The organism is Streptomyces sp. NPDC002888, assembly GCF_042888465.1.
Lineage (GTDB): Bacteria > Actinomycetota > Actinomycetes > Streptomycetales > Streptomycetaceae > Streptomyces.
The window spans coordinates 111,816-166,173 of the sequence record NZ_JBIAPU010000006.1 but is presented as its reverse complement, the minus strand read 5'-3'; the positions used below and the strand labels follow the sequence as shown (position 1 = coordinate 166,173).

At 68.9% G+C, this 54,358-nt stretch carries 56 protein-coding genes, 1 tRNA gene and 6 pseudogenes (2 of these 63 only partly in view); 40 read left to right on the top strand and 23 right to left on the bottom strand.

The features are described from left to right. Window positions 1-261: the 5' end (the start) of a M1 family metallopeptidase gene (locus tag ACFYWX_RS12300; RefSeq protein WP_389423900.1), read on the bottom strand. Its footprint begins 1,161 nt before the window's first position; 261 of the gene's 1,422 nt are visible here — the first part of the coding sequence; the start codon lies at window positions 259-261; the stop codon falls past the left edge of the window. Between the two features lie 106 nt (window positions 262-367). Here ACFYWX_RS12300 and ACFYWX_RS12295 point away from each other — a divergent pair, with 106 nt between their 5' ends. Then, window positions 368-868: a hypothetical protein gene (locus ACFYWX_RS12295; RefSeq protein ID WP_389424081.1), complete on the top strand. Its 501-nt coding sequence runs from the start codon at window positions 368-370 to the stop codon at window positions 866-868. Window positions 869-918: 50 nt separating this feature from the next. Here the strand turns inward: ACFYWX_RS12295 and ACFYWX_RS12290 are convergent, their stop codons facing one another. Next, a complete protein-coding gene (locus ACFYWX_RS12290) occupies window positions 919-1,596 on the bottom strand; it encodes a pentapeptide repeat-containing protein (RefSeq protein ID WP_389423899.1) in 678 nt (225 codons plus the stop codon). A gap of 143 nt (window positions 1,597-1,739) precedes the next feature. Here ACFYWX_RS12290 and ACFYWX_RS12285 point away from each other — a divergent pair, with 143 nt between their 5' ends. From ACFYWX_RS12285 to ACFYWX_RS12275, 3 genes and pseudogenes are all read left to right on the top strand, one after another. Beyond that, the gene (locus tag ACFYWX_RS12285; RefSeq protein WP_389423898.1) at window positions 1,740-2,900 is read left to right on the top strand and encodes an NAD(P)-binding protein; all 1,161 of its coding nucleotides are present in this window, start codon (window positions 1,740-1,742) and stop codon (window positions 2,898-2,900) included. Window positions 2,901-2,950: 50 nt separating this feature from the next. After that, a complete protein-coding gene (locus ACFYWX_RS12280; protein ID WP_389423897.1) occupies window positions 2,951-3,931 on the top strand; it encodes a zinc-binding dehydrogenase in 981 nt (326 codons plus the stop codon). 16 nt (window positions 3,932-3,947) lie between these two features. Then, window positions 3,948-4,369, top strand: a pseudogene (locus tag ACFYWX_RS12275) (MFS transporter); the annotation flags it as partial. Window positions 4,370-4,460: 91 nt separating this feature from the next. Here the strand turns inward: ACFYWX_RS12275 and ACFYWX_RS12270 are convergent. Together ACFYWX_RS12270 and ACFYWX_RS12265 are read right to left on the bottom strand one after the other, a co-directional pair. Next, on the bottom strand, window positions 4,461-4,940 hold the full coding sequence (locus ACFYWX_RS12270; protein ID WP_389423896.1) for a GNAT family N-acetyltransferase: 480 nt from the start codon (window positions 4,938-4,940) through the stop codon (window positions 4,461-4,463). Continuing rightward, window positions 4,937-5,869 (bottom strand): aminoglycoside phosphotransferase family protein, encoded by a 933-nt coding sequence (locus ACFYWX_RS12265; RefSeq protein ID WP_389423895.1) that lies wholly within the window; start codon window positions 5,867-5,869, stop codon window positions 4,937-4,939. Before ACFYWX_RS12265 ends, ACFYWX_RS12270 begins: the two co-directional genes overlap by 4 nt. On the opposite strand from ACFYWX_RS12265, the gene ACFYWX_RS12260 reads away from it, so the two are divergent. From ACFYWX_RS12260 to ACFYWX_RS12250, 3 genes are all read left to right on the top strand, one after another. Continuing rightward, window positions 5,868-6,533 carry a rhomboid-like protein gene (locus ACFYWX_RS12260; protein ID WP_389423894.1) on the top strand — a complete coding sequence of 222 codons (666 nt, stop codon included), beginning with the start codon at window positions 5,868-5,870 and terminating at the stop codon, window positions 6,531-6,533. The two genes, ACFYWX_RS12265 and ACFYWX_RS12260, sit on opposite strands and share 2 nt — an antisense overlap. Next, the gene (locus ACFYWX_RS12255; RefSeq protein ID WP_389423893.1) at window positions 6,530-7,936 is read left to right on the top strand and encodes an NAD(P)/FAD-dependent oxidoreductase; all 1,407 of its coding nucleotides are present in this window, start codon (window positions 6,530-6,532) and stop codon (window positions 7,934-7,936) included. The genes ACFYWX_RS12260 and ACFYWX_RS12255 overlap by 4 nt, the downstream gene beginning before the upstream one ends. Before the next feature lie 77 nt (window positions 7,937-8,013). Continuing rightward, window positions 8,014-9,012, top strand: a complete 999-nt coding sequence (locus tag ACFYWX_RS12250) for a DUF4037 domain-containing protein (RefSeq protein WP_389423892.1) — start codon at window positions 8,014-8,016, stop codon at window positions 9,010-9,012. A 14-nt stretch (window positions 9,013-9,026) separates the two neighbouring features. On the opposite strand, the gene ACFYWX_RS12245 is transcribed toward ACFYWX_RS12250, so the two are convergent. Beyond that, a tRNA-Thr gene (locus ACFYWX_RS12245) sits at window positions 9,027-9,100 on the bottom strand. A 227-nt stretch (window positions 9,101-9,327) separates the two neighbouring features. Here ACFYWX_RS12245 and ACFYWX_RS12240 point away from each other — a divergent pair. From ACFYWX_RS12240 to ACFYWX_RS12230, 3 genes are all read left to right on the top strand, one after another. After that, the gene (locus ACFYWX_RS12240) at window positions 9,328-10,416 is read left to right on the top strand and encodes an ABC transporter ATP-binding protein (protein WP_389423891.1); all 1,089 of its coding nucleotides are present in this window, start codon (window positions 9,328-9,330) and stop codon (window positions 10,414-10,416) included. A gap of 244 nt (window positions 10,417-10,660) precedes the next feature. Further along, window positions 10,661-11,116 carry a hypothetical protein gene (locus tag ACFYWX_RS12235; protein WP_389424080.1) on the top strand — a complete coding sequence of 152 codons (456 nt, stop codon included), beginning with the start codon at window positions 10,661-10,663 and terminating at the stop codon, window positions 11,114-11,116. Between the two features lie 88 nt (window positions 11,117-11,204). Then, a complete protein-coding gene (locus ACFYWX_RS12230) occupies window positions 11,205-11,936 on the top strand; it encodes an NDP-sugar synthase (RefSeq protein ID WP_389423890.1) in 732 nt (243 codons plus the stop codon). A gap of 212 nt (window positions 11,937-12,148) precedes the next feature. Here ACFYWX_RS12230 and ACFYWX_RS12225 read toward each other — a convergent pair whose 3' ends face one another. From ACFYWX_RS12225 to ACFYWX_RS12200, 6 genes are all read right to left on the bottom strand, one after another. Next, a complete protein-coding gene (locus ACFYWX_RS12225; RefSeq protein ID WP_389423889.1) occupies window positions 12,149-13,804 on the bottom strand; it encodes a DoxX family membrane protein in 1,656 nt (551 codons plus the stop codon). Between the two features lie 321 nt (window positions 13,805-14,125). After that, complete coding sequence (rlmB, locus tag ACFYWX_RS12220; RefSeq protein ID WP_389423888.1) at window positions 14,126-15,067, bottom strand: 23S rRNA (guanosine(2251)-2'-O)-methyltransferase RlmB; 942 nt, start codon at window positions 15,065-15,067, stop codon at window positions 14,126-14,128. A gap of 99 nt (window positions 15,068-15,166) precedes the next feature. Beyond that, a complete protein-coding gene (cysS, locus tag ACFYWX_RS12215; protein WP_389423887.1) occupies window positions 15,167-16,567 on the bottom strand; it encodes a cysteine--tRNA ligase in 1,401 nt (466 codons plus the stop codon). Between the two features lie 94 nt (window positions 16,568-16,661). Then, window positions 16,662-17,183 (bottom strand): 2-C-methyl-D-erythritol 2,4-cyclodiphosphate synthase, encoded by a 522-nt coding sequence (gene ispF / locus ACFYWX_RS12210; RefSeq protein ID WP_389423886.1) that lies wholly within the window; start codon window positions 17,181-17,183, stop codon window positions 16,662-16,664. Continuing rightward, complete coding sequence (gene ispD / locus ACFYWX_RS12205; RefSeq protein WP_389423885.1) at window positions 17,173-17,976, bottom strand: 2-C-methyl-D-erythritol 4-phosphate cytidylyltransferase; 804 nt, start codon at window positions 17,974-17,976, stop codon at window positions 17,173-17,175. The genes ispF and ispD overlap by 11 nt, the downstream gene beginning before the upstream one ends. A gap of 286 nt (window positions 17,977-18,262) precedes the next feature. Then, window positions 18,263-18,745, bottom strand: coding sequence for a CarD family transcriptional regulator (locus ACFYWX_RS12200; RefSeq protein ID WP_003953493.1), 483 nt, complete (start codon window positions 18,743-18,745; stop codon window positions 18,263-18,265). A gap of 600 nt (window positions 18,746-19,345) precedes the next feature. Between ACFYWX_RS12200 and ACFYWX_RS12195 the strand changes: the two genes are divergently transcribed. Then, the gene (locus tag ACFYWX_RS12195; RefSeq protein WP_389423884.1) at window positions 19,346-20,038 is read left to right on the top strand and encodes a DUF461 domain-containing protein; all 693 of its coding nucleotides are present in this window, start codon (window positions 19,346-19,348) and stop codon (window positions 20,036-20,038) included. An 88-nt stretch (window positions 20,039-20,126) separates the two neighbouring features. Here the strand turns inward: ACFYWX_RS12195 and ACFYWX_RS12190 are convergent, their stop codons facing one another. After that, window positions 20,127-20,807, bottom strand: coding sequence for a response regulator transcription factor (locus ACFYWX_RS12190; RefSeq protein ID WP_266890667.1), 681 nt, complete (start codon window positions 20,805-20,807; stop codon window positions 20,127-20,129). Then, a complete protein-coding gene (locus ACFYWX_RS12185) occupies window positions 20,804-22,216 on the bottom strand; it encodes a sensor histidine kinase (protein WP_389423883.1) in 1,413 nt (470 codons plus the stop codon). Before ACFYWX_RS12185 ends, ACFYWX_RS12190 begins: the two co-directional genes overlap by 4 nt. A gap of 223 nt (window positions 22,217-22,439) precedes the next feature. Here ACFYWX_RS12185 and phoU point away from each other — a divergent pair, with 223 nt between their 5' ends. The 3 genes from phoU (at window position 22,440) to ACFYWX_RS12170 (ending at window position 23,879) form a co-directional block, all read left to right on the top strand. Continuing rightward, entirely contained in the window at window positions 22,440-23,135 is a 696-nt protein-coding gene (gene phoU / locus ACFYWX_RS12180) for a phosphate signaling complex protein PhoU (RefSeq protein ID WP_389423882.1), read from the top strand. Between the two features lie 133 nt (window positions 23,136-23,268). Then, window positions 23,269-23,424 carry a hypothetical protein gene (locus ACFYWX_RS12175; RefSeq protein ID WP_389423881.1) on the top strand — a complete coding sequence of 52 codons (156 nt, stop codon included), beginning with the start codon at window positions 23,269-23,271 and terminating at the stop codon, window positions 23,422-23,424. Between the two features lie 206 nt (window positions 23,425-23,630). Beyond that, complete coding sequence (locus tag ACFYWX_RS12170) at window positions 23,631-23,879, top strand: SCO4226 family nickel-binding protein (protein ID WP_389423880.1); 249 nt, start codon at window positions 23,631-23,633, stop codon at window positions 23,877-23,879. An 86-nt stretch (window positions 23,880-23,965) separates the two neighbouring features. On the opposite strand, the gene ACFYWX_RS12165 is transcribed toward ACFYWX_RS12170, so the two are convergent. After that, a complete protein-coding gene (locus tag ACFYWX_RS12165; protein ID WP_389423879.1) occupies window positions 23,966-24,352 on the bottom strand; it encodes a VOC family protein in 387 nt (128 codons plus the stop codon). A 319-nt stretch (window positions 24,353-24,671) separates the two neighbouring features. Here ACFYWX_RS12165 and ACFYWX_RS12160 point away from each other — a divergent pair, with 319 nt between their 5' ends. Together ACFYWX_RS12160 and ACFYWX_RS12155 are read left to right on the top strand one after the other, a co-directional pair. Then, complete coding sequence (locus ACFYWX_RS12160) at window positions 24,672-25,091, top strand: YciI family protein (protein WP_389423878.1); 420 nt, start codon at window positions 24,672-24,674, stop codon at window positions 25,089-25,091. A gap of 8 nt (window positions 25,092-25,099) precedes the next feature. After that, entirely contained in the window at window positions 25,100-26,257 is a 1,158-nt protein-coding gene (locus ACFYWX_RS12155) for an RNA polymerase sigma factor (RefSeq protein ID WP_389424079.1), read from the top strand. Window positions 26,258-26,371: 114 nt separating this feature from the next. Here ACFYWX_RS12155 and ACFYWX_RS12150 read toward each other — a convergent pair whose 3' ends face one another. Beyond that, window positions 26,372-26,800, bottom strand: coding sequence for a nuclear transport factor 2 family protein (locus tag ACFYWX_RS12150; RefSeq protein WP_389423877.1), 429 nt, complete (start codon window positions 26,798-26,800; stop codon window positions 26,372-26,374). A 90-nt stretch (window positions 26,801-26,890) separates the two neighbouring features. Between ACFYWX_RS12150 and ACFYWX_RS12145 the strand changes: the two genes are divergently transcribed. Further along, window positions 26,891-27,331 carry a MarR family winged helix-turn-helix transcriptional regulator gene (locus ACFYWX_RS12145; protein WP_389423876.1) on the top strand — a complete coding sequence of 147 codons (441 nt, stop codon included), beginning with the start codon at window positions 26,891-26,893 and terminating at the stop codon, window positions 27,329-27,331. A 42-nt stretch (window positions 27,332-27,373) separates the two neighbouring features. Further along, window positions 27,374-27,562: pseudogene (locus ACFYWX_RS12140) on the top strand (site-specific integrase); the annotation flags it as partial. A 53-nt stretch (window positions 27,563-27,615) separates the two neighbouring features. On the opposite strand, the gene ACFYWX_RS12135 reads toward ACFYWX_RS12140, so the two are convergent. After that, on the bottom strand, window positions 27,616-28,074 hold the full coding sequence (locus tag ACFYWX_RS12135) for a DUF4265 domain-containing protein (RefSeq protein ID WP_389423875.1): 459 nt from the start codon (window positions 28,072-28,074) through the stop codon (window positions 27,616-27,618). A gap of 225 nt (window positions 28,075-28,299) precedes the next feature. On the opposite strand from ACFYWX_RS12135, the gene ACFYWX_RS12130 reads away from it, so the two are divergent. Both ACFYWX_RS12130 and ACFYWX_RS12125 read left to right on the top strand, forming a co-directional pair. Further along, window positions 28,300-29,427, top strand: coding sequence for a GNAT family N-acetyltransferase (locus ACFYWX_RS12130; protein ID WP_389423874.1), 1,128 nt, complete (start codon window positions 28,300-28,302; stop codon window positions 29,425-29,427). A gap of 79 nt (window positions 29,428-29,506) precedes the next feature. Then, window positions 29,507-29,743: pseudogene (locus tag ACFYWX_RS12125) on the top strand (tyrosine-type recombinase/integrase); the annotation flags it as partial. Window positions 29,744-29,784: 41 nt separating this feature from the next. Here ACFYWX_RS12125 and ACFYWX_RS12120 read toward each other — a convergent pair. Further along, window positions 29,785-29,886: pseudogene (locus tag ACFYWX_RS12120) on the bottom strand (helix-turn-helix domain-containing protein); the annotation flags it as partial. Between the two features lie 261 nt (window positions 29,887-30,147). Here ACFYWX_RS12120 and ACFYWX_RS12115 point away from each other — a divergent pair. From ACFYWX_RS12115 to ACFYWX_RS12100, 4 genes and pseudogenes are all read left to right on the top strand, one after another. Next, window positions 30,148-30,489, top strand: a complete 342-nt coding sequence (locus ACFYWX_RS12115; protein WP_037689838.1) for a PadR family transcriptional regulator — start codon at window positions 30,148-30,150, stop codon at window positions 30,487-30,489. Further along, window positions 30,486-31,442, top strand: coding sequence for a hypothetical protein (locus ACFYWX_RS12110; RefSeq protein ID WP_389423873.1), 957 nt, complete (start codon window positions 30,486-30,488; stop codon window positions 31,440-31,442). The genes ACFYWX_RS12115 and ACFYWX_RS12110 overlap by 4 nt, the downstream gene beginning before the upstream one ends. Before the next feature lie 203 nt (window positions 31,443-31,645). Further along, window positions 31,646-32,461, top strand: a complete 816-nt coding sequence (locus ACFYWX_RS12105) for a phosphatase PAP2 family protein (RefSeq protein WP_389423872.1) — start codon at window positions 31,646-31,648, stop codon at window positions 32,459-32,461. 193 nt (window positions 32,462-32,654) lie between these two features. Further along, window positions 32,655-33,759 (top strand): annotated as a pseudogene (locus tag ACFYWX_RS12100) (IS630 family transposase). Window positions 33,760-33,903: 144 nt separating this feature from the next. Here ACFYWX_RS12100 and ACFYWX_RS12095 read toward each other — a convergent pair. After that, window positions 33,904-35,240: pseudogene (locus tag ACFYWX_RS12095) on the bottom strand (tyrosine-type recombinase/integrase). Between the two features lies 1 nt (window position 35,241). Next, window positions 35,242-35,556, bottom strand: a complete 315-nt coding sequence (locus ACFYWX_RS12090) for a helix-turn-helix domain-containing protein (protein WP_389423871.1) — start codon at window positions 35,554-35,556, stop codon at window positions 35,242-35,244. 465 nt (window positions 35,557-36,021) lie between these two features. On the opposite strand from ACFYWX_RS12090, the gene ACFYWX_RS12085 reads away from it, so the two are divergent. The 7 genes from ACFYWX_RS12085 (at window position 36,022) to ACFYWX_RS12055 (ending at window position 43,348) form a co-directional block, all read left to right on the top strand. Then, window positions 36,022-36,264 (top strand): helix-turn-helix transcriptional regulator, encoded by a 243-nt coding sequence (locus tag ACFYWX_RS12085; RefSeq protein WP_389423870.1) that lies wholly within the window; start codon window positions 36,022-36,024, stop codon window positions 36,262-36,264. Window positions 36,265-36,400: 136 nt separating this feature from the next. Then, window positions 36,401-37,660 (top strand): DUF3631 domain-containing protein, encoded by a 1,260-nt coding sequence (locus ACFYWX_RS12080; RefSeq protein ID WP_389423869.1) that lies wholly within the window; start codon window positions 36,401-36,403, stop codon window positions 37,658-37,660. A gap of 193 nt (window positions 37,661-37,853) precedes the next feature. Continuing rightward, the gene (locus tag ACFYWX_RS12075; RefSeq protein ID WP_389423868.1) at window positions 37,854-38,708 is read left to right on the top strand and encodes a DUF2637 domain-containing protein; all 855 of its coding nucleotides are present in this window, start codon (window positions 37,854-37,856) and stop codon (window positions 38,706-38,708) included. 141 nt (window positions 38,709-38,849) lie between these two features. Next, window positions 38,850-39,494: a plasmid mobilization relaxosome protein MobC gene (gene mobC, locus ACFYWX_RS12070; protein WP_389423867.1), complete on the top strand. Its 645-nt coding sequence runs from the start codon at window positions 38,850-38,852 to the stop codon at window positions 39,492-39,494. Then, window positions 39,491-41,182, top strand: a complete 1,692-nt coding sequence (locus ACFYWX_RS12065; RefSeq protein WP_389423866.1) for a relaxase/mobilization nuclease domain-containing protein — start codon at window positions 39,491-39,493, stop codon at window positions 41,180-41,182. Before mobC ends, ACFYWX_RS12065 begins: the two co-directional genes overlap by 4 nt. A 233-nt stretch (window positions 41,183-41,415) precedes the next feature. Beyond that, window positions 41,416-42,192: a hypothetical protein gene (locus ACFYWX_RS12060; protein WP_389423865.1), complete on the top strand. Its 777-nt coding sequence runs from the start codon at window positions 41,416-41,418 to the stop codon at window positions 42,190-42,192. Beyond that, window positions 42,179-43,348, top strand: a complete 1,170-nt coding sequence (locus ACFYWX_RS12055) for a helix-turn-helix domain-containing protein (protein ID WP_389423864.1) — start codon at window positions 42,179-42,181, stop codon at window positions 43,346-43,348. The genes ACFYWX_RS12060 and ACFYWX_RS12055 overlap by 14 nt, the downstream gene beginning before the upstream one ends. A gap of 158 nt (window positions 43,349-43,506) precedes the next feature. On the opposite strand, the gene ACFYWX_RS12050 is transcribed toward ACFYWX_RS12055, so the two are convergent. From ACFYWX_RS12050 to ACFYWX_RS12040, 3 genes are read right to left on the bottom strand one after another with little or no spacing between them, the layout of a single operon-like run. Then, complete coding sequence (locus tag ACFYWX_RS12050; protein WP_389424078.1) at window positions 43,507-44,232, bottom strand: WbqC family protein; 726 nt, start codon at window positions 44,230-44,232, stop codon at window positions 43,507-43,509. A gap of 28 nt (window positions 44,233-44,260) precedes the next feature. Continuing rightward, window positions 44,261-44,950 carry a YdcF family protein gene (locus tag ACFYWX_RS12045; RefSeq protein ID WP_389423863.1) on the bottom strand — a complete coding sequence of 230 codons (690 nt, stop codon included), beginning with the start codon at window positions 44,948-44,950 and terminating at the stop codon, window positions 44,261-44,263. Beyond that, window positions 44,947-45,990, bottom strand: coding sequence for a helix-turn-helix domain-containing protein (locus ACFYWX_RS12040; protein ID WP_389423862.1), 1,044 nt, complete (start codon window positions 45,988-45,990; stop codon window positions 44,947-44,949). The genes ACFYWX_RS12045 and ACFYWX_RS12040 overlap by 4 nt, the downstream gene beginning before the upstream one ends. A gap of 120 nt (window positions 45,991-46,110) precedes the next feature. Between ACFYWX_RS12040 and ACFYWX_RS12035 the strand changes: the two genes are divergently transcribed. From ACFYWX_RS12035 to ACFYWX_RS11995, 9 genes are all read left to right on the top strand, one after another. Continuing rightward, window positions 46,111-46,527, top strand: coding sequence for a hypothetical protein (locus tag ACFYWX_RS12035; protein WP_258039911.1), 417 nt, complete (start codon window positions 46,111-46,113; stop codon window positions 46,525-46,527). Further along, on the top strand, window positions 46,527-46,982 hold the full coding sequence (locus tag ACFYWX_RS12030; RefSeq protein WP_360390429.1) for a hypothetical protein: 456 nt from the start codon (window positions 46,527-46,529) through the stop codon (window positions 46,980-46,982). Before ACFYWX_RS12035 ends, ACFYWX_RS12030 begins: the two co-directional genes overlap by 1 nt. A gap of 23 nt (window positions 46,983-47,005) precedes the next feature. Then, window positions 47,006-47,215 (top strand): hypothetical protein, encoded by a 210-nt coding sequence (locus tag ACFYWX_RS12025; RefSeq protein ID WP_389424077.1) that lies wholly within the window; start codon window positions 47,006-47,008, stop codon window positions 47,213-47,215. Further along, entirely contained in the window at window positions 47,212-47,334 is a 123-nt protein-coding gene (locus ACFYWX_RS12020) for a hypothetical protein (protein ID WP_258039912.1), read from the top strand. The genes ACFYWX_RS12025 and ACFYWX_RS12020 overlap by 4 nt, the downstream gene beginning before the upstream one ends. Window positions 47,335-47,511: 177 nt before the next feature. Next, window positions 47,512-47,658, top strand: a complete 147-nt coding sequence (locus ACFYWX_RS12015; protein ID WP_181007597.1) for a hypothetical protein — start codon at window positions 47,512-47,514, stop codon at window positions 47,656-47,658. Window positions 47,659-47,674: 16 nt separating this feature from the next. Beyond that, on the top strand, window positions 47,675-48,874 hold the full coding sequence (locus ACFYWX_RS12010; protein WP_389423861.1) for a cupin domain-containing protein: 1,200 nt from the start codon (window positions 47,675-47,677) through the stop codon (window positions 48,872-48,874). Continuing rightward, a complete protein-coding gene (locus tag ACFYWX_RS12005) occupies window positions 48,871-49,779 on the top strand; it encodes an aldo/keto reductase (protein ID WP_389423860.1) in 909 nt (302 codons plus the stop codon). The genes ACFYWX_RS12010 and ACFYWX_RS12005 overlap by 4 nt, the downstream gene beginning before the upstream one ends. Continuing rightward, complete coding sequence (locus ACFYWX_RS12000; protein ID WP_389423859.1) at window positions 49,760-50,584, top strand: phosphotransferase; 825 nt, start codon at window positions 49,760-49,762, stop codon at window positions 50,582-50,584. The genes ACFYWX_RS12005 and ACFYWX_RS12000 overlap by 20 nt, the downstream gene beginning before the upstream one ends. Before the next feature lie 334 nt (window positions 50,585-50,918). Continuing rightward, window positions 50,919-53,747, top strand: coding sequence for a TrlF family AAA-like ATPase (locus tag ACFYWX_RS11995; RefSeq protein WP_389423858.1), 2,829 nt, complete (start codon window positions 50,919-50,921; stop codon window positions 53,745-53,747). 486 nt (window positions 53,748-54,233) lie between these two features. Here the strand turns inward: ACFYWX_RS11995 and ACFYWX_RS11990 are convergent, their stop codons facing one another. Continuing rightward, a protein-coding gene (locus tag ACFYWX_RS11990) for a hypothetical protein (protein ID WP_389423857.1) crosses the window boundary here: on the bottom strand, window positions 54,234-54,358 show its end. It continues 838 nt past the right edge of the window; 125 of the gene's 963 nt are visible here — the last part of the coding sequence; its start codon lies beyond the right edge, outside the window — the gene reads right to left on this strand; the stop codon is at window positions 54,234-54,236.

The window sequence follows — 54,358 nt, the reverse complement described above, 5'->3', positions numbered from 1 at the left end:
GAACGCGGAGAGGTCCTTGGTCGCGCGCGCCGTGATGCCGGCCGTGCCGGTGAGGTGGCGCTTCTCCGGGTCGTAGGCGAGCTTCAGGTCGTAGTGCGTCACGTCGTACCCGCCGTTGCCCGCCTTGGGGAAGTACGGGTCGCGAACGCCGGAGCCACCGGGCGTGCCCTCGACACCGCCTCCGCCGCTGCACGCGGTGAGGGCGAGAGCGAGCAGGGCGAACGAGGCCAGAGCGGGGGCCGGACGCACGGATCGGGGCATGATCGGGATCCTACGGGGCGGATCATGACCATGTGGGCGGAACGTGACCCTCTGGGCAGGGATCGCGATCGCAGCCGCATCCGTACGGCGTGACACCATCACCTACGTGCTCGACATCGGCTACGCCCTCTCCAACCGCTTCCCCGACCCACCGCAGACCGACTACCGCCGCGCGGACGTCCACGCCCTGCGCCACGACCTGTTCTGCGGTGACGTCTACCTCGCCGACACCAAGGCGGACCGGGAGTTGTCCACAGCCTGGGGATGGGTGCCGGTGCTCGACTTCGCCTGGGCCCTGTGCGACATCGTGGAACGCCTGGACCAGGACCCGGCCGGCTCCCGCGCCTCCCGCCCCCAGCACGCGGAACTGGACTTCACCGAGTCCACCGACCGCCTCCTCTTCGAGCGCCGCTTCGGCTGGGTGGACGTCGAGTCCGACTGGATGCCGGCGGAGGAACCCCCGCTGACCTTCTCCCACACCGAACTCCGCCGCGAGGCCCGCGACTTCCTCCACGACCTCATCGCCGACCTCATCGACCTGCACGAGGACCTGGCGGAAAACCCGGCGATCTGGACCCTCCAGGCCCGCTTCCCGCGGGTGTCCTAGAACCAGGCTCCGCCGGAGCACGGCAGGACCGGCTCCGACTCCGGCGCCTTTCAGCCCTCCACCCGAATCCCCATCTCCGCCGCCAACACCGGTGCCAGATCCAGCAGTTGCGCCGGGCTGATCACCGCCCCCGCAAGGCGCCCCACGCCCCGCGCGACCTCCAGCGAAGCCGCCCTGCGCAGATCCACGTCCGTCAGGGTCGCCGCGCTGAAGTCCGCCGCCTTCAGGGTGCAGTCGACGAACTCGACGCGCTCCAGGCGAGCGCCGCCGAAGTCCGGCTCGACCAGGACACAGCTCTCGAAGACGACGTCGCGGAGCCTGGCTCTGCGGAAGTTGAGATAGTCGATCTTGCCGCCGCGGACCAGGACCCGCTCCAGGACGGCGCCGTGCAACTGCGTTCCGCCCAGGCGGGCGTCGAGGAGCTCGACGTCACGCAGGGTCGCCTCGGCGAAGTCGGTGCCCACACCCCGTATGCCGCTCAGGACGGAGTCCAGGACGCGGGCGCGACGCAGCCGGGTGTCGTCCAGCGCGCACCCCGTCAGCGCACAGTCCATGAACCGCGCGCCGGCGCCGTCCTGACCGGACAGGTCCGCCTCACGGAACTCCACCCCGTCGTAGTCCCCGTCGGGCTCGAGCCCCCCGCCGTACTCCTCCAGCGTCGGCAGCCGCACCTCCGGCCGCCGCGCCCCCTTCGGACCGGTCCCACCGGTCGCCGCTCGCCTCACCATGCCCCCATGCTGCACCCCACCACTGACAATCACCCTGACCTGCAAAAACACCGACAACAACGCCCCGATGTCACATTCCGGTGCCGTCCCCCGGTCGTATGCACAGAAAGGCGACCCCGAACACCAGAGGGAGACCCCCAGCCATGCACCGCATCACCGTCATCGGCGGCGGCTTCGCCGGACTCACCGCGGCCATCACCGCCGCCGAGGCGGGCGCCAAGGTCACCATGCACGAAGCCCACCACACTCTCGGCGGACGAGCACGCACCACCGAGGAGCCGTACCGCACGAACGACGGCCCGCACGCCCTCTACAACGGCGGCCCCCACTGGGCCTGGCTCAAACAGCGCGACCTCATCGGTGCCCTCGCCCCCGTCCCGCCCCTGGAAGCGGCCCGGCTACGGCTGCGCCACAAGGGCGTCCTGCGCCGCACCCCGCCCTTCGCGATGCTCAAGCTGCTGCGCCGCACCGCCCAGCAGGCCCCCGTGGACGTCGACTTCATGACCTGGGCCACCCGACAGGCCGGTGAGGAGGGCGCCCGCGCCGCCGCCCACTACTCCGCCGTCGCCCTCTTCCACCACGACCCCGGCGCCCTGTCCGCCGCGTTCGTGCAGGAACGCCTGCGCCGCGCCACCAAACTCCCGCCCGAGGCGCACTACCCGCGCGGCGGCTGGGCGAGCATGATCGACCGGATGGCCTCCCGCGCCTGGAACCTCGGCGTACGCATGGAGACCCTCTCCCGCGTCGACACCCTTCCGACCGACACCCCCGTTGTCGTCGCCACCTCCCTCGCCGCCGCCCGCCGCCTCCTGGGGGACGACTCCCTGACCTGGCCCAGCGGGCGCACCGCCCTCATCGACCTCGCCCTGCGGACCCGGCGCGGCGACGCCTTCGCCGTCTCCGACCTCGACGCGACCGGCTGGCTCGAGCGGTTCACCGCCCAGGACCGGTCGCTCGCCCCCGCCGGCGAACAGCTGATCCAGGGGCAGATCCCCCTCGCCCCGCACGAGACGAAGGCCGACGGCGTCGCCCGCGCCGAGGAGCTCCTCGACCTCGCCTTCGACGGCTGGCGCGACCGCGTCACCTGGCGCCGCGAAGCCATCGCGGACGGCCGTACCGGCGCGCTCGACCTGCCCGGCACCAGCTGGCGCGACCGTCCCGCCGTGGACCGTGGCGACGGCGTCTACCTCGCAGGCGACCAGGTCGCCGCCCCCGGCGTGCTGTCCGAGGTGTCCTTCAACAGCGCCCTCACGGCAGTGTCCCTGGCACTGGGCCGCCACACCCTTGACCTCAAGCAAGCTTGAGGTCGAAGAGTGGGGGCCCGAAAGCAGGTCCACGAACTGGGGGAGCCCACATGCACGCCATCCGCCTGCACGCCTTCGGCCCGGCCGAGAACCTCACCCACGAGGAGGTCGAGGACCCGCTGCCGGGCCCGGGCCAGGTCCGCATCGCCGTGGAAGCGGCCGGAGTCCACCTCCTGGACACCGCCCTGCGCGAGGGCATGCAAGGCCCCCTGCCCGAACTGCCGGCCCTCCCCACCATCCCCGGCCGCGAGGTCGCCGGCACCGTCGAATCCCTCGGCGAGGGCGTCGCCGCCCTCTGGCTCGGCAAGCGCGTCGTCGCCCACCTCGGCTTCGCTCCCGGCGGCTACGCCGAACTGGCCGTCACCGACGTCGACCGCGTCCACGAGATCCCCGCCGGCCTCGACCCCGCCCAGGCCGTCGCCATGATCGGCACAGGCCGTACGACGATGGGGATCCTGCAGTTCACCGAGCTCGGCCCCGACTCGGTGGCCGTCGTCCCGGCGGCCGCGGGCGGCATCGGCACCCTCCTCGTGCAGTACGCGAAGAACGCCGGCGCCACCGTCATCGGCCTCGCCGGCGGCCCCGAGAAGGTCGCCCGCGTCCAGGCGAACGGCGCCGACCTCGCCGTCGACTACAACGACCCCACCTGGCCCGAGAAGGTCCGCGCCCACCTCGGCGGCAAGGCGGCCACCGTCGTCTTCGACGGCGTCGGCGGCGACATCGCCCGCGAGGCCGTCGCCCTGCTCGGCCCCGGCGGACAGCACCTCGTCTTCGGCTGGTCCGGCGAGGGCCTGCACGACGGCGGCCCCTACCTCGTGGAAGGCGTCTCCGAGTCGGTCCTCGGCCCCGTGATGATGCGGAAGGCGGGCGGCCCCAGCCCCGTACGCACCCTCGAACTACGCGCCCTCACCGAGGCCGCCACCGGCCGCCTCACCCCCGCCGTGCACCGTTTCCCCCTCACCGAGGCGGCCGCCGCCCACCGGGCACTCCAGACCCGCGGAACGATCGGAAAGGTGGTACTGGAGCCATGACCAGGCACAAAACACCCTGACCGTCGACTCCTCCTACACCACCGAAATCCTCCCCGCTCTCATCCTCATGGGCCTCGGCACGGGCCTCACCTTCATGCCCGTCTTCTCCACCGCCACCGCGGGAGTCGCCCCCCAGGACACCGGCGTCACCTCCGCGACCGTCAACACCTCCCAGAAGTCGGCGGCTCCATCGGCACCGCCCTCCTCAACACCATCGCCACCACCAGCAGCGCCGCCTACATCACCGCCCACCTCCACGACCTCAGCCAAAAAGCCCTCATCACCCGCGAAGGCATCGTCCACGGCTACACCGTCGCCATCGCCTGGGCCGCCGCCATCATGCTCCTGGCCGGCCTCATCGCAGGCCTCATGGTGACGACGAGGCCACCTGGGCACGGGGCACCGGCCGAGTCGGCGGTACCGGAATCGGTAGCCTGAACAGCGGACAAGACGGCGGCGGCCGGCCCAGCCCCGTGCACGAGCGGGCGGCTGCCGGCCCCGTGCACGAGAGGACAGCCCCCGGCCCCGTCTAGCTGCCCGCCCCCAGCCTCGCCAACGCCCCGTCCGTCAGCCGGTACACCGTCCACTCGTCCTGCGGACGCGCCCCGAGAGCCTCGTAGAAGTCGATGGCCGGGCGGTTCCAGTCCAGGACCGCCCACTCCAGACGCTCATAGCCACGCCGCACACAGATGCGGGCAAGCTCCGTCAGGAGGGCCTTGCCGTGGCCGCCGCCACGAGCCTCCGGGCGGACGTAGAGGTCTTCGAGGTAGATGCCGTGGACACCGCGCCAGGTGGAGAAGTTGAGGAACCACAGAGCGAAGCCGACCGCCTCGCCGGTGCCGTCATCGGTGGCGATGTGGGCATAGGCGGCGGGACGATCGCCGAACAGAGCCTCGTGGAGCTGCTCCGCAGTCGCCTTCGCCTCGTGCGGGACCCTCTCGTACTCGGCCAGTTCGCGGATGAGGGCGTGGATGGTGGGGACGTCGGCGGGGGTCGCGGTGCGGATCATGCGGGGAGACTAGGGCCTGGCCGCAGACGGCGGGCGATCTCCAGCTGTTCCTCGTCCAGTTCACGGCCGTCCTCGATGTCCCACAGACAGTTCTGCAGCAGCCGGCCGAGCGTCCAGGCCCGTGCGCGTTCGCGGTCCAGGGCGAGTACGTCGGTCATGGCGTCGAAGCGCCAGAGGATGTCGTCGGCGTCAAAACGGTTGGCCATGGCGGGCCACAGCTCGAACCCGGGGTCCCCGGCGAGGGGCTTGGGGTCGATGGCGAGCCAGGGGGCGCGGTCGGACGCGAGGACGTTCTCGTCGTGCAGGTCCCAGTGCAGGAGCCGGTCCCCCGGTTCGCCGACGACCTCACGTACGGCGGACGCGCAGTCGGCGATCAGGCCGCGGGCCTCCGGATCCGGGACGCGGCCGAGAGCCCACGGGGTCTGCTCCAGCATCGCGTGGGCGATGTCACCGAGACGGCGCATGCCCCGCGGAGCCGGGAAGGACGTCAGGTGGGCCAGCAGGCCGGCGATGACGAGGACGCCCTCGTGGACGTCCGGCTCGTGGGACAGCATCCGGGTCGGATCAAGGCGTTCGAGGAGCATCGTCCCCGTCGGCTCGTCGTGCCGCAGCAGCCGAACCGCCCCGTCGCCGGCCCACACGCGCAGCGCGACCGGCTCCCCCTCGCTCTCCTCGTCGCGGAGTTGGAGCTTGAGCACGGCCCGGGCCCCGTCGGCGGCGACCACCGGCAGGACCAGAGCGGACACCCCGTGCATCGCCGGACCGTCCAGCCGCAGCTCCCATCTGTCGAGAAACCCGGCCGCCAGATCCGGCAACCCCGCGATGAACGCGCGCCCCGCCTCACCGTTGAACTCCTCCTGCGCCTTGGCCAGCCCGCCCGGAATGTCAATCACGGGCCGGACGATACTGGCGTGCGTGAATCGGCTCATGCGAATTAGCGCAGGCCTGCACAAGGTCGTCGCGTACGTCCGCGGTGCCCCCGGGACATACGTGTGGCTGGGAATGCTGTTCGTGACCACCGTGGCCGTGCACCTCATGTCCCCGGAGTTCGAGCAGGAGTTCCTGCGCGCACGGTCGACGAACATCACCGGCCTTTCGGAGAACCCGCTGCGGGTACTGTTCGCCAGCGCGATGCTGATCGACGGCGGGATCTGGCTGCCCTATCTCGTCCTCTACAGCCTCTTCCACGCCCCCGCGGAACGCTGGCTGGGCACGGTGCGCTGGCTGGTGGTGTGCCTGGGCGCACACGTCCTGGCGACACTGATCAGCGAGGGCGCTGTACTCATGGCGATCTGGGAGGGGCGGGCCCCGTTCTCATCGGTCGACGCCCTCGACATCGGCGTCAGCTACGCGCTCGCGGGAGTCATGGGCGTCCTCACCTACCGCATCGCCATGCCGTGGCGACTGGGCTACCTCGCAGTCGTGTTCGCCGTGTACGCACTGCCGTTGGCGGTCAGCGGGACCTTCACCGACGTCGGACACTTCATCGCCCTGCTGATCGGCCTGGCCTGCCATCCCTTGACGCGGGGCCGCGGAGAACCATGGAATCCGAAGGAGACACTGCGAGCGTTCAGGGATAACGTCCGCCCATGAGCAGCGCGGCGAGCGGAATCGTCAACGGGGGCATCTCCTTCTGGTACGCGGACGACGGGCTCCCCGTGACCCGCGAACCACTCGCCGGTGACACGTCCGCCGACATCGTGATCGTCGGAGGCGGATACACCGGGCTGTGGACCGCGTACTACCTGAAGAAGGCCGCACCGTTCCTGCGGATCACCCTCCTTGAGCAGAAGTTCTGCGGATACGGAGCCTCCGGCCGCAACGGCGGCTGGCTGTACAACGGCATCGCGGGCCGCGACCGATACGCGAAACTGCACGGCCAGAACGCCGCCGCACGCCTCCAACGGGCCATGAACGACACCGTCGACGAGGTGATCCGGGCAGCCGCGGACGAGGGCATCGACGCCGGCATCCACAAGGGCGGAGTACTCGAAGTCGCCCGCACGCCCGCCCAGTTGGCGCGCCTGAAAGCGTTCCACGAGGCCGAGCTCGCGTTCGGCGAGAAGGACCGCGAACTGTACGGCGCCCGGCAGACGGCCGAACGGATCAGAATCGCGGACGCCGTCGGCTCCACATGGACCCCACACGGGGCGCGCCTGCACCCGGTGAAACTGGTGAAGGGGCTCGCGGCGGCCGTCGAGGCACTGGGCGTCACGATCCACGAGTCGACCCCGGTCACAGAAATCCGCCCCAAGCACGCGGTCACGCCCTACGGCACCGTCCGCGCCCCCTACGTCCTCCGCTGCACGGAAGGCTTCACGGCCTCCCTCAAGGGCCAGAAACGCACCTGGCTGCCCATGAACTCCTCGATGATCGCCACCGAACCACTCACCGACGACCAGTGGGAAACGATCGGCTGGAACGGCCGGGAGACGCTGGGCGACATGGCACACGCCTACATGTACGCCCAGCGCACCCCCGACGGCCGCATCGCACTCGGCGGACGCGGCGTGCCGTACCGCTACGGATCACGCACCGACCACGACGGACGCACCCAGGACGCCACGATCGAGGCCCTGCGCGACATCCTGGTCGACTTCTTCCCCCAACTGACCGGAGTGCGGGTGGAGCACGCCTGGTCGGGCGTCCTCGGCGTACCCCGTGACTGGTGCGCCACCGTCACCCTCGACCGCTCGACCGGCCTCGGCTGGGCCGGCGGCTACGTCGGCTCCGGCGTCGCCACCACCAACCTCGCCGCCCGCACCCTCCGCGACCTCGTCCAACGCGACTCCGGCCAGGGCACCCGCACGCAACTCACGGACCTGCCGTGGGTGAACCACAAGGTCCGCCGATGGGAACCGGAGCCGCTGCGCTGGCTCGGCGTCCACGGCATGTACGCGACGTACCGCTCGGCGGACCGACGGGAGCGGGCGAGCCACAGCGCGGGCTCGTCGCGACTGGCCCGGGTGGCGGATCGGGTGGCGGGACGGCACTGAGAGGCGGCGTTACCCATGGATGGGCGGCGAACGAAAACTGGTCGCCACCCCCGCACCCCCTCCGGCACCCTCCCCCCATGCCCTTCACCCCCGGCCTCGAACTCTCCCACCGCTTCTACCTCGAAGCGGTACGCCCCCTCCTCGACGAGGCCCTCCCCCACACCCCCCACTCAGCCGCCCGCCTCGGCCCCGGCTCCGAAGTCCTCGGCTACGACACCCCCCGCTCCGCCGACCACGAATGGGGCCCACGCCTCCAGCTCTACCTGAGCCCGGAGGACGCCCGCGACCACGGAGGCCGGCTGAACACCCTCCTCGCCGAACGCCTCCCCAAAACCTTCCTGGGCTACCCGACCCATTTCGCCGAGACGGGCGAGGACCCGGTCAAGGACATCCGCGTCATGGCGACGACGGACGGCCCCGTCCACCACCGCGTCGAGATCACCGACGTGACGACATGGTTCACGGCCCAGCTCGCCTTCGACCCGACGGCCGAGATCACCGCCGAACACTGGCTCACCACACCCACCCAGCGCCTGGCCGAGCTCACCTCGGGCGCGGTGTTCCACGACGGCCTCGGCGAACTCACCCCGCTGCGAGCCACCCTGCGCTGGTACCCCCACGACGTCTGGCTCCACGTCCTGGCCCGCCACTGGCAACGCATCTCCGACGAGGAAGCCTTCGTCGGCCGCTGCGGCGAGGTGGGCGACGAACTGGGCTCCGCGGTGGTCGCCGCCCGCCTGATCCGCGACCTGATGCGCCTGTGCCTCCTGATGGACCGCCGCTATCCCCCGTACAGCAAGTGGCTGGGGACGGCCTTCTCCCAGGCCGCGACGGGTCGGCGGCTCACCCCGGTGCTGACGGCCGCCCTGGCGGCGACAGACTGGCGGGAGCGGGAGCGACATCTCGCTGAGGCGTACGAGGCCGTGGGGGCGCTGCACAACCAGCTCGGGGTGACGGCGCCGGTCGACCCGAGCACCCGGCCGTATCACAGCAGGCCGTTTCGAGTCCTGGGGGCGGAGCGGTTTGTGGAGGCGTTGCTGGCGGAAGCGAAAAACCCCAGGTCAGATGGGGACTGACCTGGGCTTCAGAGAGCCCCCTGTCGGATTCGAACCGACGACCTACGCATTACAAGTGCGTTGCTCTGGCCAGCTGAGCTAAGGAGGCCTGCACGTACGTGCCCGTGCAGTGTACCCAGGTCGCGAGGGCGCCCCGTCGAAAATTTCCGCGAAGTTCACAGCCCCACAACTACTGACAGGCACGCGATCGCCAGGTACCGTCCTGACCCAGTTCACGCGTGTGGACTACACCACGGCGGAACCTCCGCCGAGGCTCACCACCTTCCTACTCGGATCGTCCGGCACGTTCCTGCCGGTAGAAGGGGTTCATTCATCATGGCCACTGTCTCGTTCGACAAGGCGACCCGGGTCTACCCGGGCTCCACGAAGCCCGCCGTAGACGCGCTCGACATCGAGATCGAGGACGGGGAGTTCCTCGTTCTGGTCGGCCCGTCCGGCTGCGGAAAGTCCACCTCGCTCCGGATGCTCGCCGGGCTCGAGGACGTGAACGGCGGCGCCATCCGCATCGGTGACCGCGACGTCACGCACCTGCCGCCGAAGGACCGGGACATCGCCATGGTGTTCCAGAACTACGCGCTGTACCCGCACATGACGGTCGCCGACAACATGGGCTTCGCGCTCAAGATCGCCGGCGTGAACAAGGCCGAGATCCGGCAGAAGGTCGAGGAGGCCGCGAAGATCCTCGACCTGACCGAGTACCTGGACCGCAAGCCGAAGGCGCTCTCCGGTGGTCAGCGTCAGCGTGTCGCCATGGGCCGCGCCATCGTGCGTGAGCCGCAGGTGTTCCTCATGGACGAGCCGCTGTCCAACCTGGACGCCAAGCTCCGTGTCTCCACGCGTACGCAGATCGCGTCGCTGCAGCGCCGTCTCGGCATCACCACCGTCTACGTCACCCACGACCAGGTCGAGGCCATGACGATGGGTGACCGTGTGGCGGTCCTCAAGGACGGTCTGCTCCAGCAGATCGACACCCCGCGCAACATGTACGACAAGCCCGCGAACCTGTTCGTCGCCGGCTTCATCGGTTCCCCGGCCATGAACCTGGTCGAGGTCCCGATCGCCGACGGCGGTGTGAAGTTCGGCAAGTCGGTCGTGCCGGTCCAGCGTGACGCGCTCTCCGCCGCCACCGACAAGACCGTGACGGTCGGTGTGCGTCCGGAGCACTTCGACGTGGCCGGCGCCGAGGCCGAGCTGGGCCTCGCGGTCACCGTGAACGTGGTCGAGGAGCTGGGCGCCGACGCGTACGTCTACGGCACCGCGAAGGTCGGCGACGACTCGAAGGACCTCGTGGTCCGTGTCAGCGGCCGTGACGTCCCGGAGAAGGGCAGCACGCTGCACGTCGTCCCGCGCGCGGGTGAGACCCACGTGTTCTCGACGTCCACGGGTGAGCGTCTCTCCGACTGAGTCGGCTGAGTCGGCACGCATCGAGCGGTACAACCCCGGGTGATTCGCCCTGGTTGAAGAAGAGGGCCCCGCAGGCTGCTGCGGGGCCCTTCTCGTTGCGGACAAATACCCCGGCAGAACGGTCATTTCGAGTGCTGTGCGTCAACCCCTTACCCAGAAAGAGGGACGCCCCGATCACCCGAATCGGTGACTGAATGTCTCCGAAACACTACCGGGCGCTACCCTCACACGCGTGAAGCACTCCGTGAAGCACTCCACCACTCAGCAGCCAGGACGCGGCCGGGGCCCCGCCCGCCGGATCGGCCGCTCCCTCGCCCTCGTCCTGCCCGTCGTCCTGGTGCTCTCGGGGACCCTCGCGGTCACCCGGGTCAACTGGTCGGGGAACCCTTCGGACTCGGTGCTCACCGCCTCCGACGTCTCCGCCCCGGACCGCACCTCCCACTCCGCCCCGCGCGCCCCTGAGGACGTGCTGCGCGACCAGCTCCTGACCGAGTTGCAGGAGAAGGACCCGGGCGTCGCGCTGACCCACCTCCAGGAGGCGGTGAACGAGCGTCCGTCGCTGGCCGAGCACTGTGTCTCCATCGCCCGTGCCCTCGGCCGGGCCGCGGTCCGTGTGTACGGGCCGACGCGGGCGCAGTCGTTCGCCCGGCCGGTGTGTGACACCTCCTTCGCCTCCGGGGTGGCAGCGATGCACAGCTGAGCACGGGCACGGCCACGGCTGAGCCCCCGGCACAGCTGAGCACGAGTACAGGCGCAGCCCCGGGCGGGGCGCCACGTACAGTTCGGTCATGACCGATCCGCACGTGGCGTCCCGCCCCACGCAAGCCGTGATCCTGGCCGGTGGCCAGGGGTCCCGGCTGCGTCCCTACACCGACGACCGGCCCAAGCCGATGGTCGAGATCCCCGGTACGGGGACGCCGATCATCGGTCATCAGATCACCTGGCTCGCCGAGGAGGGCGTGACCCACGTGGTGGTCTCGTGCGGTCATCTCGCCGATGTTCTGCAGAAGTGGCTGGATGCGGCCGAGTTGCCGGTGTCGGTCACGACGGTCGTCGAGAGCGAGCCGCTGGGCCGCGGTGGCGGCCTGAAGTACGCGGCCGCGCATCTCCCCCATCCGGACCGGTCCTGGTACGCCACCAACGGCGACATCTGGACGCGCTTCTCGCTGCGTGACATGGCGGACTTCCACACCGAGCGCGACGCGGTCGCGACCCTTGCGTTGGCGCGGCCGCGCATTCCGTGGGGGGCGGTGAAGACGGACGGCTTCGGTCACATCACGGACTTCATCGAGGCGCCGCCGTCGACGTTCGAGATCAACGCGGGTGTGTACGTCTTCTCCCCCGAGTTCGCGGGGTTGCTGCCGCAGCGGGGGGACCATGAGCGGACGACGTTTCCGCATCTGGCTCGTGAGCGGCGGCTGGCCGGCTTTACGATTCCGCAGGGGGCGTATTGGCGTGCCATCGATACGGCGAAGGATCTGACGGAGGCGGCGAGGGAGTTGGCGGCGCTGGGGCGCTGAGCGCTCAGTAGAGGCCGTCGTGCCGCTGCGGGCCGTATGTGGCTGGTCGCGCCCCGCGGCGGAGCTGCAAATGTCACAGCCCCGCGCCCCTGACGGGGCGCACTGCACGCACCGTACGACGAGGGTCCCGCACGTCTTCCGTGCGGGACCCTCGTCGTACGGGCCGTATGTTCAGCCGGCAGGCGTGCCCAGGATGTCGCCCGCCGGCTCGGTTACCCCAACAGGCCGCCTACGAGGCCCGACTGGCCCGAGGAGGAGCTGCCGCCGGAGCCACCCGACGGGCCGCCGGTTGCGGCGCCGCCGGAGGTGGGGCCGGAGGTGGTGCTGGGGGCCTGGCCGGCGGGGGTGGTGTGCTGGGGTGGGGCTTGGCCGGTGGTGCCCTGGGTCTGGCTGGGGGTGCCGCCGGTGGCGGTGCCGGTGTCGCGGGTGGCGCCGGGGGTAGTGGCGGTGCCGGAGGGGGTGGAGCCCGCGGTGGCGCCCTGGGTGGGTGAGGTGGACGCGGAGGGGCTCTGGCGCTGCTTGGGCTCGGCGGGGTCCTGGGGGAGGGGGGAGCCGGGCTGTTCGTTGCGGGGGGCCTCGCCGGGGCCGGGTACGACGACGCGGTCGGCGTCACGGACGGCGCCGCCGAGGAGGGAGCCGACGAGGAGGGTGAGGCCGGTGACGACGGTGGTGACGAGGGCGCCGCGACGCAGGACGTAGCGGCGGAGTTCCCAGAGGTCGGAGCGGGGTCCGAGGCGCCGCCAGGCTCCGGCGGCGAGGCGGCCGTCGATGGAGTAGACGGGGGCGCCGGCGATGACCAGGGGGGACCAGGCGGCGAGGTAGATGATGTCGGGGGTCTCGTAGACCGGGACGGTCTTCCAGCTGACGGTGACGATGAGTGCGGCGGAGAGCATGGCGCCGAAGGCGGCGGCGATGCGCTGCCAGCAGCCGAGGACGGTGAGGACACCGACGACGACCTGGAGGAAGGCGATGACGAGTCCGGAGCCGACGGGGTGGTGGAGGGCGACCTGGCGGAGGGGTTCGGCGGCTTCCCAGGGGTGGAGGGTGTTGAGCCACTTGACCATGGAGCCGCGTTTGCCGCCGTCGAAGTAGACGGGGTCGCAGAGCTTGCCCATGCCGGCGTAGATGGAGATGGAGCCGAGCAGGAGGCGCAGGGGGAGGAGGACGCCGCCGAGATTCATGCGGCGGCCGGGGTAGTAGGCGTGCCGGGCGGGGTCGTCGCTCTGGCGTCTGCCGTGGGGCCGGGGGCGGGGGTCCGCCGTGTAGGTGTCCTCGTGGTCGTCGAACTCCGGGCCTGTGTAGGCGCGTTCGTCGTAGGCGCTGCCGACGGTGCGCATGTTCGGCAGGAGTGAGGTGTCGCCGGCGCGGTAGGTGCGTTGGGCGCCTACGACGGGGGTTTCGACGGTCTGGTCGAGGTCGCCGTAGCCGTCGTCGGGGTAGCCGCCGTGGGTGTCGACGCGGGGGATGACCTGGGTGGCTCCGGCGTCGTTGGGTTGGTCGTGGCTGACGCTGCCTGCCCGCACGGCTTGGAGCAGCCGGTGGGCGCCGGTGTCGTCGGGGGCGGACCTGCCGCTCCAGACGACGGGTCGGCGGCGCGTCGACGCAGTGCCGGCCGCGCCCGCTCTGCTCGTCGTGCCGACGACGGGCATGCGGGCGGTGTTCTCGGTGGCGCTCAGGTGCCGTGCGATCCGCTGGGACGGGCCGCCGCGCCGGGTCGATGCGCCCAGCTGCACGCGGAAGCTCGCGTGATTGACGATGACCTGCGCCGGATCGCTCGGCACCTTCACCATGCTCAGCGCGGGAGCGTCGTCGTATCCCGACGAGCGGTCCCCCGTGGGTGTGCGGGGTGTTCTGGTGTCCACACTCATCTAACCGAGTGACGTGTCGTTAGGACACTGTCTTGACTCGGCGGATCTGTCCGGACCCCGTCAAGGTTGCCCTGCTCGCCGGAATTGACCCGTTCCGGTGAATCTACGGACGTGCGTTCAGGCCCGTCGGCGCGCCGCTTCGTAGAGCACGACGCCTACCGCCAACCGCCCTCAGCCACGCCGACGACAGGCCTCGTACAGCACGATGCCCGCCGCAACACCGGCGGCCCCTTCTTTCTGCCGCCCTCGCACGCTTCGCGGCTTCGGACGTCTGCGCCGGCCTCCGACCGGCGGGCTCCGCCTGCCTGCCGCCAACCGCCCTCAGCCACGCCGACGACAGGCCTCGTACAGCACGATGCCCGCCGCAACACCGGCGTTGAGGGATTCGGCGCCACCGGGCATGGGGATGCGGACGCGGAAGTCGCAGGTTTCGCCGACGAGGCGGGACAGGCCCTTGCCTTCGCTGCCGACGACGATGACGACGGGGCCCTCCAGGGCGTTCAGGTCTCCGAGTTCGGCTTCTCCGTCGGCGGCGAGGCCGACGACCGTGACGCCGGCCTTCTGGTAGGCCTCCAGGGCGCGCGTGAGGTTGGTGGCGCGGGCGACGGGCGTACGGGCGGCGGTGCCGGCGGAGGTCTTCCAGGCGCCGGCGGTCATGCCGGCGGCGCGCCGCTCGGGGACGACGACGCCGTGGCCGCCGAAGGCGGTGACGGAGCGGACGACGGCGCCGAGGTTGCGCGGGTCGGTCACGCCGTCGAGGGCGACGATGAGCGCGTCGGCGCCCTCGTCGTGGGCGGCGTCGAGGAGGTCCTCGGGGTGGGCGTACTCGTAGGGCGGGACCTGGAGGACGAGGCCCTGGTGGTTGAGGCCGTTGGTCATGCGGTCGAGCTCGGGGCGGGGGGCCTCCATGAGGTTGATGCCGCCGCGCTCGGCCGCGAGCTGGAGTGCCTCGCGGACGCGCTCGTCGTTGTCGATGAACTGCTGGACGTAGAGCGTGGAGGCGGGTACGCCTTCGCGCAGTGCCTCGACGACGGGGTTGCGGCCGACGACGAGTTCGGAGGTGGACTTGCCGCCTCGGCCGCGGGGTGCGGGGCGGCGCGCGGTCTGCTTCGCCTTGACGGTGGCGATGCGGTTCTTCTTGTGTCCCTTGCGCATCTCGGCGGGGGGCGTCGGTCCCTTGCCCTCCAGGCCTCGGCGTCGCTGGCCGCCACTGCCGACCTGCGCGCCCTTCTTGCCGGACATGCGACGGTTGTTCGCGGCCATGACCTACCTGTTCCTGTGGTGCGTCGGTTGATTACGTCTATGCAGTGTGCCGCCCGGCTGCCCGGGCGGCACAGTCGATCAAGGGGCTGGGGGTGGGACTCAGCGTGGGCCGAGGCTCCACCGGGGCCCCTGGGGGCTGTCCTCGATGACGAGTCCGGACTGGTTGAGCTGGTCGCGGATGGCGTCCGCGGTGGCCCAGTCCTTGCGGGCGCGGGCGGCCTCGCGCTGGTCGAGTACGAGGCGTACGAGGCTGTCGACGACGCCGTGCAGGTCCTCGCCACGGTCGGTCTCGCCGGCCCACTGCGGGTCGAGGGGGTCGAGTCCGAGGACGCCGAGCATGGCGCGCACCTCGGCGAGGCGGGCGACGGCGGCTTCCTTGTCGTCGGCTGCGAGGGCGGAGTTGCCCTGGCGGACGGTGGTGTGGACGATGGCGAGGGCCTGCGGGACGCCGAGGTCGTCGTCCATGGCCTCGGCGAAGGCGGGTGGTACGTCGGCGGCGGGTTCGACGACTCCCCCGGCCTTCTCGACGACGCGCTGCACGAAGCCCTCGATGCGGGCGAACGCCGACTCGGCCTCGCGCAGGGCCTCCTCGCTGTACTCGATCATGGATCGGTAGTGCGGGGTGCCGAGGTAGTAGCGCAGGACGATGGGCCGCCACTGCTTGACCATCTCGCTGACGAGGACGGAGTTGCCGAGCGACTTGGACATCTTCTCGCCGCTCATGGTGACCCAGGCGTTGTGCACCCAGTACTGGGCGAAGTCGTCGCCGTAGGCCTTGGCCTGGGCGATCTCGTTCTCGTGGTGCGGGAAGATCAGGTCGAGTCCGCCGCCGTGGATGTCGAAGGCGGTGCCGAGGTACTTGTGGGCCATCGCGGAGCACTCGAGGTGCCAGCCGGGTCGGCCTCGCCCCCACGGCGTCTCCCAGCTGGGCTCGCCGGGCTTCGCCGCCTTCCACATGGCGAAGTCGCGGGAGTCCCGCTTGCCGGTCTCGCCCTCGCTCGACGGCTGGAGGAGGTTGTCGAGTTCCTGGTTGGACAGGCGCAGGTACTCCGTGAAGGAGCGCACGTCGAAGTAGACGTTGCCGTCGGCCTCGTAGGCGTGCCCGCGCTCGATGAGTCCGCGCATCATCTCGATCATCTCCGGGACGTGCCCGGTGGCGCGCGGTTCGTACGTCGGGGGCAGGCAGCCGAGGACGTGGTAGCCGTCGTTGAACGCGCGCTCGTTGTCGTAGCCGATGGCCCACCAGGGGCGGCCCTGGTCGGCCGACTTGGTGATGATCTTGTCGTCGATGTCGGTGACGTTGCGGATGAACGTCACGTCGTAGCCGCGGTGGGCGAACCATCGGCGCATGATGTCGAAGTTGAGGCCGGAGCGGATGTGGCCGATGTGCGGTGCTGCCTGCACGGTGGCGCCACAGAGGTAGATCGAGACGCAACCCGGCTGGAGCGGGCTGAAGTCACGGATCTGCCGGGCGCTGGTGTCGTACAGGCGAATGGTCACCACTCCAGAGTAGTGGGCCGGTGGGAGTGCCTTGCGACTGTTCCGGCCAAGGGCGTGTTTTCGTGACCTGTAGGCGTCGGTCCCGGTCCGTGACTCAGTCCGTACGGGCGACCAGTGCGGTGGCGACGGCCATGAGGCCTTCTCCGCGGCCGGGGAATCCGAGGCCGTCGGTGGTGGCGCCGGAGACGGACACGGGGGCTCCCGCGGCTTCGGAGAGGATCTTCTGGGCCTCGTCGCGGCGCTTGCCGATTTTCGGGCGGGGTCCGACGACCTGGACGGCGATGTTCCCGATGCGGAATCCGGCCTCGCGCACGATGCGGGCGGCCTCGGTCAGGAGGGTGACGCCGGAGGCGCCGGACCACTCGGGCCGTCCGGTGCCGAAGTGCTGTCCCAGGTCACCGAGTCCGGCGGCGGAGAACAGCGCGTTGCAGGCGGCGTGGGCGACGACGTCGGCGTCGGAGTGTCCGGCGAGGCCGGGTCCCTCGCCTTCCCATTTCAGTCCCGCGCACCACAGTTCACGGCCGTCCTCGAAGGCGTGGATGTCGGTGCCGATGCCCACCTGGGGCAGCGGGGGCCCTGCCGGCGTCTGCCGGAAGCCGGACGCTTCAGAAGCCATCGGTGAGCCTCCTGCGGGTCAGGACGGCCTCGGCGAGGACGAGGTCGAGGGGGCGCGTCACCTTGAAGGCCTCCTCGTGGCCCGGTACGACCACGACGGGCAGCCCCAGCTGTTCGATCATGCTCGCGTCGTCGGTGACGTTGTCGGTGACCGTCTCGTGGGCGTGGACGAGGGTGGCGCGGTCGAAGCCCTGGGGTGTCTGGACGGCGCGCAGTCGGGACCGCTCGGGTGTGGCGACGACGGGTTCGGGGTCGCCTGTGACGGTCGCGGGCTCGACTTCCTTGACGGTGTCGGCGAGGGGCAGTGCGGGGACGACGGCCTGGGCGCCGTCGCGTACGGCCTCGATGACGGTGTCCACGGTGTCGACGGGGACGAGCGGGCGGGCGGCGTCGTGGACGAGGACGATGTCGTGATCGGGCGGCAGCGCGTCGAGGCCGAGCTTCACGGACTCCTGGCGGGTGTCGCCGCCGGGGACGACGAGGAAGTCGGTGCGCTCGGGCAGGGCGTGTGCGTCGAGCAGGCTCTTGACCTCGGCGGCGCCCTCGGGCGGGGCGACGACGACCACGAGGGAGACGGCTCGGGAGGCGGCCATCGCGCGTACCGCGTGGACGAGCATGGGCGTGCCGTTCAGCGCGCGGAGCGCTTTGGGGGCACCCGGGCCGAGCCGTACGCCGCGGCCGGCGGCCGGGATCACGGCGGCGGTGCGGGAGGCCGTACGGGGTGTCGTACGGGCTGCCTGGCCGGTGCTCGTCGGGGCTGCTTGCGCGGGTGAAGGTCGCGAATCGTCAGACATCGGTTCCTGTCAGGTTTGTGTGCTCGGCCTAGTTGGGTATGGCCTGGGCGTACCCCGCGCTCGCGAGAGTGCGGGGAAGTGCCGGGCGCGACGCCTCGACCGGACCCTTCCGTGACACCGGTCGAGTCAGCCGCCCGGGCCCGGCACGCCAAAGTATCGGGGCCCCACCTCGGCGTACGGCATCTGAGCGCGAACATGCCGCAGCGCCCGGCGACACTAATACGTCATCGGGCACCGCGGCATTTCGATGTGCTGAATGCTGAGCTGAGGCTGGCTTGCGCCGGCGTCAGGACGCGAGGACCTCGTCGAGCAGCGCCTCGGCCTTGTCCTCGTTGGTGTTCTCCGCGAGGGCGAGCTCGCTCACCAGGATCTGGCGGGCCTTGGCGAGCATGCGCTTCTCACCCGCGGAGAGTCCGCGCTCGCGCTCGCGACGCCACAGGTCACGCACGACTTCCGCGACCTTGATGACATCGCCGGAGGCGAGCTTCTCGAGATTTGCCTTGTAGCGACGGGACCAGTTCGTGGGCTCCTCTGCGTATGGTGCGCGCAGCACCTCGAAGACCCGGTCCAGCCCGTCCTGACCGACCACATCACGCACGCCGACGAACTCCGCATTGTCCGCTGGCACACGCACTGTCAGGTCACCCTGGGCGACCTTCAGCACCAAGTAGGTCTTGTCCACGCCTTTGATCTGGCGAGTTTCGATAGCCTCGATCAGCGCGGCCCCGTGATGGGGATAGACCACGGTGTCGCCAACCTTGAACGTCATGTGACAGGTACCCCTTCCGTGGCTATCCAGAGTAACACGGATACGGCGTCTACTGAATGGCGTTTTCGCAGGTCAGGGCATATCTCGGGGCTTGACAACAGCAACATGGACGTGCTGCGCGGGGCGATCGGAAGCAGGTATTCGCAGGTGGGAGGTGCTGTCCTACAGAGGTGAAACGCGTACGTTACACACATCCGGAGGCTCCTCCAGGCGGCTGAACATCCCCAAATGTCCGGTTCCAAGTGCTCGACTTCCGCTACTCCGTTCGGTGCGCGGAGTGGGATACGAGACGAATCAAGAATTGATCACGACCGGCGAGGGAAGCCGATGATCAATTCTTCAGGTGATCGGGCATTCCTTCACGGAAGATTTGCGAGGCGAGACCTTATGAGAATGTCGTCCGCCCGAGTGATCCGCCCGAGTGATCAAAGTGACTTGAGGGTCACTTGTGACCTGTGGCGCAGGAGATGAGACGGCTCGAGGGAGGGTCGGGTGCGGCGGCGCGAGGACGGCTCGGTAACCTAAGGGCCGCTGACTGACCCTTAGGGCGGCTCATCAAGAACGAAGCCGCCCCCGTGCGTTCAAGGAGTTGCCGCCGCCGTGAGCAGCAGCCTTCGACGCGGCGCCCTCGCCGCTTCCGCCATCGCGTTCTCGATCGCCTCGCTCGCCGCCTGCGGCGCCGGCAACAACTCCCAGACTCTGGAGATCAAGCCGGACAACGCTGCCACCGCCGTTGGCGACATCAAGATCCAGAACGCGGTCGTCATCACCCAGCCCGACCCGGAGTCGACCGGCCCCACCGCGATCTCCGCCACCGTGTTCAACAGCGGCGGCACCGCGCAGACGCTGGACTCGATCACCGTGGACGGCATCGACAAGCCCGTCGAACTGAAGCCCGCCAAGGGCAACGGCAAGCTGAGCATCCCGGCCGGCGGCTCGGTCGTCATCGGCGGCGCGGACAACGCCTCCGCGGTGCTGGCCGGCAGCGGCGAGGCCATCGAGGACGGCAACGCCCAGAAGATCACCTTCACCTTCAGCAAGACCGGTGACGTGAGCCTGCGCGCGTTCGTCGTCCCCTCCGAGAGCTACTTCTCCAAGTGGGGCCCGAGCGAGGTCCCGACCGCTCCGGGCGGCGCCTCCGCGAGCCCCTCGGGCGAACCGGCCGGCGGCACCTCGGGCTCGCCGTCCCCGAGCGGCTCCCCCGCCACCAGCGGCTCGCCCTCCACGAGCGGTTCCCCGAGCGGCTCGACGTCCCCGAACGCGTCGGCTTCGGAGTCGGCGGCGGGCCACTGACCGGCCGTATACACGAAAGGGCGGGACCTCTGGGAGGTCCCGCCCTTCTTCGTACCGCGTGGCTTGCGGCTCTTCGTCCGCCCGCGGTTTACGGCTCGAACTTGTAGCCCAGACCGCGCACCGTCACCAGATAGCGCGGCGCTCCCGGGTCGGGCTCGATCTTCGCGCGGAGGCGCTTGACGTGGACGTCGAGGGTCTTGGTGTCGCCGACGTAGTCGGCGCCCCAGACGCGGTCGATGAGCTGCATGCGGGTCAGGACGCGGCCGGCGTTGCGCAGCAGCATCTCGAGGAGGTCGAACTCCTTGAGGGGGAGGTCGACCTTGGAGCCGGAGACGGTCACCACGTGTCTGTCGACGTCCATGCGGACCGGGCCCGCCTCGAGGGCGGCCGGGGAGACCTCCTCGGGCTCGCCGCGGCGGCGCAGCACGGCGCGGATACGGGCGACCAGTTCCCGCGAGGAGAACGGCTTGGTGACGTAGTCGTCGGCTCCTATCTCCAGGCCGACGACCTTGTCGATCTCACTGTCCTTGGCGGTCACCATGATCACGGGGACGTTGGAGCGGCCGCGCAGCTGGCGGCAGACCTCCGTACCGGGCAGCCCCGGCAGCATCAGGTCGAGGAGGACGAGGTCGGCGCCGTTGCGCTCGAACTCGTCGAGTCCGTCGGGGCCCGTGGTCGCGACGGCGACCTCGAAGCCCTCCTTGCGGAGCATGTAGGACAGGGCGTCGGAGAAGGACTCCTCGTCCTCGACGACGAGCACACGGGTCACGGAAGGACCTCCGGGGCGGAAAGCGTTTCGTACGCGGTTGAGTCGGGGGGTGAGTCGTGGGACGGGGACTTGGACGGTGGCGAGGTGCGGGGCGCCGCGGCGGACCGCCGGACCTCGATCTCCTCGATGTCTCCTATGTCCCCGGTGTCCTCGTCGTAGTCGTCGTTGTCGGCGTCGAGGTCGGGGTGCTGCTGGGTTCGGTCGCGGGCGGAGCCCGCCTCCGGCAGCCGCAGGGTGAACGTGGAGCCCTGTCCCTCGGAGCTCCACACCGTGACCTCCCCGCCGTGCGAGGCGGCCACGTGCTTGACGATCGCCAGCCCGAGTCCCGTACCGCCGGTGGCGCGGGAGCGGGCCGGGTCGACGCGGTAGAAGCGCTCGAAGATGCGCTCCTTGTCCTTGTCGGTGATGCCGATGCCCTGGTCGGTGACGGCGATCTCGATCAGGTCGCCGCCGGGCGTGGGCACCCTGCGGGCCGCTATGCCGACGCGGGTGCGGGCGGGCGAGTAGTTGACGGCGTTCTCGACGAGGTTGCCGAGGGCGGCGGCGAGCTGGCCGCGGTGACCCCATACGCGCAGCTCAGGTGTGCCCGCCGGAGGTCCGTCGCCGCCCGCGGCCGAGGGGGCGGCGGGCCCTCCGACCGAGGCGGCCATGGTGATCTGCTTGGTGCCCGCCGCGTGCCGGCAGCGGTCGATGGCCTCGGCGACCAGTTCGTCGACGCGCACGGGCTCGGCGTCCTCGAGGGGGTCGTCGTTCTGGACCCGGGAGAGGTCGATGAGCTCCTGCACGAGGCTGGTCAGGCGGGTCGCCTCGATCTGCATGCGTCCGGCGAAGCGCTGCACGGCCTCCGGGTCGTCGGAGGCGTCCATGACGGCCTCGGAGAGGAGGGAGAGCGCGCCGGTGGGCGTCTTCAGCTCGTGGCTGACGTTGGCGACGAAGTCGCGCCGTACGGCCTCGATGCGCCGGGCCTCGGTGAGGTCCTCGACGAGCAGGAGGACGAGCCGGGAGCCGAGTGGTGCCACGCGTGCGGACACGGCGAGGGCCTCGCCCCGTCCGGTCCCCCGCCTCGGCAGGTCCAGCTCGACCTGGCGTATCTCGCCGTCGCGCCGGGTGTCCCGGGCCATCTGGAGCATCGGTTCCACGGAGAGCTTGCCGCCGCGGACCAGCCCGAGGGCGTAAGCGGCGGAGCTGGCCTTGACGACGGCGTCGGCCTCGTCGAGGACGACGGCCGAGGAGCGCAGCACGGACAGGACGGTGTCCACGCCGGGCGGCAGCACCGGGTCGGTGTGCAGGGAGGTACGCGTCGGACGTGCCTGTTCCCGCTCGCTCCAGCGGAACGCCAGCATGGCGATCACGCCGGTGAGTACCCCGGCGATCGCTGCCGCTGCGGCGACCGCCGCGTTCACGTCCATGCACCCAGGTTAGGCATGGGACACCGCCCGGCCACAGCCATCGAGGTGCGAGCTCGAACACTCGTCGCCCAGAGTTCACCTTGGAGCCAGTAATGGTTCATTTGGGGTGGCGGAAACAGACGCGTACGGGCCGGAACGTGGGAGCGTGGGGTTCGCACCGCCGGTTTCGCGCCGGAGCCCCGGCCCCCGGAACCCCGATTGACACGCACGAGAGGGAACCCTGATGCGGGACGCGTACCACGAGGAACTGGATTCGATCGGCGACGGTCTGGTGGAGATGGCCCGGCTGGTCGGGTCGGCCATCGGGCGCGCCACGACGGCCATCCTCGACTCCGACCTGAAGCTCGCCGAGACGGTGATCGAGGGCGACAAGAAGGTCGACGACCTGCAGCACGACCTGGAGGCGCGCGCGATAGCGCTGCTGGCACGGCAGCAGCCGGTGGCGACGGACCTGCGGATCGTCGTCACCTCGCTGCGCATGTCGGCGGACCTCGAGCGTTCGGGCGACCTGGCCCAGCACGTGGCGAAGCTGGCGCGGCTGCGTTACCCCGAGCGCGCGATCCCCCACGACCTGCACGCGACCATCCTGGAGATGGGCCAGCTCGCGCAGCGTCTGATGGCGAAGTCGGCCGAGGTCATCATCACCAAGGACGTTGACCTGGCGCTCCAGCTGGAGACGGACGACGACGCGATGGACCTGCTGCACCGCACGCTCTTCCAGCACCTGATGGACGACCGCTGGAAGCACGGCATCGAGACGGCCGTCGACGTGACGCTGCTCGGCCGCTACTACGAGCGGTTCGCCGACCACGCGGTGGCGGTCGCCAAGCGTGTGGTGTTCCTGGTGACGGGCGAGCACGCGGACGAGCTGCAGGCGGACGTACAGCCGGAGATCCAGCCGGCGACGGAGGGGGCGTAAGCCCTCGGCCTTGAGGTGAAGGTGCCTGTTCGGCGCGGGAGAGCCTCTGTGCGCCGTTGATGCGCCCAGCAGGGCGGGCATCCAATGGGCACAGGCACCAGCCTCGGGGGTGCCGTCAGTCGAGGAGGGACCCATGGCCGAATCCCCCATCACCACGCCCGACCCCACTCAGAACCGCCAGACCGACCAGCCGGCCGAGATCAGGACCCTGCCCCTGATCGCCGCGTGCGGCTGTGGCTCGGGCTGCGGGTGCGGGTGCCAGTCGGGCAACCCGTGTCAGTGCGGGTGAGGTCGTAGATCTCGTACGACGTGTACGACGACGGTGAAGGGCCCCGGCATCTGAGCGAGCCGGGGCCCTTCCTGCTGCCGTTGCCGGAGCGGGGCGACGGCCAGGGCACACACCGGCCTCCGCAGCGGTCGCCCCGCACGGGACGCGAGCGCACGATGGAGTAAGCAGAGACAGGTGAGCGCACCGGCGGAAGGAGGTGCGACGCCATGCCCAAGTTCATGGACGTCCACCACAACATGACCGGCATCACGGCCGAGCAGCTGCGCGAGGCGCACCAGGCCGACCTCGCCATAGAGGGAGACGAGAGCGTGCACTTCGAACGGGCCTGGGCCGACCCGGACTCCGGCATCGTCTACTGCCTCTCCGAGGCACCCTCCGCCGACGCGGTCCAGCGCATCCACGAACGCACGGGGCACAAGGCCGACGAGGTGCATCCGGTACCGCTGTCGGTATAGCGAGCGACGTCGTACGAACGGCACCTGGCACCTGGCACCGGCATTCCGGTACGCCAGGTGCCGCCGTGTTTCTGGGGTTCCCCTCGCTAGGGGCGGACGTACGGCCGGGTCATGATCTCCATGTTGTGCCCGTCGGGGTCGCCGAAGTAGGCGCCACGGCCACCGAAGAGCCGGTTGATCCGCCCGGGCTCGGTGTGGCTGGGATCGGCGTAGTACGTGACCCCGACCGCGTCCAGGCGCCCGATCATCGCGTCGAACTCCGTATCCGGGACGAGGAACGCGTAGTGCTGGCTCTGGATCGGCTCGTCCCGCTTCTCGTAGTAGTCGAGCGTCACGCCGTTACCGAGGTCGACGGGCAGGAACGGCCCGAACGGCGCGCCGACCCGCAGTCCGAGGATCGCGGCGATGAACTCGGCGGACAGGTGGCGGTCGCTGGCGTAGACGGCGGTGTGGTTCAACTGGACGGAAGGCATGAGGCAGGTATCTCCGGGTCTGTGGATCGCTGTTCGGACTCGACACGGAGAAAAACGGCGGACCTCGCGCCCGCCCGGCGCTCACGCCAAGGCCGGGACCCCAACTCGTGCATGGCCCAAGGCCGACCCGGCAGTCACGTGATCGACCTTAATGACCGTCAGGGCGGTAGACAACGGCAAGTCTTCGCCACACCGGCCACGAGGCTCATCCACGAGAGCCAAAAAAAGATCGGACGGCGATGTCGAGAACCCGTGACTGGCTCCGTCCCCGAGGTGAACGCGACCACAATGGGTCGCACCAGCACCGAGGAGAAACACCATGGCCAAGTACTTGCTGCTCAAGCACTACCGCGGCGCCCCGGCAGCGGTCAACGACGTGCCCATGGACCAGTGGACGCCTGAGGAGATCTCGGCGCACGTGCAGTACATGCAGGACTTCGCGGCCCGGCTGGAGGAGACCGGCGAGTTCATCGACGGGCAGGCGCTCGCCCCCGAGGGGACGTGGGTCCAGTACGACGGCGAGGGCCGCCCGCCGGTCACCGACGGCCCGTTCGCCGAGACCAAGGACCTCATCGCCGGCTGGATGGTGATCGACGTCGACAGCTACGACCGCGCCGTCGAGCTGGCCGGGGAACTGTCCGCCGCCCCTGGGGCGGGCGGCAAGCCGATCCACGAGTGGCTGGAACTGCGCCCGTTCCTGGCCGCGCCGCCCACCATCACGGAGTGCCCTCATCGATGACCTCATCGATGAACGAGGCCCTGCTCCGGAGCCTCACGCCGAGCGTGCTCGCCATCCTCGTCCGCCGCGGAGCCGACTTCGCGGCGGCCGAGGACGCCGTGCAGGACGCGCTGGTCGAGGCGGTCCGCGTCTGGCCGGCCGACCCTCCGCGGGATGCGAAGGGCTGGCTGATCACCGTGGCCTGGCGCCGGTTCCTCGACGCGACCCGGGCGGACGCCGCCCGCCGCCGACGTGAGGACCTCGTCGACGAGGAGCCGGCGCCCGGACCCGCGCCCGCGGCGGACGACACGCTCCAGCTCTACTTCCTGTGCGCCCACCCGTCGCTGACGCCGTCGTCCGCGGTCGCGCTCACGCTGCGCGCCGTCGGCGGGCTGACCACCCGCCAGATCGCCCGGGCCTACCTGGTGCCCGAGGCGACCATGGCGCAGCGCATCAGCCGCGCCAAGCGCACCGTCTCCGGCGTCCGCTTCGACCAGCCCGGCGACGTCGCCACCGTGCTGCGCGTCCTCTACCTGGTCTTCAACGAGGGCTACTCCGGCGACGTCGACCTCGCCGCCGAGGCCATCCGGCTCACCCGGCAGCTCGCGGCCGCGATCGACCACCCCGAGGTGGCGGGGTTGCTCGCCCTCATGCTGCTCCACCACGCCCGGCGCGCCGCCCGGACCGCGCCCGACGGCAGCCTGGTACCGCTCGCCGAGCAGGACCGCGGCCAGTGGGACACCAAGTCGATCGCCGAGGGCGTCGAGATCCTCCAGTCGGCCCTCGCCCGCGACCGGCTGGGCGAGTTCCAGGCCCAGGCCGCCATCGCGGCACTCCACGCCGACGCGCCCACCGCCGAGGAGACCGACTGGGTGCAGATCGTCGAGTGGTACGACGAACTCGCGCGCCTGACCGACAGCCCGGTCGTCCGCCTCAACCGCGCGGTGGCCGTCGGCGAGGCCGACGGACCGCGCGCCGGCCTGGCGGCACTCGCCGAACTGAAGGACTCATTGCCCCGCCACACCGCGGTGGCGGCCTACCTCCACGAGCGCGACGGCGACCTGGAGAAGGCGGCCGGGCTGTACGCCGAGGCGGCCCACAAGGCACCCAACCTCGCCGAACGCGACCACCTGACCCGCCAGGCCGCCCGCCTCAACGCCCGTCTCAACGCCCGCCGGTGCCGCTGAGGGGTCGCGCTCGGGCTTTCCCAGGGCTTGTCGGCACCCCGAGTACCAGAAGCCTCGGCTCTTCCCTGGCATGGCCCTGATGCCGACTTGGTTGGGTTCTTGAGGCTCTGCCCGTCACTTCTCCTGCATCCAGGCGAGGGTGATCTGCGCTTCACTGACACGCCAGCCCGCCGGGGTCCGCACCACGGTCCAGTCGATGCGCAGTCCGCTCGTCCGATACGGCGGTTCGCCGTCGCGGTAGAAGTACGTGATGCCGTTCGCCGTGGCCTTCGCACGGTCACCGTCCACGCTCACCAGGACATCGCTGTGCACGTGCTGGGTGCGTTCTCCCTCGACCTGGCTCCGGTTCAGCAGGGCGGTCACCTCGTCAAGGCCGTGCAGCTCGCCGCGGGGTGAGCGCGCCACGACGTCCTCGGTGTAGACGGTGTGGACTTCGTCGTAGCGGTGTTCGTCCAACAGCCTGGCCAGGCGGGCGAAGAGTTCGGCGACTTCGAGGCGATCGTCGGCTCGGGTGACAGAGGACGCGAGGGACGCAGAGGACACGATGTCTCCATTGAGGGTGGGTCCAACATTGGTGGGACCAACACTATGCCCAGAGTGTTGGTCCCACCAACACAATTTAGAGTGGATGCCATGAACGAGATCCCCGAGCGCCTGACGGCGAAGCCGAGCTGGCTGATCACCCAGCTGGCCGTGCACACCCGCCGGCTGGTGTCCGCCGGTTTCACCGCTGCGGGCGCACGCGGCTACCACTACCGCCTCCTGGCCGCACTGCACGAGTTCGGCCCCATGAGCCAGGCAGAACTCGGCCGCCGCTGCCGTGTCGACCGCAGCGACGTCGTGGCAGCCCTCGGCGAACTCACCGAGCAGGGCTTCGTCATCCGCACCCCGGACCCGGACCACGGGCGGCGCAACAAGGTGACCCTCACCCCGGACGGGGCCCGACAGCTGCGGACCATGGACCAGGTGCTCGACCAGGTGCAGGACGAGCTGCTCGGCCCCCTGCCGGAGGAGGACCGGCAGACCCTGACGCACCTGCTCGGCCGCGTCCTCGCTCACCACGAACCGCGTTGACCACGATCACACGGGGAGGCTCCGGCCCGTACCGCCCGGCCAGCGCTACGGCACTTCTACGCGTCCGTGCTCATGGACGCCGAAGAGAGCATCCCGGCTCTTGCCGAGTACCTCGGGCACTCCAATCCGGAGCTGACGCTCAAGGTGTACGCGCACCTCATGCCGAGCAGTCGGGAGCGGGCTCGGAAGGCTCTCGGGCAAGCGCTCCGGCCGCAGAATCCGGAGGACTGAGGGCCCAGAGTGGTCACGGGCCGTAGAAAATGCCTCCCATCCGCGCCGTTTGCTCAAGTGGGAGGCATGATCACAATCTCTACTTCTTCTTGCCCTGGGTCTTGGCGGGGATCTTGGCGACCTGCGTTTTCCCTGTTCAGGAGCGGTGGGCACCTGCGCGTGGTGGTCGTGGTGACGCACCCCTCTTCCATGTCCCACCACTCCTTGGCCACGCCATGGTTGAGCAGCTGCTGCACCTTGGCGAGATCGGCGCTGGGCGGGACGTCCAGGGCGACCATGCCGAACCGTTCAATGCCCTCGCCGCAGACTCCGAGTTCGTGAAACGCATGGATCACGCTCTGCCGTGCAGCCCCAGAGCCGCCGTCACGGAACACGATGAGGCGGATGGTGCAGTTCTCCGAACGCCGAACCACCTCGCCGGCCCATCGCACACCCTCCCCGTCGGGCTCGGTGGCCACGACGTCCCCGCAGGCAACGCCCCGAACGAACCAGGGGATGTTGTCGAGCCGCACGGTGCCGTCGCCCTGGTCGACAACCCACAGACTCCACCGACGCCGGGGGCCAGTCGTCCTCGCTCTCAAGCCGGAAGTGCACCTTCACGTACGGGCCCTCCCATCCCGGGCAGGGGTGGCTTTCCTGAGCCTCGGCACCCGTAGTAGCCGACCCGGGTCGCTTGTAGGTCATCACGTGTGTGATGACTACATCGTGTGGAGTCGGAGAGGAGGATCCAGGCGGCCATGGTGGTCGCTGGCGCCGGCTACCTGCTGCGGTTCCCGCGGAAAGGCAAGGTAGACCGGCTTGGTCCTCGATCCTCGGGGGTGTCGCCGGACCGTTCACCTCGCCTGCGGCGCACCTCCGTGGTGCGATGGAACGTGGGCAGGAAGGAGAGAGTGATGGTCCCACCAGCAGCGGAGCGCAAGAGTGGCGCGGCCCCGGTATCAGTCCGCCCGCTGGATGAGGCGGACCTGGATCTGGCCGATGAGATCTGCAGGGTCGCCTTCGGGACCTTCCTGGGGGCACCTGATCCGTTCGGGACCGTCGACTACGTCCGCACCCGCTGGGCGGCCGATCCACAGGCGGCGTTCGCGGCGACGGTCGAGGGCGAAGTAGTTGGATCGAACTTCGCCGCCAACTGGGGCACCGTCGGGTTTTTCGGACCGCTGACCGTACGTCCGGATCTGTGGGACCAGGGCATCGGCAGGCGTCTGATGGAGCCGGTCATCAACTGCTTCGACGCCTGGGGGAATCGCCACCTCGGCCTGTTCACCTTCGCCCACAGTCCCAAGCATCTTGAGCTCTACCGCCGGTACGGTTTCTGGCCCCGATTCCTCACAGCCATCATGAAGAAGCAGGTCACAGACGGTGCCGCAGTCCCCGGCCGGGTGCTTTATGGCGAACTGCCCGCCACCGAGCGGCCCGACGCACTGAGCCTCTGTCGCGCACTGACCGGAGCCGTGTACGAGGGCCTGAGCCTGGAACGCGAGATCGTGGCCGCGCACGCGCAGGGACTCGGTGACACCATCCTGCTCCATGGCGCCGGCTCCGAGCTCGACGGCCTGGCCGTCTGCCACTGCGGAGCCGGGTCGGAGGCTGGCGTGGACGTGTGCTTCGTCAAATTCGGCGCCGTACATCCTGGTCCGGAGGCCGCCGACCGGTTCGAGCGACTGCTCGACGCATGCGAGCGGCTGGCCGCCGAGCGCGGGCTGGGGCAACTGGACGCTGGCATGAACCTGGGTCGCCCGGATGCCTACCGGCGCATGATCGACCGCGGTTTCCGCACCTGGTTGCAGGGCGTGACCATGCACAGGCCCAACGAACCCGGGTACAGCCACCCCGACGCGTATGTGATCGACGACTGGCGTTGACCACCGCCGCGCTCGGCCCGCCAGGAAGGCCCGGTGCTGTCAGAACCCGTGAATATTCCAAGCCAGTTCCGACGGCAAGAAGTGGAAGCCCGCGCTCGCCAAGGCCGGTGTCATCCCCAAGGCCAAGAGCTGCGAGCACGCCGCCGCCCGGGAGCACGGCATGCACGCGCTCCGGCACTTCTACGCCTCCGTGCTCCTGGACGCCGGGGAGAGCATCAAGGCACTTGCCGAGTACCTCGGGCACTCCGATCCGGGGCTGACGCTGAAGGTGTACGCGCACCTCATGCCGAGCAGTCGGGAACCTCAGCCCGTGTGATCTTGAGGCCGGAGTGCCTTGCCGAGAGCCTTCCGGGCCCGCCCCTCGGCTACCAGGAAACCGGCCAGCTTGGCTGGGCTCCAGGTCGAGAACGGCAGGCCGTGCTCGGCTGGCTTGGTTTTGGCGATCTTCTTGATCTCCCGGCCGGTCCGGGCGAACAGGGTCTGGTCCATGGAAGATTCAACGGAGGCGAGACGGGTCCGGCGGACACGGTGGGAAAGACATTCCGCTCGGCCCGGACCAGGTCGCGGTGAGCATCCGCCAACGCCGCGCGGGTGCGTCGAGGAGATCGCCGTCGCGCCCGCCGGCCGGGAGAGGGTGACGCTCGCCGCGGGCGTGGAGGTGCTGCCGGTGATCACACAGGGCTGGCAGATATATTTCGTAGCTCGATATATGCTCGATGCATGACCAGACAGAATCCGCCCTTGACGGAACCGCAGTACTTCATCCTTGCTGCGCTCATGGATGGTCCGTTGCACGGTTACGGCATCATCAAGGCTGCCGAGCAGGCCACCGACGGGCGGCTCCGGATCGCTGTCGGCACTCTCTACGGCGCGCTGGAGCGGATGGAGCGGGCCGGGCTGGTGGCCGCCGGCCATGAGGAGATCGTGGACGGGCGGGCGCGGCGCTACTACCGGCTCACCGAGGACGGCACCGAGGCGCTCGGCCGGGAGGCGCTGCGGATGCAGCAGGCGGCGGCCGTCGTCATCGGACGCTCGCGGGATGCCGGAGCGGCCCCGGCATGAACCGTCTGCTGCTTGCCGCCTACCCCGAGCCCTACCGTTCCCGGCAGGGAGAGGAGTTGCTGACCTGCCTGTCCGAGGCGTACCCCGGCCGATCCTGGCCCCCGCCGCGGGAAGTTGCCGCCCTGGTGCGCGCCGGGGTGCAGGCCCGCGCCCGTGCCGTCGTCGACGACATGGCCCGGCCGTGGTGGCTGGACGGCATCCATCTGTCCGCCCTGGCCCTCGCCGCGCTGGCGCTGGTGCCGTACTTGCAGGATGTGTGGCACTGGGCACTGCACATCGACCCCGGACAGCACGCCATCGCCTTCCACTTCTCCGGCTGGTACCCGTGGGCCGAAGGTCCCACGCGGATACGGCTGCTGCCCTACGGGCTGCTCCCGCTGGGCTGCCTGATCGCCCTGCTGCGCGGCAGACCGTGGATCGCGCTGCCGGCCGCGGCAGCCATGATCTGGGCCGGCGCCACGTCCCACGGCCGCACCCTCTTCGGCGACGAGGGCAAGGCGGGCCTGGGCTACTACGGTCTTGGCGCCCCGATAACGGCCCGTGACCTGGTGCTGTCCGGGGCACTGTGCACCGCGTGCGCCGTGCTGGCGGCCTGCCGTCCCAGCCGTCTGCGACGCCGCTCGTACCGCTGGCTGGCCCCCGTCGTGCTCGCCATGTTCGTGGCCGGGGGCCTGCACATCATCTCCGTCAGTCCGGCTTTCCAGCGCGGTTTGTTCGTCCTCGAAGTCGCCGCGCTGATCGCCGCGTGGGTGGCGACGGCCGCCACCGGCGACCACCGGTGGCTGATCCCCGTCGCGGCGTTCGCGATCGTCCGCACGCAGGCGATCGTCGTCCGGCCGGACGCGTTCATGCAGTCCTTTCCGGACCTGGTCGTCCTCATCCTGCTGATCGCACCTCTCCCCGCCGTGGCGATCGCCGCCCAGCGCCGACAGGGGCAGGCTCTCGCCGAATAGGAGCGGACCCCCGGTGGGCCGGCCGAGCCCGGCGGCCCACGTCGTGCCGGAAGACGTGCGTGACCGAACTCCCCCCCAACGGAAGAAACAGAGCGATGACTCAGCACGATTATCGGTCCCTGCCCGCGCACCGTCCGGGGGCCTCAAGGCAGGCCCCCGAGGCCCCCGACGACCCCAGCCCGTCGCGTACGACACGGCCGTGGATGCCGGCTCTGCTGTACACCCTGGGGTTCCTGACGGTCTACTTGCTCGCCATCTGCACCCCGTGGGGGCAACGAGCTGAGAACGCCCTGTTTCATCTCGGTAAACAGGGCGGCGAAGAAGCATGGATCTACCCCCTGTCAGGATCGGCCTACGGCTCGACGCCCCTGCCGCCGTTGGAATTGAGCGCCAAGCCCACCGTGATGGTGGGCCTGGCCGTCATCGTGGTCCTCACCCTGGTGCGGCGGTGCTGGCGGCAGGGGTGCGCGGCGCTCGGGGTCGTCATTCTCACGACCGGAGGCAAGGAGGTGCTCAAATCGACCATCCTGCCCCGCCCCGATCTGGTGGGCGCGCCGGAGAATCTCCTTGATCAGGGTTTCCCCAGCGGGCACACGGCCATCCCCGCCGCGCTGACCCTCGCCGCCGTCCTCGTGGTTTCCCCCCGCATCCGCCCCTACGTCGCCACGGCCGGTGTGCTGTGGCTCGCCTGCATCGCCGCCGCCAGCGCGACCATGGGCGGCCACCGGCCCAGCGAAGTGCTGGGAGCCACACTGTTGGCCTGTGCCTGTTACGGCCTCGCAACCTGGCTGCTGCCGCCAGCCGCCGTGCCAGGCGCCACGCGGAGCCCCCGTGCGCTGCCCGTCATCACCCTGACGCTGGCACTGGCCGTCGCCCTCGTTTCCGGCGCACGGAACGACACCCTCACAAGGTCACTGGTCTCCGCGGCGACGGCCTTCATATGTGCGGCCCTGGTCTGGTACGCCGCAGTCGGGTGGCCCGCACACACCGCACGCCGCACACGCCCCGCACTGGACTGACCACCCGGCCGGCTCCGGGCGGGAACCAGCGCATCCTGGCAAAGCGGCGGTCCGACGCCACCGCCCAGTCGTAGAAGCCGTCGACGCCCGAGCGGGGATGCGCTATCGCCCGGCGTGTCCTCCCGTAGTCCGGTCAACAGGCCGGTGTCGCCCGGCGCGGCAACCGGACGGCCAGAATGATCACGTCCGGGAGATCGACGATGACGAGGGCCGGCGGCTGCTGCGGATTATCCGCAGGGGCACCGGGTCGGTGGTGACCTGGCGGCGGGCCCAGATGGTTCTGCTGTCCGCGCAGGGGATGCCCCTGGCGAAGATCGCCGAAGTGTCGTTCACCAGCGACGACCGGGTCCGCGATGTGATCCACAACTTCAACACCGACGACTTCGACTCGCTCTACCCGAAATACAAGGGCGGGCGGCCCAGGACGTTCACGCTGCCCGAGCGCCGCGAGATCAAGAAGATCGCGAAGTCCAAGCCGACTGAGCACGACCTGCCCTTTTCCACCTGGAGTCTGTCCAAGCTGGCGGACTTCCTGGTCGCAGAGGGGGTGATCGACGACATCAGCCACGAGGGCCTGCGCATCCTGCTCCGCAAGGAAGGCGTCTCCTTTCAACGCCTGAAGACCTGGAAGACCTCCCGCGACCCGGACTACGCGGCCAAGAAGGCCCGCGTCGAGCACCTCTACGCGATCGCCGACGGGGAGGTCCTGCCCGAGGAAGCTGAGCCCGAAGTCATCTTCTGCATGGACGAGTTCGGCCCGCTCAACCTCATGCCCCACCCCGGGAGGCAGTGGGCCGAGCGCGGCGGCAAGCACAAGGACCCCGACCGTGAGCCGCGCCGCAGGCGGCGGGCGACCTACAACCGCTACGGCGGAGTACGGCACCTGTTCGCCGCCCTGGACCTGGCCAAGGACAAGCTCTACGGCCACATCAAGCCGGTCAAGCGGCGGACGCAGTTCCTGGAGTTCTGCCGCTACCTGCGCACCCTCTACCCGGACAAGGTCCGTATCGCGATCGTCTGCGACAACTTCTCCCCGCACCTGACCACGAAGAAGTGCCAGCGGGTCGGCACCTGGGCCGCGGCGAACAACGTCGAGATCGCCTACACCCCGACGAACTCCTCCTGGCTCAACCGCATCGAGACCCAGTTCACCGCCCTGCGCTACTTCACCCTCGACGGCACCGACCACGCCACCCACAAAGAGCAGGGCAGCATGATCCGCCGCTACATCATCTGGCGAAACCGCCATGCCGAGGACCGGCACGCGCGCCGCCGTCGACAGGGCGAACGTTGCCTGATGCGGCACGAGTGGCAGGACTTCAGTCATCGGTTGCATGAGGCGGGGCATCAGCCTTATTGCCTGGTGTGGCCCTGACCTGGGGTTTCACTGGTGGCGGGCGAGGTCTTCGGACCTCGCCTTCTTCATGTCCCCGGAGGGGCCGTCAGGCGGCCAGGGCACATTGAGGGCACATGGGTTTCGGCGGGGGCGTTGATGTGCCCTGGGCTGCGGGCGGGTCGCCGTCGTCTTCCGCCTCGGCTTCCGTCTCCGTGAAGGCGTCGTCGATCGCCTTGCGGGTACGGGTCTCGCTGGACGGCAACAGGTGCGTGTACGTGCGCAGCGTGAAGCCGGGGTCCGAGTGCCCAGAAACTCGGAGAGCGCCTTGATGCTCTCCCCCGCGTCCAGGAGCACGGAGGCGTACGCGTGCCGGAGGGCGTGCATGCCGTCTTCCGGGGCTGCCTGGAGGTACCTCGCGCCGCGTTCGCGGGGAGGGATCACGCCGGCGGCGGCCAGGGCGAGCTTCCAGGCGCCCATGTTGAAGACGCTGCGGTTGTAGGCCCGGCTCTTCTCGTCGACGAAGAGGAGGCGGAAGGTCTTCGGTTCGCCGTTCGGCTTGGCCCAGGGCAGGGTGACGGCGACGGGCGGGAACTCCTTCATGTGGGCCTTGAAGGCGGCGGCAAGTTGAGCCGGCAGGGGCACTGACCGGATCTTGTTGCCCTTGGGCAGGGCGAAGACGGCCTTCGTGCCGACGAGCCGCACCTGACGGTTGACGTGGATCCAGCCACCCTTGAAGTCGATGTCCTCGACGGCGAAACCGAACACCTCGCCCTGGCGCAGGCCGCAGCCGAAGGCGAGCTTGCCGCCGGCCTGGAAGCGCTTCGGCAGCCCGGCGATGACGGCGCGTACGCGCTCCAACGACCAAGGGATGACCTTCTTCTTGGTCGCCGTCGGCAGCTTGACCGACTTCGCCTTGCAGGGGTTCTTCGGCAGCAACCCGTCCTCCACGGCCGCGCCGAGGAGGCTGGAGAGGATGTCGAAGATGCCCTCGATCGTCGACACTTCGAGGCCGCTGTCCTGGAGCGTACGGACCCAAACCTGGATGATCGAGGGCTGGTTGAGGGACCGCAGCTCGCGCTGGCCGAGCTGTTCGACGATGTGATTGCGGACGGTCGCCTCGTAGCGGAGGGCGGTCGTCGGGCCGACGGAGTTCGCGTCGAGCCACTTCTGCGCGTAGGCGCCGAGCGTCTGCTTCGTCTCGGCGGGGACGACGTAGGAACCGCGCCGGATCTCGACGTCCACCTCGGCGGCACGGTTGTCCGCCTCGGCCTTCGTGTGGAAGTTCTCCTTGCGTTGGCGGCCGTCCAGGTCGCGGTAACGGACCTGCCAGCGCTTGCCGATGCCGTGATCGGCGGTGGGGACCATCCGCTTCGTACGGCTCTTGTGCTCGCCGCACTCGACTTCGGTGGGCTTGGGGTGCGACTTGTGCCAGCGGTCGTACACGTCAGCCAAGAAGGGCCCCCTGGATGTCGTCGGGGGACCCACCGAAGCGGGACGCGGGACCGTGAGCGGCCCACACCGGCAGCAAGGCCACCGGCGCGATACCGAGAGCCGCGGCGATCGTGACGAGGTCGTCGATGTCGCAGCGGCGGCGGGCGCGTTCGGTACGGCTGAGGGCGGTGTTGGTCATCGGGCGGCCCATTGCGGTGCAGCGGGCGGCGAGCTGGTGCTGGGTCAGGCCGCGCGTGAGGCGTATGCACTCGATAGCGCGGGCGGAGTGGAGGCCGGCGGGGCTTATTTCGACAGGTCGGGATGCCATGACAGATAGCTGTAACTTGCAGCCGGGCGTTATGGCAAGAGTTGGTTCTTAAACTCTCCAAAAGTCGCTCCGGGGCAAAGTGGTGTTCGTCTCATTGAATTCCGGTACATCGCGAGCATTTTCACTTGGAAGGCCGTGCTACCTTCCCTCCACATCCCAGAGTTGGGCGTTTTGAACCATTATCGGACGCAATGCCTGGTGGACTGGCCGTGTCACCTACGACTGCCAGTCATAACCTCTGAGCTGCTGAGGTATCGGATTCCGGCCCTTCCGACAGTCGATTCGCCGCAGAAAATTTCTGCTTCCGCGGGAGCGATTTCGGCAACCGGGGATCCGCACTTACTGTTTTGGAATCGCCGGTAACACAGAGAAGTGCTGGAGAGTTTTAGAACCAACTCTGGACTTTTCCGCCTGGGGTGTGGCTGTGTTGTCCAGGCCCGATGTCCAAGACCGAAAAGGAGCCCTGTGCCGAATACCTCCTCCCGCAACACCAACGCCTCTGCCACCGCCGAGGCTGCCAGGCGTGGCCCGCTCGCCAGCCCGGCCGAGGTCGCCGTCTACCTCGGCGTGCCTGTGAAGACCCTCTACCAGTGGAAGTACCGGGGCATCGGCCCCAACGTCCACAAGGTCGGCCGCCACCTGCGCTACCGCTGGTCCGAGGTGGATGCCTGGGTGAACGCCCGGTCCGCGTACGACCTCGCCGTCTGAAGCCGCCAGTTCGGGAATGCGAAACGGCCCTCGGCGAGCCACCGCCGAGAGCCGCGGAGTCCCTGCCCCATCGCCCTTGAATGATCGATCCGGTGGGCCGGGCCTTGCCCGTCCGGCCCACCAGGGAGGAACGCCTGTGGACGAACCTACGTCCCCCACCGCCCCCTCTGCACCCTCGACGCCCGCCTGGCCATCCGTCGCCGCCCCCGGCCAGGGCCCGCACGCCCACCCCGAGCTCTCGTCAACCGAGGACGAGGAAGCACAGCAGGCCGCAGGAGGCGCGGAGCTGCTGGACGAGCTGCGGGAAGCCATCGCGCGGTACGTGATCCTGCCGAGCAGCGAGGCGCTGACGGCGGTGACCTTGTGGATTGCGGCAGCGCATATCCAGCCCGCACTACAGCACGCGCCGCGCCTGGCGGTGGTCGGGCCGGCGAAGCGGTGCGCCAAGTCCCGCCTGCTCGATGTGATCACGGAGACGGTGCACGAGCCGCTGATCACCGTGAACACCAGCCCGGCGGTGGTCTTTCGCGCCATCGGCGACGACCCGCCCACGCTGCTGGTGGACGAGGCCGACACCATCTTCGGCAGCATCAAAGCAGCCGAGAAGAACGAGGAGTTGCGCGGTCTGCTGAACGCCGGTCATCAGCGCAACCGGCCCGCACTGCGTATCTCCGGGCCGGAGCACAAGCCGCAGGCTTTCCCCACCTTCGCCATGGCTGCGCTGGCCGGGATCGGGGACCTGCCGGACACGATCATGGATCGGGCGGTGGTGATCCGCATGCAGCGCCGCAAGGGCGGCGAGCGGGTGGAACAGTTCCGCTCCCGCCGGGACATCCCCGCCCTGCACGAAGTGCGCGACCGGCTCGCCGCGTGGCTCCGCCCGCTGCTCGACACCGCCGCCGAACTGGTGCCCCCGATGCCGGTACAAGACCGAGCGGCGGACACCTGGGAGCCGCTGGTGATCGTCGCCGAACTGGCAGGCGGCTCCTGGCCGAAGCGGGCCCGCGAAGCGTGCGTGGTCATGTGTGCGGCCGAGGTGGGCCAGGACGACGAGTCGAACCTGAAGACCCGCCTACTGCGGGACATCCGCGGCGTCTTCGCGCGCTTCGGCGATCCCGACATCATGCGCACCCGGGACCTGCTGGAGGAACTCCTCAAGGACCAGGAGGCCCCGTGGGCGGAGTACCGCAACACGGGACTGACCTCACGCCACTTGGGGATCCTGCTCAAGGACTTCGGCATCCAGGCAGCCGTTCTCCGCTTCGAGGGCGGACGGCAGGCCAGGGGCTTCGCGCACCTGCAATTCACCGATGCCTGGGCTCGCTACTGCCCCGAGGAGCCGACACCGCCCCGTGGTGACGAGAGCGCTCGCCACGGGGAGGCCGTACACCCGTAAAAACCCGTCACACGCGTCGCATCCCAGGTCAGCCCCGTGACAGGTCGTGCAGTTGTGACGGGTCCTCCCGTACCACGCCGTGCTCCCGTACCTGCTCTGACCAGGCATGCGACGGGTGCGACGAGTCACCGCACCTCCCAGTGGTCACCCCGCGATCGTGGCCGCCGACCGTTCCCTGCCTGGAGTGCCCCGCTTGCCTTCGTCCACCGCCACCACGCCCGCCGCGATACCTGGAACCGCCGCGATCCAGCTCGGCATCGTCCTGCTCGGCGCGATCGGCTTCGCGCTCTCCTACGACGCGCTGCGTCAGATGGCCGTCGCGATCCACGTGCGCGGACTGCTCACCTACGCCTTCCCCCTCGTGATCGACGGGTTCATCGCCATCGGCGTCGGCGCCCTTCTCATCCTGCGCACCGCCCCGCTGCACTCCCGCTTGTATGTGTGGGCGCTCGTCGGGATCGCCACCGTCACCAGCATCTGGGCCAACGCCCTCCATGCCGTCCGCCTCAACCAGCAGACCCGACAAGGCAATGGACTCCACCTTGACGACCTCACCGTCGGTGCCCTGTCCGCCATCGCTCCGCTTGCCCTCGCCGGAGCCGTCCACCTCTACCTCGTAATTCGCCGCCAGCCCACAACCGAACGCCCCCGCCTCCAAGAGGACGCCGCCACATACCGTCACGTCGACGCCGCCCGCAGTCGCGACGGCACCGAGCAACGCCGACAGCCCACTCCTGGCGAAAGCGGACCGGACCAAGAGACGACGGCGCTCGAGTCTGCCGCCAACGACGTGGCGGCGGGAACCGCCGATGTGGCGGATGCCCTGGAACCATCCGCCAAGTCCAAGGGCCGACAGCCGAGCGCCACCATGGATGATCTCCTCGCCATCGGCCGCACCGCTCACCGAGGGCGCAGCGGCCGGATCTCGCGCCGCAACGTCGAAGCGGCAATCCGGGCCAAGGGTCACACAATCGGCAAGGACCGTCTGACTGAGGCCACTCGGCGCCTGCAGGCAGAACTCGATAAGGCCGGCGCCGACGCCTCCTGAACCCCTCGGGTGCACTCATCCCGACGGCGGCTGACTCGTCACACTCGTCCCCGCGTAGGTCAGCGCGGGGACGAGTGACCGGCCCGCAACGGGTCAACCCGACATCCCCCGCACCGCGAACACCCCACGGAGCACGTCCTCATGCACGATCCGCACTACGAACTTCCGTCCATCCCACAGGAGATGACCACCACCGCCACCCAGCCAGCAAGGTATGCCGCTGGACCGTCCAAGGACGGCCGCAACGGGGAGTCCTCCGCCCCGGGGGTGGCGGAGGACCTCGGGCACCAGGGGGCGCCCGAGGGGGAACAGCCCGCCGACACCGCCGCAGTTCCGCTACCGCGAGCGGCCGACGTCGCCGCGCTGCACCGTGTCGCCCGCCGCCGCCAGCGCGAAACCATGCAGCGCAAAGAGCGCGTCGACGTGCGCTACAGCGTCGACGAGGAAGCCGACATCCTTGCCGCGGCCCGGTCGCTGAACATCGCCGCCGCCCACTACGTCGGCGCGGTCGTCATGGCCTACATCCATGGTGATCTCGCCCTGCCCGGCCAGCGCACCCAGCTCGACGACTACATCGACGAACTGACCGCCCTTCGCAGCGAGGTCGCCAAGATCGGCCACAACATCAACCAGATCGCCAAGAGTTTCAACTCTGGTGGTCATCCACATCCTGGGGACACTGCTGTCCTGGCCCAGGCCGAGCGCACCCTCGGCGCGGTCGGCACGACCGTTCGCCACATCGCGGCAGCCGCGAACCGGGCCGTCACCAAGAAGGTAGCCCGATGATCGCGAAGATCAGCAGCGGCAAAGACACCGCGGGTCTAATCCGGTACCTGTTCGACACGAAGAAGGCCAAGGACCACACCGATCCCCATCTGGTCGCCTCCTGGGACGGCTTCGCCCCCGACCCCGGCCGCACCGACGACTTCGACGCCACCAAGAAGCTCCTCGTGGCCGACCTCAACCTGCACGTCAAACAGGCCCGGCAACTTGGCCGCGCCCCCGAGAAACACGTGTGGCACTGCTCGATCCGTGCCGCCGAGAATGACCGCCGCCTCAGCGACGATGAGTGGGCCGACATCGCCCGCCGGGTGGTCGCGGCCACCGGCATCGCGCCGGAGGGCGATCCGGACGGCTGCCGCTGGGTCGCCGTCCGCCACGCCCCCGACCACATCCACATCGCCGCCACCAAGGTCCGCGCCGACCTGAGCACGGCACGGCACTGGAACGACTACAACACCGCCGACCGCGAACTGGCCGCCATCGAGAAGGAATACGGCCTCTTCCAAGTCGTACGCGGTGACCGCACCGCCGCGAAGCGCCCCACCCGCGCCGAGCAGGAGAAGGCCCGCCGCACCGGCCACGACAAGCCCGCCCGCGAACGCCTGCGCACCACCGTGCGGACCGCCGTGGCCGCCGCTTCCAGCATGGAGGAGTTCGTCCACCTGCTCAGCCACATCGACGGCGTGCTCGTCGAGGTCGTGTACTTCCCCTCGGGTGATGTGCGGGGCTACAAGGTCGCCAGCGAAGACACCACCACCGCCGACCACGAGCCCGTCTGGTTCTCCGGATACGAACTCTCCCCGGACCTGTCCTTCCCCAAGATCCAAAAGCGTCTGGCGGGCATCGCCCCGCAGTCCGCTGGGCAGCCGGGTCGGCGCAGGACCAACCCGTGGCACCAGGCCACCGCCGCCACCGAGCGCATCCCCCACCACCTGGACCAGGCCGACGACGAAGCCTCCCAGGCCCACCTCGCCGCCTTCGGCGAAGCCCTCGACGCCCTCCCGCTCCTCGCTCCACAGGCCCTGCGGCCCCAACTTCGAGAGGCAGCGACCGCGTTCGAGCGTGCCACTCGCTCCCGCATCCGGGCCGAACACCACCACGCTCGCGCACTGCGCGGCGCCGTACGGGCGATGGTCCGCGAGCCCGCCCCCAAGGACGTCGCCATCCTGGCGACGTTCCTGGACGCCGCGATCCTCCTCGTCACCGCCGCCGCCCGCTGGCACCAGCTCCGCCACCACGACCAGCAAGTCGCCGCCGCCCATCAGACCCTGCTCCACCTCCAGGCCGCCTACGACCACTCAGCAGCCGCACCGGTAGCCGCCCTCGCCCAGCGCCAGCCGCCCCAGCAGGCCGTGGAGCGGCAGATCCGCCACCTACGCCAGGTCATGCCCGACCACGCCGAGCAGGTCATCGCAGACCCCGCCTTCGACGCCCTCGCAGTCACCCTCGCCAAAGTCGAGGCCGACGGCCACGACCCGGAACGGCTCCTCCAACAGGCAGCCGACCAGCGGGCCTTGGACGACGCAGGCTCTGCCGCACGCGTCCTGATCTGGCGCATCCAACGTCTCACGGCAGCGTCGGCACCCAGCACACCAACTCATGACTCTGCTTCGACCCGGCGCACCCCGCCCACGTCGACACGGCAGCCTTCCGCGCAGCAGTCCGCTACCAGTGGCCAACGCCGCCGCTGACCTACGGCTGACGGCCCGATCGCAGCCTCCGAGCCAATGAACCATCCGCGATGGACTGGCGGTTGTCGACCCTGAGGCGACCAGCAATCGAGCAGATCACGCGTCACAGAGAAGCATTTGTGCAAAAACTTCTACATCAACTAAAGTCTGCCTGGCAGTGAAGTGCTCCAATGCGAAGTCCGACCAGAGGAGTCGTCCGCATGAGTGTGCCTCTTTCATCCTGGGCGACCGAGGTGTTCGGCAAGCAGGCGTCCGCAGTCCGCGTGGGCCTCGGGCAGGCACTGCGGAACATGCAGGCCAACGCCCAGGCCGCTCAGGAACAGGCCGATTCGCGTACCAACCACACCTACGGCTCGGCCCGTTGGCAGGGCCAGTTCGAGCGAGTGTGGGAGGAACTGAAGGATCTGCCCGGCTCCACTCCCGTCAAGCCGTTCGGGTTCCCCTTCGAGCTCATGGTCGTCGGAAACGGCCTGCTCTATCCGTTCCTCTACTCGAAGACCACGTCGGATGTTCGCACAGCCCGCATCCCGCGTGAGTCCCGGTTGGTGAAGGAGCTGTTCACGTTCGCGCCCGACCCGGCCGAGGTGCAGGGCGCGTTCGACTTCGACGACCTCGACCAGAGCGGTCAGGTGGTGGAGCCGCGAGGTGGTCTCGCGACCGTGCCGCCCGGCACGCGCCTGGTCCTGGTTCCCTTCGCCTGCAACGCCTCCGAGCTGCTGGAGGCTCACTGGGGCATGGCCGCACTGGGTGCGGACCGACGCCTGGAGTGGGCGACGCTCCCCGAGGCACTTACGCTGCCTGACACCGTCACCTTCCACGGGCAGCATCTGAGGAGCATCCCCAAGCAGTCGACATCGTCCGAGCGGGAGCTGACGAGCTTCGACGGTGGGGCAGAGCCGACCCTTACGCTGTCGTCGCGTGGGAACGTTGATCAGCAGCGCGACGTTCCGCCCCTGACCGAAGCAGAGCTACGCGAGGACCAGACCAGCGAAGACGATGCGAACGATTAAGCAAGACCTCATCCCGGGCTTGGAGGAGCGGGGCACCACGCCCCGCGCCATTTCCGACGGCTTCGATCCCGCCCGGCTGACGCAGGCACGTCGGCTGGCCGAGATGACGAAGAAGGACGTCGCGAATGCCCTTGGGGTGACCCCGGCAGCCGTGGGCCAGTACGAGACGGGGGTCTCCCGCCCTCGCCCGGACCTCATCCCCCGCCTCGCCGAAGCACTCGGCGTACCTGCCACGTTCTTCCTGGTCGGCCGTCCGGCAAGCCGGCTCGATTCCTCCATGGCCCACTTCCGCAGCCTTCGCAGCACGCCGAAGTCCCAGAGGGAACGGGCCCTGGCCTTCGCCGAGCAGGTGTGGGAACTCACCTACGCCCTCGAACGGCGGATTCAGCTTCCCCTCGTGAATCTGCCCGGCTTCGCCGGCGGTGAGGTCCACCCTGGAGCGGAACTGCCCACGGACCCGGCAGCGGCAGCTCGTGAGCTGCGGTGGCGGTGGGGTATGGGAGACGGGCCGGTCACTCACCTCGTCCGACGGATGGAATCCCACGGCATCGTTGTCGTGATGCCGCCCGCGTCCGATCCTTCGGCGGCGACCGTGGACGCGTTCTCCACCAGGGCTGCACGCCCACTCGTAGTCCTGACTGCCAATCGGGCCGATGACGTCTACCGCCACCGCTTCACGGCCGCCCACGAACTCGGGCACCTCGTACTCCACGGCGACGCCACCGGTGACAGCCGTCAGGAGAAGGAAGCCGACGCCTTCGCCGCCGAGTTCCTCACCCCTCAGGACAGCGTCCTTCCCCACCTGCCCAAGCGGATGGACCTCGCGCGCCTGGCCGAGCTCAGGCAGGTCTGGGGCGTCTCCATCCACTCGCTCGTCTACCGGTGCCGTGAACTCGGCCTGATCTCCGACGCCACGACCAGCCGCACATATCAACGCCTTCGCGCGCTGGATGGCCAGCCCGGATTCATCCCCGAGTCGGTATCGAACTACACCGGTGAACAGCCGTCACTGCTGCGCCAAGCCTTCGAACTGGCGCACAAGGAAGCGGATCTGTCGGTGGCGACACTGGCCCATGAGCTGGCCTGGACGCCCCAGCGCGTTCGTGAACTGCTCGACGTCCAGGAACAGCGGCCGGTCCTACGCCTCGTGCAGTAGTAGGCAGCTTGTGCGCCGTCCCGCCCGGCCACCACCTCAACCGGGAGTCTGCCGCGCTCCGAGGAACGGATCCACGGGTGCACGCGCCAGGCGGACGAGTGGGTAACCGTGCTCAGCGACGCACAGGAAGGGTTTCTTGTCCGAGTTATTCAGCCTCGTCACGCCCGGGCGCCAAGGAAGCGAGCTTCTCGTTGGACAGCCAGCCTGTTCGCCAACGCCCCGGGACCGATCTTGCTCAAGGCCCAGAGGCTGCTGATCCTCCGGGCCCACTGCCAGAGCGGATCGTCCGCATCCACAGGGGTACGGAAAGGCAGCACAGGGATGCTGCGGGCATCAAACGGATCAACGTCGAGGTAGCGCAGCCCGCCGGTGCCGCACAGATAGTGGGTACTGCTAGTGGCTGCGGCGAGATCGGCAAGGCGCTCGGACCGACCTTGACGGGTCGGGATCTCACTACTCACCAGCACTTCTCCTGACCAGCCAAGAGCGGTGAGCAGGGCGATCGTCGATGCTCTCGTGAGGTCGGCCACGCGGTCTGTGGTGTCGATCATGTACAAGACCGCGTCTAGGACCTCACGCGCGGCGTCCCAGTAGCGGCTGTGGCCGTAGTACTGGCGCATGAGCAGTTCGACTGTCCGTCGCGAGCGGCGGGGATCGACGAGCCGAGCCTGGCTGATCCTCGTCGCGCGCCCGTGGGGAAGGTGCGTCGGGAGCGTGAGCCACTGCTGCCGACCAGGATCGTCCAAGGCGGCGAGACGGGCACGATGCTGGTAGTCGCGCCGGGCAAACTGCACATCGTCGAGGACGATCCAGCGGTCGGCGGCAAAGAGCTTCGCCAATGTGGACAGCCGTGGAAACAAGTTCGGTTGATGAATCGCACACACCCCATCCGACGGACCGACGCGGGGTGATTCAGGCGCTGATGAGGCGGCTGTCGAATCCGGCCTGTAGAAGGCGCTCGTAGGCGTCATGGACATCCTTCGGTACGTCCTGCTCAACGGCGAAGCCGAGCTTCGGGTATTCGATCACCCGTTGCAGGTCTCCGACGAGCATGTCGACGACGAGCTTCTCGTCGCCGATGGACTTGATGTAGTCGTCCAACTCAAGTGGCTCGGAGGCGCAGACAACCTCCACGTCCGGCCACAAGTTGCGGCAGGTCGCGTACGAGCGGCGCTCCATGTACGGCTTGGAGATCAGCAGAAGCGACTCCACCTCCACGCCGGCGTCGGCCAGCAGCTCGCGGGAGAAGGTGATGTTCTGGCCGGTGTTCGCCGCCTTCGGTTCCACCAGGATCGCCTCGTCCGGAACGCCCAGGGCGAGCGCATGCTCGCGGTAGTGGACGGCCTCGCCGCGCGGGAAGCGGGCTCGGGTGGTGGGGCTGTTACCGCCGCTGAACACCACGATGGGGAAGAGGCTGGCGCGGTAGAGGTCGGCTGCCGTGGTGGCCACGCCCAGGTCGTGGCTGCCCAGGCCGATCGCCGCCGAGCAGGACCGCTGCTCGTGGCCCATCTGGTGGTAGTTCCAGATCAACGTCGCGTCGTGGAACTGCTCGTCGGTGATCTGGCGCTGCTGGTGCTCCGGCACGTGCACTCCCTGGCTCATCCCTGCTGGCCTCTACGGATGCCCTCGATGCTGCGCATCTGGTGGCTCAGCCCGAACTGCTGAGCCACCTGTGCCGCCTGATCGAGGACGGACAGCCCATCATTCCGGGTCGCCGCATCCGATAGAAGGATGTGCCCGTACGCGGTGTCCAGCCGCACCCGCTGCATCGGAGAGTCGACCGTGCCGGTGGTACGCGCGATCTCGATGTAGTGCAGGGCCTGCTTCAGATCACCGGCGCCGCGGTGTGCGAGTGCGAGCTTCTGGTGGGCGACCGACCAGTCCTCCGGCTCGCCCAAGTCCTCGAACGCGCGAGTGGCGGTCGTCATCACGTTGGTGGCGTACTCGTTGTTGCCCTCCTTGCTCAAGGCCGTACCCACCCAGAGCCGGGCCCTGGCTCGGTCGCGAGGGCTCAGTCGCTCGTCGGTGGCGAGGAGTTCGTAGTGGCGGGCGGAGGCTTCGAGCTGGCCGGACATCTCCTGTACGACGGCGAGGGACAGTTCGATCTGTGCCACCCGGCGCGGGATGTCGAGTTCGGTGAACATGCCACGGGCGGTCCGGTAGGAGTGAAGAGCGGAGAGCGGGCCGAGGATCGCGCCCTGGTCCCGCTGAAGGTCACCGAGGAGGACGAGCGAACGGCCGTACAGATAAAGGCCCTTGTCCGCCAGGCGGTGCGGGTCGTGACCCCCCAGCCAGCGGTTCAACAAGGTGGAGGCGAAGGAGAAGTTCTGGCGGCTGATGCAGACCACGGCCCGCTCGATGTCCTCGGTCCAGGTCTCGTAGTCCGCCGGCCTCGCGCTCTTCCGCTCTGGGAACAGCACTGCCTCGAACCGGGCATGGGCTGCAGTATCGGCACGAGCGAGCGCGGTGTCGAGGATCGCCTGCGTATCGGGCCGCGGATGCGTTTCGGCGCGCAGGCTCTCCCACTTGGCCACCGTACGCAGGGCGACGCCCAAGTGCTCGGCGAAGGCGCGCGTGCTCATCCGCAGGGCAGCGCGCAGAGCGCTCGCCTCCCGGCCTGTCCATTGCTGCACGCTGACCACGGATTACCTCCCCTCCGTCACGTATGTAAGCACCCTCTGTGACGACGCAGGGCGAGAAGTGCAACGGAAGTACAACAGCAGGTCATTTCGAGGCCGGTCACGCCGGCCGACGCTATGGACATGGACGAGGAACTCATCACGGAACGCCGCCCGGTCACCGGCCCACATGTCTTCGGCTACATACGCCACGTCACCGGTGGACAGGCTCGCCACGCGGCGTTGGTCGACTGCCTCACCGAGTACTGCCGACGGCACGAACTGACCCTGTGCGGGGTCTTCACCGACCGCGAGGCGACCGTGACCGTCCGCTCCCCCGCCTTCGTCGGCCTCCTCGACGCCCTGGAACTCCCCGACACCTACGGCACCGTGATCCCCGTCCTCAGCCACCTCGGCCCCAAGCACACCGCCAACGAGCGGAAGCGGCAGATAACCGCGACCAGCACCCGTCTGATCGTGGTCCGTTCCACCAGGGCGACCACTGGTCCTTCGCCTTCACTCGGCGCAAGTTCCAGCCTCCAACGGCAAGGAGGCACGTGATGTTCCTACGCGAAGCGCTGCGGAGCGCCCTCATGGTCAACGATGTGCCCGGGCTGCGCCTGCTCCAAGTCGGCGGCTACTGGGACCTCGTACGGATCCCCGCGGACATCGGCTTCCTGGCCTTGGCTCACCTCCGCGCCACCGGCGCGGCGATCGGCCCCGTGCTGTACGACAAGCCCAACGAACGCCTCTACTACGCGATCAGGACCGGCACCCTCGGCAGTTGGGACGACCTGCCCGTGCGGCATCTATCCAGCAACTCTTGGCTGGTGGCCCCTGGCCTTGAGCTGATGGACGACTGGTTCGGCGGCTGGTGCGAACTGCCCGACGACAACACCCTCACGGACGTCGACACCCTCCGCGCCGCACTGTCCCATCCGTACGTCCTCGCCGGCCAGGAGGAGCCCTCCGGCGCCTGTCGCAGACAGACCGAGTTCGAAGAGGCAGGCCGGTGAATACCCGCGCAGTCATCTGCCACATGGAGTGGACCATCCAGCCCGACCGGGAGCCGGATGCGGAGCCGACCACGTACGCGATGCAATGCGCCGTCTGCGGCGAAACCTCCCGACCCAGCATCGACTTCGCCGAACCGCAGGACTGGGTGTTCGAGCACGGCGGCCGCAACCGCTCACATCACACATACCGCGAGATCATCACCCGGCCCTGGCGGGCCTGGTGGAAGCCGTGACAGGCCACGTCGTGAGCCGCCTGGCGCGGTACACCGGCCCGCTTCCGACCGTGCTGATTGCCGCCTCGTGCGGCTTCGTGATCGGTGTCGCGGTCTCCACCGCCCCGGCCGGCCCCTGAGTTCTCGTCCCTGCCGGACGTAGCCGATCGAGAGGTTCCCCCCACCCGATAAGCCCCGGCAGGGGCGGGTTGTAAGCCCCGTCCCGGGCGGATCAACCGCCCGAGTCCATGGACAGGTCAAGCGCCGTCCGGGACGGGTCTGCAATGCCGTTTCATCCCCGAACCCCAGGAGGAGCAATGCCGAACAACACCGCCACCAACCCGGAGACCGGACCGGCCCAGACCGGGTTGGTCAAGGCACGTCGCCGCATCCAGGCCGCCCGCGAGCGGGGCGTCACCCCGTCCGACGGCGGCAGCACCGGCCGTACCGACGGCAACGACTGATCCAGGAGGAGAAGCGTTGTCGCCGCTGAATCTGGCGGCTCACTTGGGCCAGGACGAGTTCCTGGCCCAGGTGCTCCACCGCCGCTACCGCCACATCCCTGCCGCCATCCCAAACCCGGGTGAGCTGATCACCTGGGACGACGTGAACACCATCCTGGCAACCCATCGCCTGGAGCCGCCCCGCTTCCGCCTCTCTGCGAACGGGGAGATGCTGCCCGCCCACCGTTACACCGCTCCCGTCACCACCCGCCGACACACGGTCTGGCAGCGCCTGCACCCCACCGAACTGCACGACCGACTCGCCGAGGGCGCTTCCCTGGTCATCGACGCCGTCGACGAACTCCACCCACCCATCGGCCGCGCCGCCATGGAACTGGAGCAGTGGCTGCGCACCGGCGTGCAGACCAACCTGTACGCGTCCTTCACCGCGTGTGAGGGCTTCGGCGTGCACTGGGACGACCACGACGTCGTCGTCATCCAGGTCGACGGCGCCAAACGCTGGAAGCTGTACGGCCCCACACGCACCGCCCCCATGTACAAGGACACCGACGAACCCGAACCGCCGCCGGAGGAACCAGCCGCGGAACTGGTCCTGCGCCCAGGGGACATGCTCTATCTCCCGCGCGGCTGGTGGCACTCGGTGGCCGCCTCCGAAGGCGAGCACTCCCTCCACCTCACCTTCGGCATCCAGACCACCACGGGCGCGCAGCTGCTGTCCTGGCTCGCCGACGATCTACGCCGCCACGACGTCCTGCGCGAGGACCTGCCCGTACACGCCACCGCGGCGCAACAGGCCACGTACCTGGAGCGACTGCGCAGGGAAGTCACCACCGCCCTCGAGGACCCCGGGCTGCTCGGCCGCTACACGGCGATGCGGGACACCACCGACCTCACCCGCCTCCGCCCCAGCCTTCCTCACATCACCGGGCTCCTCCCCGCAGACCCGGACATCCGCATCCGGCTGACCAGCAGTCGCGCGCAGATAAGCCCCGCGCCGGACGGGGACGGAGTGATCTTCCGAGCCTGCGACAACGAATGGGAGCTGGCCAAGGAGGCCCTGCCTCTGCTTCAGCGCCTGACGTCCGCCGCACCCGGCACCGTCTCCCTCGGAGAACTGGTCGCGGCAACCGGAATCCCCATCGCGGACGTGACGGCCGTCATTTCCGATCTGATGAACGGCCAAGCAGCCACAGTGGTGCAAGGGAACCGACGATGACGATCGCATCTCTCGGTCTGGGCACCTACCGCATCAGCCCGTGCGCACTGTCCGACGCCGTCATCCGCGCAGCCGCCGACCCGACCACCGCATGGATCGACACTGCGCCCAACTACCTGAACGGACAAGCCCAGTCACTACTCGCCCCGGTTCTCACCCAGCACCGCGTCGCGGTCTCCACCAAGGTCGGATTCCTCACCGACCGGGCCGCCAAGGACGCCGTCGCCGACGGAGCCCTCAGCACCGATGCCGCCGTACACGGACACTGCCTGAGCACCCCGTACGTCCACTGGCAGTGCTCCCGCAACCGCACCGAACTCGGCCGCGACCACCTGGACCTCGTCTTCACCCACAACCCCGAGCGCGCCGACGGCGATCCGTACGAATCCCTGCGCGACGCCTTCATCGCCCTGGAAGCGGAAGCGGCAGCAGGCACCCTGAGCGCGTACGGCGTCGCCACCTGGGACGGCTTCGACACCGGCGCCCTGAGCATCCCCTCCCTGCACCGACTGGCGGTCGAAGCTGCCGGCACGGAACGCCACCACCTGCGAGCCGTCCAACTGCCCGTATCCCTCGTCACCGCCACCGCGTTCGCCCAGGCCCTGGACGGAAAAGGTCCGATCGCTCTGGCAGCCGAACGCGGATGGCAGGTGTACGCCTCAGCACCCCTGTTCGGCGGGGAACTTCCCCGCCTGGCCACACCCGAACTCACCGCACTCCTCAGCCCGGATCTCACCGTCTCCCAGGCATGCCTCCTCGCCACGGCCTCCTGCCCGGGAGTGACGCGGATTCTGCTCTCCACCTCCACCCCGGCACACTGGACCGAGGCGCAAGCGGCTCTGCGAAGCCCGGCCATCCCGGTCCCCACGCTGCGAAAGGTGCTGGATGTACTCGCCGCCGACTGACCTCGCCGACCAACAGCGCATGCACCGGGCATTCGTCCAGGCCGCGCGGACGCTGAACACCACGGTCGTCGGTCCGGAGGTCTGGGGCTGGTACGGCCGCACCCTCAGCAGCCGCGTCCGGCACCCGGACCGCGGAGTCTGCTGGCTGAGGCTGCTCTCGGTCCCCGAGGACAAGGCGGCCGGGAAGATCTGGGAGGGCAACGGCCAGGCCGCCGAACTGTTCGACCGGCACGTCCGCAAACCGCTGCTGTACGACACCTCGGACGCGAGCAGCGACGGCCATGCCTACCGCGCGGAACTGCACCAGTACGTCACCGAACCCGCTGTCTCTCCGAGCCCAGTCCTGCACACGGATCCCGATCCGCCGCTCTCATGGTGGGATTCGCTCCGAGCGGACCTGGACTACGTGAGCAGGGTCCCGACGGACCGCGTGGCCGTACGCCAGGAGTGGGTGGACCGCAGCGTCCCCCACTTCCTCGGCATCCCCTGCCCCCGGATCACGGACTGGACGACGGCCCACGGCGACCTGCACACCGCCAACCTCACCAACACCACCCCCTACCTCCTCGACTGGGAAGGCTTCGGCCAGGCGCCCGCCGGCTACGACGCGGCCATGCTGCTGGCGTACTCCCTGCTCGTCCCCGCCTTCGCCCAACGGGTCCGCGACGCCTTCCCCGTACTCAAGACAGAGCCCGGACGCGTCGCGCAGATCATCGTCATCACCGAACTGCTGCAGTCAGCCTCGCGTGGAGACCATCCTGAATTGGTGCCCACGCTTCTGGCCCTGGGCGCAGAGCTTGCTTGACTGGCTCGTCCGCAGCCAATAGCGCTCTTCAAACCGGCTCTGAATTCCGGCGATTTAGGGCGTTTTCGGAGGCGAACCTGAACCCACGTCAACCCGCTCTGACCAGCTAGTCAGCCACTCCCGTGCAGGAGGGACCTCAGGTTCCCGGTTTACGCCTTACCCCGTACTGCCCAGGGAGGCCAGGACGTACCTCTTCCTTCAATCCGGGGCAGAGAAGGCTAGACAACCCCGAAGGATTACGCAAAAGCGACGGCGTCTCGGCCTCTACTGCCGCACAATGGGCTCCTGTCCCATCCGGCACACAGAATGTCCATGTGCCCCGTCGAGAGCGGTGATGACGGCGTCCCGTTGGTACAAGTGTGACCTTCAAGTGGCCACACCGGCATGGAAGTTCAAACTACCGGCAGGTAGCTCATACGACTTCTCCCTGGAGGAGGACAGGGCCCTCTTCGCGGACGCCTACATGGAGAGGCTCCGCGAGTGCGGCATCGAGGTGATCGCACTGGCGGACCACAACACCGGTGCATGGTTGCCTGTCATGGAGGCCGCGGGACGCAAGTACGACATCGTCGTGTTCCCTGGCGTCGAGGTGACGACGGCCTCTGGGTCGGACGGGGCTCACCTGGTACTGATCGGCGACCTGGACCGTACAGAGCAGGACATCAATGTGCTACTTGCTCGCACTTGCGGCTTCGAAGATGACCATCCGAGGTTGAACCCGAGGACGAATGATCCCGCACCAGCTCCCCGGACGGTCAATCAGATCCTGGATGACCTTCCTGACCAGTGGCTGGCTATTGCTCCGCACGTGCTCACCGAAAACGGTCTCGCGTCGGGAAAGACCGTGCGTGGGGATCTGCGTTGGAAGGCACTTCATCACGACCGGCTCGGCGCGGTGGACCCCGGCGAGGTAACAGAGGAGCGGCGCGCGGGGAAGGGTTTCGTTGCCCAGTTCCTCAACCGGGCTCTCGGCGGATTCCCGTGTCTTGCCCGCATGCCGTTTCTCGCAACGTCAGACGCCTACAACCTGGAGGGTTTGGGGTCGCGTTTCACGTGGATCCGGATGGACACCCCGTCGAAAGAGTCACTGCGCCAGGCATTTCTTGACCACGACGCCCGCATCATGCCGAGCTGGGATCCGCGGCTGGTCGCGAACCCAGACCCCAATGTCATCGACCACGCCTGGGTGGAGAATATCGAACTCGGTGGCACGTTGGGCAACTCCATAGAGCCGCTACGGATCTCCTTCGACCCACGGCTGAACGTCATTATCGGAGGCCGCGGCGCCGGCAAATCAACCGTGGTCTCCGCCTTGCGACAGCTGTACGGCAGCACCCAGAGCCTTCCGGACTCCATCGAGCACGAGGCGACCGCCTTCGTCGATGGCGTCTTCAGCGAAGCACGATTGACCGCACAGCACAGGCTCGCCATCTCCCGGGAGCAGCAGACTGCGCTATGGAGCTCCCCGTTGGGCTCACGCACAGAGCGAAACGGCGTGCAGTTGCCGACACACTTTCCGATGCGTGTCTTCAGCCAGAAGGAGCTGTTCGAACGGACCGCTCATGACCGCGCGGACCGCTTCGCCGCATCCAAGCACCTGTTGAGCCTCGTTGATACGGCCCTTGAGGCTGACGCAGCCGCTCCGGGCGGATTCGCGATCGAGTTGGACGCGGTACGGACACAGTGCTTGACGAGAGTCGCTAAGCGCATCAGCGTCGAGGCGCGGCTCGCTCAGCGCCCCTCGCAGGAAGCCCGGCACAGCGAACTCCTCCATCAAATTGAGGCATTCGGGGATGCTGAGAGCCAAAGCTCCCGCTTGGAAAGTGAGCGGATCAGGCGCGACCACGCCAGACTCGGCGCCGACACCGCGCGGTTCGAAGCCGCAGTCGACGAACTTGGCGCGGCGACGATCAAACGCCTGGAAGCCGCACTGCCAAAGCCTCCAACAGGGTTGGACGAGGAGCCCCGGCAACTCTACGCGGAACTTGCCCAGATCCGCGACGAGCTCAACAGGACCGTCGGAACCAGTGTCATAGCGGCGAAGGAGGCACTCGCGCAGAACCGCCAGCGGCAGCAGACAGGAGTCTGGGCCGATCGGGTGCAGCGCGCGGACACGAAAATCATCGAGTTCCAGCAGCGCTTGAGCCTGCTCGGCGTGGAGCCCACAGCCTACCTCTCGCTTACCGAGGCGCTGAACTCCGTCCAGGGAATCCTGCGGGAGCTTGAGGAGGACGAAGCCTCTGCCCCTGGGCTACGCAGCTCGGAGGAAGCTGCGTGGTCCGACCTGGAGCACACGTACGAACGCCGGCGTCGGCGGCGGGAGACGCTGTTCGCCGAAGTGGCCAAGCGCAGCGGGTCACTTCGTTTCGAGGTGGTCCCGCACGGTAACTGCACCAGCTGGGTACAGGATGTGCGTAGTCAACTCGGCGTACGATCTGACGGGTTCGTCGACGACATCCCGGCCCTGGCGGAGTGGCTTTGGAGCGCGCCACTCAACGACGGGCAACGCCGTCAGGAACTCTGGCGCCAGTCCCTGCTGAATTGTAACTTCACACAACTGCGCCAAGAGGCCGGCGGCAAAGCCACATGGTGGAGCAAACTAGCGAAGCTAGAGTCGACACAACGCATCCGCCTCGCAATGAATTTCCCGGACGACGCAGTGGTGATGTACTTCCTGCGGGACGGCGGCAAGGCCGAGAACGACGCCGACTGGCAGTCCGTCACCACCGGTTCACCAGGCCAGCGCAGCGCGGCTATGCTCAGCTTCGTCCTACACCATGGGACGGAACCGCTCGTGCTAGACCAGCCCGAGGATGACCTGGACACTGCGTGGATCTCTCAGCTCATCGTCCCCGAGATCAGGAAGAGTCGGTGGCACCGCCAGGTCATCGTGATCACGCACAACGCCAACATCCCTGTAAACGCTGACGCGGAGCGGGTGATCGTCCTCGAAAACGACGGCTCCCGGATCCGAATCAAGACCAGCGCTTCGGAGACAGGTCCGGAGGGGTACCAAGAGCAGGAGCACGTGGGACCCATCGAAGTGACGAAGGTCCGCCATGACATCCAGGACATCCTGGAGGGTGGAACCGCAGCATTCATGTCCCGGGAGCGCCGCTACAACAACGAGCTCAGCACCTACCGAGCCGCTCTACATGGCTGACAGGAAAACCAGCTTCTGCAACAGTTCCATGCTCTGGTCCGCCCGCTGGCGAAGTCCCATAGGCCACCCCAGAACCCTCGATGCTGCGAATAGGACTGCGGGGCTTCCCCATACGTCCGCTTCCACAAAAGACTGCGCTGCGTGAACGTGGATCCAGGCATCTGCAAGCAAACATCATGCCCGGCAGCCACAAGTGCTCTCATCTCCGCCGGGAAGGTCGAGGAATACCGCAGCGAAATCTACGCAAGGCGCCGCACCTGGCCAGAACAGACGTGGGATCTGAACTGGGGAGGCCCCGTCTCGATCCGAGAGGACGGAACTGTCCTGGCCATGCGTCTACTGCGGTTGGAAAAGAGCACGAGCGCTGCAGCCGCCTCAACGTGACCTGCCTGTAGGCTCACTGGCCCATGTTCTGCACGGGCGGAGGAGGCACCGTCAAACTCTCGGCGCTTTCTCCCGCCACGCTGGATCAAGTGCACCCGCAGTTCACGTGTTCGCGGCTACTCCCCCGCCCGGACGGCGACGAGCGACAGAGGCCGGCGTTGGGCGTTGCACAGAGGCATTGGGGGTGCGGCCACGACCTCTATCGTCAGGCGCACGCGGAGAAGGCG

Coding starts and splice junctions, on each gene's coding strand:
- ACFYWX_RS12160 (WP_389423878.1), top strand. CDS start 24,672: ATGGCCAAGTACTTGCTGCTCAAGCACTACCGCGGCGCCCCGGCAGCG.
- ACFYWX_RS12200 (WP_003953493.1), bottom strand. CDS start 18,745: ATGACGTTCAAGGTTGGCGACACCGTGGTCTATCCCCATCACGGGGCC.
- ACFYWX_RS11995 (WP_389423858.1), top strand. CDS start 50,919: ATGACGGCGTCCCGTTGGTACAAGTGTGACCTTCAAGTGGCCACACCG.
- ACFYWX_RS12005 (WP_389423860.1), top strand. CDS start 48,871: ATGACGATCGCATCTCTCGGTCTGGGCACCTACCGCATCAGCCCGTGC.
- ACFYWX_RS12130 (WP_389423874.1), top strand. CDS start 28,300: ATGGTGGTCGCTGGCGCCGGCTACCTGCTGCGGTTCCCGCGGAAAGGC.
- ACFYWX_RS12265 (WP_389423895.1), bottom strand. CDS start 5,869: ATGAGCCGATTCACGCACGCCAGTATCGTCCGGCCCGTGATTGACATT.
- ACFYWX_RS12240 (WP_389423891.1), top strand. CDS start 9,328: ATGGCCACTGTCTCGTTCGACAAGGCGACCCGGGTCTACCCGGGCTCC.
- rlmB (WP_389423888.1), bottom strand. CDS start 15,067: ATGGCCGCGAACAACCGTCGCATGTCCGGCAAGAAGGGCGCGCAGGTC.
- ACFYWX_RS12270 (WP_389423896.1), bottom strand. CDS start 4,940: ATGATCCGCACCGCGACCCCCGCCGACGTCCCCACCATCCACGCCCTC.
- ACFYWX_RS12175 (WP_389423881.1), top strand. CDS start 23,269: ATGGCCGAATCCCCCATCACCACGCCCGACCCCACTCAGAACCGCCAG.
- phoU (WP_389423882.1), top strand. CDS start 22,440: ATGCGGGACGCGTACCACGAGGAACTGGATTCGATCGGCGACGGTCTG.
- mobC (WP_389423867.1), top strand. CDS start 38,850: ATGCACGATCCGCACTACGAACTTCCGTCCATCCCACAGGAGATGACC.
- ACFYWX_RS12000 (WP_389423859.1), top strand. CDS start 49,760: ATGTACTCGCCGCCGACTGACCTCGCCGACCAACAGCGCATGCACCGG.
- ACFYWX_RS12225 (WP_389423889.1), bottom strand. CDS start 13,804: ATGAGTGTGGACACCAGAACACCCCGCACACCCACGGGGGACCGCTCG.
- ACFYWX_RS12185 (WP_389423883.1), bottom strand. CDS start 22,216: ATGGACGTGAACGCGGCGGTCGCCGCAGCGGCAGCGATCGCCGGGGTA.
- ACFYWX_RS12255 (WP_389423893.1), top strand. CDS start 6,530: ATGAGCAGCGCGGCGAGCGGAATCGTCAACGGGGGCATCTCCTTCTGG.
- ACFYWX_RS12030 (WP_360390429.1), top strand. CDS start 46,527: ATGTTCCTACGCGAAGCGCTGCGGAGCGCCCTCATGGTCAACGATGTG.
- ACFYWX_RS12285 (WP_389423898.1), top strand. CDS start 1,740: ATGCACCGCATCACCGTCATCGGCGGCGGCTTCGCCGGACTCACCGCG.
- ACFYWX_RS12110 (WP_389423873.1), top strand. CDS start 30,486: ATGAACCGTCTGCTGCTTGCCGCCTACCCCGAGCCCTACCGTTCCCGG.
- ACFYWX_RS12090 (WP_389423871.1), bottom strand. CDS start 35,556: ATGGCATCCCGACCTGTCGAAATAAGCCCCGCCGGCCTCCACTCCGCC.
- ACFYWX_RS12055 (WP_389423864.1), top strand. CDS start 42,179: ATGCGAACGATTAAGCAAGACCTCATCCCGGGCTTGGAGGAGCGGGGC.
- ACFYWX_RS12290 (WP_389423899.1), bottom strand. CDS start 1,596: ATGGTGAGGCGAGCGGCGACCGGTGGGACCGGTCCGAAGGGGGCGCGG.
- ACFYWX_RS12035 (WP_258039911.1), top strand. CDS start 46,111: ATGGACGAGGAACTCATCACGGAACGCCGCCCGGTCACCGGCCCACAT.
- ACFYWX_RS12025 (WP_389424077.1), top strand. CDS start 47,006: ATGGAGTGGACCATCCAGCCCGACCGGGAGCCGGATGCGGAGCCGACC.
- ACFYWX_RS12105 (WP_389423872.1), top strand. CDS start 31,646: ATGCCGGCTCTGCTGTACACCCTGGGGTTCCTGACGGTCTACTTGCTC.
- ACFYWX_RS12155 (WP_389424079.1), top strand. CDS start 25,100: ATGAACGAGGCCCTGCTCCGGAGCCTCACGCCGAGCGTGCTCGCCATC.
- ACFYWX_RS12065 (WP_389423866.1), top strand. CDS start 39,491: ATGATCGCGAAGATCAGCAGCGGCAAAGACACCGCGGGTCTAATCCGG.
- ispD (WP_389423885.1), bottom strand. CDS start 17,976: ATGTCTGACGATTCGCGACCTTCACCCGCGCAAGCAGCCCCGACGAGC.
- ACFYWX_RS12015 (WP_181007597.1), top strand. CDS start 47,512: ATGCCGAACAACACCGCCACCAACCCGGAGACCGGACCGGCCCAGACC.
- ACFYWX_RS12145 (WP_389423876.1), top strand. CDS start 26,891: ATGAACGAGATCCCCGAGCGCCTGACGGCGAAGCCGAGCTGGCTGATC.
- ACFYWX_RS12165 (WP_389423879.1), bottom strand. CDS start 24,352: ATGCCTTCCGTCCAGTTGAACCACACCGCCGTCTACGCCAGCGACCGC.
- ACFYWX_RS12115 (WP_037689838.1), top strand. CDS start 30,148: ATGACCAGACAGAATCCGCCCTTGACGGAACCGCAGTACTTCATCCTT.
- ispF (WP_389423886.1), bottom strand. CDS start 17,183: ATGGCTTCTGAAGCGTCCGGCTTCCGGCAGACGCCGGCAGGGCCCCCG.
- ACFYWX_RS12280 (WP_389423897.1), top strand. CDS start 2,951: ATGCACGCCATCCGCCTGCACGCCTTCGGCCCGGCCGAGAACCTCACC.
- ACFYWX_RS12250 (WP_389423892.1), top strand. CDS start 8,014: ATGCCCTTCACCCCCGGCCTCGAACTCTCCCACCGCTTCTACCTCGAA.
- ACFYWX_RS12260 (WP_389423894.1), top strand. CDS start 5,868: ATGCGAATTAGCGCAGGCCTGCACAAGGTCGTCGCGTACGTCCGCGGT.
- ACFYWX_RS12045 (WP_389423863.1), bottom strand. CDS start 44,950: ATGAGCCAGGGAGTGCACGTGCCGGAGCACCAGCAGCGCCAGATCACC.
- ACFYWX_RS12170 (WP_389423880.1), top strand. CDS start 23,631: ATGCCCAAGTTCATGGACGTCCACCACAACATGACCGGCATCACGGCC.
- ACFYWX_RS12230 (WP_389423890.1), top strand. CDS start 11,205: ATGACCGATCCGCACGTGGCGTCCCGCCCCACGCAAGCCGTGATCCTG.